Annotated in this window: 51 protein-coding genes, 1 tRNA gene, 1 pseudogene and 1 riboswitch (1 of these 54 cut by a window edge); of the genes and pseudogenes, 24 read left to right on the top strand and 29 right to left on the bottom strand. The window is 62.5% G+C overall.

The window, feature by feature from the left end; genetic code table 11:
- From ASD83_RS19660 to ASD83_RS19620, 10 genes and pseudogenes are all read right to left on the bottom strand, one after another.
- Positions 1-462: the beginning of an aldehyde dehydrogenase family protein gene (locus ASD83_RS19660; protein WP_056314118.1), read on the bottom strand. Its footprint begins 1,905 nt before the window's first position; the window shows 462 of its 2,367 coding nt (coding positions 1-462); it begins with the start codon at positions 460-462; its stop codon lies beyond the left edge, outside the window.
- Positions 463-470: 8 nt separating this feature from the next.
- Entirely contained in the window at positions 471-1,463 is a 993-nt protein-coding gene (deoC, locus tag ASD83_RS19655) for a deoxyribose-phosphate aldolase (RefSeq protein WP_056314117.1), read from the bottom strand.
- Entirely contained in the window at positions 1,460-2,254 is a 795-nt protein-coding gene (locus ASD83_RS19650; RefSeq protein ID WP_056314116.1) for a purine-nucleoside phosphorylase, read from the bottom strand. Before ASD83_RS19650 ends, deoC begins: the two co-directional genes overlap by 4 nt.
- Positions 2,255-2,338: 84 nt before the next feature.
- Positions 2,339-2,743: a cytidine deaminase gene (locus tag ASD83_RS19645; RefSeq protein ID WP_056314115.1), complete on the bottom strand. Its 405-nt coding sequence runs from the start codon at positions 2,741-2,743 to the stop codon at positions 2,339-2,341.
- Between the two features lie 195 nt (positions 2,744-2,938).
- Positions 2,939-3,913, bottom strand: a complete 975-nt coding sequence (locus ASD83_RS19640) for an ABC transporter permease (protein ID WP_200946542.1) — start codon at positions 3,911-3,913, stop codon at positions 2,939-2,941.
- Complete coding sequence (locus tag ASD83_RS19635; protein WP_056314113.1) at positions 3,913-5,001, bottom strand: ABC transporter permease; 1,089 nt, start codon at positions 4,999-5,001, stop codon at positions 3,913-3,915. The genes ASD83_RS19640 and ASD83_RS19635 overlap by 1 nt, the downstream gene beginning before the upstream one ends.
- Positions 5,002-5,120: 119 nt before the next feature.
- Positions 5,121-6,671 (bottom strand): annotated as a pseudogene (locus ASD83_RS19630) (ABC transporter ATP-binding protein); the annotation flags it as partial.
- 27 nt (positions 6,672-6,698) lie between these two features.
- Complete coding sequence (locus ASD83_RS19625; protein WP_056314112.1) at positions 6,699-7,700, bottom strand: BMP family lipoprotein; 1,002 nt, start codon at positions 7,698-7,700, stop codon at positions 6,699-6,701.
- A 162-nt stretch (positions 7,701-7,862) separates the two neighbouring features.
- The gene (locus ASD83_RS21490) at positions 7,863-7,985 is read right to left on the bottom strand and encodes a hypothetical protein (protein WP_274532591.1); all 123 of its coding nucleotides are present in this window, start codon (positions 7,983-7,985) and stop codon (positions 7,863-7,865) included.
- 113 nt (positions 7,986-8,098) lie between these two features.
- Positions 8,099-8,545 (bottom strand): CoxG family protein, encoded by a 447-nt coding sequence (locus tag ASD83_RS19620; protein ID WP_162249198.1) that lies wholly within the window; start codon positions 8,543-8,545, stop codon positions 8,099-8,101.
- Positions 8,546-8,815: 270 nt separating this feature from the next.
- Between ASD83_RS19620 and ASD83_RS19615 the strand changes: the two genes are divergently transcribed.
- From ASD83_RS19615 to ASD83_RS19605, 3 genes are all read left to right on the top strand, one after another.
- Entirely contained in the window at positions 8,816-10,033 is a 1,218-nt protein-coding gene (locus ASD83_RS19615; RefSeq protein ID WP_056314280.1) for a hypothetical protein, read from the top strand.
- 187 nt (positions 10,034-10,220) lie between these two features.
- Entirely contained in the window at positions 10,221-11,159 is a 939-nt protein-coding gene (locus ASD83_RS19610; RefSeq protein ID WP_056314110.1) for a DUF6384 family protein, read from the top strand.
- 4 nt (positions 11,160-11,163) lie between these two features.
- Positions 11,164-12,711 (top strand): hypothetical protein, encoded by a 1,548-nt coding sequence (locus ASD83_RS19605; RefSeq protein WP_056314109.1) that lies wholly within the window; start codon positions 11,164-11,166, stop codon positions 12,709-12,711.
- Between the two features lie 227 nt (positions 12,712-12,938).
- Here ASD83_RS19605 and ASD83_RS19600 read toward each other — a convergent pair whose 3' ends face one another.
- A complete protein-coding gene (locus tag ASD83_RS19600) occupies positions 12,939-16,454 on the bottom strand; it encodes a peptidoglycan-binding protein (RefSeq protein ID WP_056314108.1) in 3,516 nt (1,171 codons plus the stop codon).
- Between the two features lie 175 nt (positions 16,455-16,629).
- Between ASD83_RS19600 and ASD83_RS19595 the strand changes: the two genes are divergently transcribed.
- The 4 genes from ASD83_RS19595 (at position 16,630) to ASD83_RS19580 (ending at position 19,698) form a co-directional block, all read left to right on the top strand.
- A complete protein-coding gene (locus tag ASD83_RS19595; protein WP_056314107.1) occupies positions 16,630-17,301 on the top strand; it encodes a response regulator in 672 nt (223 codons plus the stop codon).
- A 31-nt stretch (positions 17,302-17,332) separates the two neighbouring features.
- Positions 17,333-17,731, top strand: a complete 399-nt coding sequence (locus tag ASD83_RS19590; RefSeq protein WP_056314106.1) for a VOC family protein — start codon at positions 17,333-17,335, stop codon at positions 17,729-17,731.
- A gap of 279 nt (positions 17,732-18,010) precedes the next feature.
- A complete protein-coding gene (locus ASD83_RS19585) occupies positions 18,011-18,937 on the top strand; it encodes a sulfite exporter TauE/SafE family protein (RefSeq protein ID WP_056314105.1) in 927 nt (308 codons plus the stop codon).
- Positions 18,934-19,698 carry a TIGR02186 family protein gene (locus ASD83_RS19580; RefSeq protein WP_056314104.1) on the top strand — a complete coding sequence of 255 codons (765 nt, stop codon included), beginning with the start codon at positions 18,934-18,936 and terminating at the stop codon, positions 19,696-19,698. The genes ASD83_RS19585 and ASD83_RS19580 overlap by 4 nt, the downstream gene beginning before the upstream one ends.
- A 1-nt stretch (position 19,699) precedes the next feature.
- Here ASD83_RS19580 and pdeM read toward each other — a convergent pair whose 3' ends face one another.
- Positions 19,700-20,365 carry a ligase-associated DNA damage response endonuclease PdeM gene (pdeM, locus tag ASD83_RS19575; RefSeq protein WP_162249197.1) on the bottom strand — a complete coding sequence of 222 codons (666 nt, stop codon included), beginning with the start codon at positions 20,363-20,365 and terminating at the stop codon, positions 19,700-19,702.
- A gap of 131 nt (positions 20,366-20,496) precedes the next feature.
- Positions 20,497-23,007: a ligase-associated DNA damage response DEXH box helicase gene (locus ASD83_RS19570; protein ID WP_056314102.1), complete on the bottom strand. Its 2,511-nt coding sequence runs from the start codon at positions 23,005-23,007 to the stop codon at positions 20,497-20,499.
- A gap of 307 nt (positions 23,008-23,314) precedes the next feature.
- On the opposite strand from ASD83_RS19570, the gene ASD83_RS19565 reads away from it, so the two are divergent.
- Both ASD83_RS19565 and ASD83_RS19560 read left to right on the top strand, forming a co-directional pair.
- Positions 23,315-23,602: a DUF6460 domain-containing protein gene (locus tag ASD83_RS19565; RefSeq protein WP_156386060.1), complete on the top strand. Its 288-nt coding sequence runs from the start codon at positions 23,315-23,317 to the stop codon at positions 23,600-23,602.
- Positions 23,569-24,276 carry a nucleoside/nucleotide kinase family protein gene (locus ASD83_RS19560; protein WP_200946541.1) on the top strand — a complete coding sequence of 236 codons (708 nt, stop codon included), beginning with the start codon at positions 23,569-23,571 and terminating at the stop codon, positions 24,274-24,276. The genes ASD83_RS19565 and ASD83_RS19560 overlap by 34 nt, the downstream gene beginning before the upstream one ends.
- 106 nt (positions 24,277-24,382) lie before the next feature.
- Here the strand turns inward: ASD83_RS19560 and ASD83_RS19555 are convergent, their stop codons facing one another.
- Entirely contained in the window at positions 24,383-25,495 is a 1,113-nt protein-coding gene (locus ASD83_RS19555) for a quinone-dependent dihydroorotate dehydrogenase (protein ID WP_082561367.1), read from the bottom strand.
- Positions 25,492-25,848: a DUF952 domain-containing protein gene (locus tag ASD83_RS19550; RefSeq protein ID WP_056314099.1), complete on the bottom strand. Its 357-nt coding sequence runs from the start codon at positions 25,846-25,848 to the stop codon at positions 25,492-25,494. The genes ASD83_RS19555 and ASD83_RS19550 overlap by 4 nt, the downstream gene beginning before the upstream one ends.
- A gap of 128 nt (positions 25,849-25,976) precedes the next feature.
- On the opposite strand from ASD83_RS19550, the gene ASD83_RS19545 reads away from it, so the two are divergent.
- Entirely contained in the window at positions 25,977-26,618 is a 642-nt protein-coding gene (locus tag ASD83_RS19545) for a helix-turn-helix transcriptional regulator (protein ID WP_056314098.1), read from the top strand.
- On the top strand, positions 26,585-27,061 hold the full coding sequence (gene aac(6') / locus ASD83_RS19540; RefSeq protein ID WP_056314097.1) for an aminoglycoside 6'-N-acetyltransferase: 477 nt from the start codon (positions 26,585-26,587) through the stop codon (positions 27,059-27,061). Before ASD83_RS19545 ends, aac(6') begins: the two co-directional genes overlap by 34 nt.
- A 74-nt stretch (positions 27,062-27,135) precedes the next feature.
- Here the strand turns inward: aac(6') and ASD83_RS19535 are convergent, their stop codons facing one another.
- A complete protein-coding gene (locus ASD83_RS19535; RefSeq protein WP_056314096.1) occupies positions 27,136-28,779 on the bottom strand; it encodes a lysine--tRNA ligase in 1,644 nt (547 codons plus the stop codon).
- A gap of 145 nt (positions 28,780-28,924) precedes the next feature.
- Between ASD83_RS19535 and ASD83_RS19530 the strand changes: the two genes are divergently transcribed.
- Positions 28,925-29,335, top strand: a complete 411-nt coding sequence (locus ASD83_RS19530; RefSeq protein ID WP_056314278.1) for a tellurite resistance TerB family protein — start codon at positions 28,925-28,927, stop codon at positions 29,333-29,335.
- A gap of 66 nt (positions 29,336-29,401) precedes the next feature.
- Here ASD83_RS19530 and ASD83_RS19525 read toward each other — a convergent pair whose 3' ends face one another.
- Both ASD83_RS19525 and metZ read right to left on the bottom strand, forming a co-directional pair.
- Positions 29,402-30,199, bottom strand: coding sequence for a transporter substrate-binding domain-containing protein (locus ASD83_RS19525; protein WP_056314095.1), 798 nt, complete (start codon positions 30,197-30,199; stop codon positions 29,402-29,404).
- Positions 30,200-30,342: 143 nt separating this feature from the next.
- Entirely contained in the window at positions 30,343-31,551 is a 1,209-nt protein-coding gene (gene metZ, locus ASD83_RS19520) for an O-succinylhomoserine sulfhydrylase (RefSeq protein WP_056314094.1), read from the bottom strand.
- Between the two features lie 38 nt (positions 31,552-31,589).
- Positions 31,590-31,664: riboswitch (SAM riboswitch) on the bottom strand.
- A 79-nt stretch (positions 31,665-31,743) separates the two neighbouring features.
- Between metZ and ASD83_RS19515 the strand changes: the two genes are divergently transcribed.
- From ASD83_RS19515 to ASD83_RS19490, 6 genes are all read left to right on the top strand, one after another.
- Positions 31,744-32,847, top strand: a complete 1,104-nt coding sequence (locus ASD83_RS19515; RefSeq protein ID WP_056314093.1) for a 2'-deoxycytidine 5'-triphosphate deaminase — start codon at positions 31,744-31,746, stop codon at positions 32,845-32,847.
- Positions 32,848-32,953: 106 nt separating this feature from the next.
- Positions 32,954-33,027: transfer RNA gene (locus ASD83_RS19510), tRNA-Gly, on the top strand.
- Positions 33,028-33,231: 204 nt separating this feature from the next.
- On the top strand, positions 33,232-34,278 hold the full coding sequence (locus ASD83_RS19505) for an aromatic ring-hydroxylating dioxygenase subunit alpha (RefSeq protein WP_056314092.1): 1,047 nt from the start codon (positions 33,232-33,234) through the stop codon (positions 34,276-34,278).
- Positions 34,279-35,022 (top strand): GntR family transcriptional regulator, encoded by a 744-nt coding sequence (locus tag ASD83_RS19500; RefSeq protein ID WP_056314091.1) that lies wholly within the window; start codon positions 34,279-34,281, stop codon positions 35,020-35,022.
- A 9-nt stretch (positions 35,023-35,031) separates the two neighbouring features.
- Complete coding sequence (locus ASD83_RS19495; RefSeq protein WP_056314090.1) at positions 35,032-36,000, top strand: PDR/VanB family oxidoreductase; 969 nt, start codon at positions 35,032-35,034, stop codon at positions 35,998-36,000.
- A gap of 111 nt (positions 36,001-36,111) precedes the next feature.
- Positions 36,112-36,705, top strand: coding sequence for a GNAT family N-acetyltransferase (locus tag ASD83_RS19490; protein WP_056314089.1), 594 nt, complete (start codon positions 36,112-36,114; stop codon positions 36,703-36,705).
- A 4-nt stretch (positions 36,706-36,709) separates the two neighbouring features.
- Here ASD83_RS19490 and coaBC read toward each other — a convergent pair whose 3' ends face one another.
- On the bottom strand, positions 36,710-37,951 hold the full coding sequence (gene coaBC / locus ASD83_RS19485) for a bifunctional phosphopantothenoylcysteine decarboxylase/phosphopantothenate--cysteine ligase CoaBC (protein WP_056314088.1): 1,242 nt from the start codon (positions 37,949-37,951) through the stop codon (positions 36,710-36,712).
- The gene (locus tag ASD83_RS19480; RefSeq protein ID WP_056314087.1) at positions 37,944-38,726 is read right to left on the bottom strand and encodes a type III pantothenate kinase; all 783 of its coding nucleotides are present in this window, start codon (positions 38,724-38,726) and stop codon (positions 37,944-37,946) included. The genes coaBC and ASD83_RS19480 overlap by 8 nt, the downstream gene beginning before the upstream one ends.
- Positions 38,727-38,981: 255 nt before the next feature.
- Here ASD83_RS19480 and ASD83_RS19475 point away from each other — a divergent pair, with 255 nt between their 5' ends.
- Complete coding sequence (locus ASD83_RS19475; protein ID WP_244489242.1) at positions 38,982-41,375, top strand: methyl-accepting chemotaxis protein; 2,394 nt, start codon at positions 38,982-38,984, stop codon at positions 41,373-41,375.
- A gap of 53 nt (positions 41,376-41,428) precedes the next feature.
- Here the strand turns inward: ASD83_RS19475 and ASD83_RS19470 are convergent, their stop codons facing one another.
- The 8 genes from ASD83_RS19470 to ASD83_RS19435 form a co-directional block, all read right to left on the bottom strand.
- Positions 41,429-41,650, bottom strand: a complete 222-nt coding sequence (locus tag ASD83_RS19470) for a hypothetical protein (RefSeq protein ID WP_056314085.1) — start codon at positions 41,648-41,650, stop codon at positions 41,429-41,431.
- A gap of 187 nt (positions 41,651-41,837) precedes the next feature.
- Complete coding sequence (locus ASD83_RS19465) at positions 41,838-43,700, bottom strand: adenine deaminase (protein ID WP_056314084.1); 1,863 nt, start codon at positions 43,698-43,700, stop codon at positions 41,838-41,840.
- On the bottom strand, positions 43,697-44,647 hold the full coding sequence (locus tag ASD83_RS19460) for an ABC transporter permease (protein WP_056314083.1): 951 nt from the start codon (positions 44,645-44,647) through the stop codon (positions 43,697-43,699). Before ASD83_RS19460 ends, ASD83_RS19465 begins: the two co-directional genes overlap by 4 nt.
- Positions 44,644-45,741, bottom strand: coding sequence for an ABC transporter permease (locus tag ASD83_RS19455; RefSeq protein WP_200946540.1), 1,098 nt, complete (start codon positions 45,739-45,741; stop codon positions 44,644-44,646). The genes ASD83_RS19460 and ASD83_RS19455 overlap by 4 nt, the downstream gene beginning before the upstream one ends.
- A complete protein-coding gene (locus ASD83_RS19450) occupies positions 45,738-47,282 on the bottom strand; it encodes an ABC transporter ATP-binding protein (RefSeq protein WP_056314081.1) in 1,545 nt (514 codons plus the stop codon). Before ASD83_RS19450 ends, ASD83_RS19455 begins: the two co-directional genes overlap by 4 nt.
- Positions 47,283-47,338: 56 nt before the next feature.
- The gene (locus tag ASD83_RS19445; RefSeq protein WP_056314080.1) at positions 47,339-48,388 is read right to left on the bottom strand and encodes a BMP family lipoprotein; all 1,050 of its coding nucleotides are present in this window, start codon (positions 48,386-48,388) and stop codon (positions 47,339-47,341) included.
- Between the two features lie 22 nt (positions 48,389-48,410).
- Complete coding sequence (locus ASD83_RS19440) at positions 48,411-49,364, bottom strand: nucleoside hydrolase (RefSeq protein ID WP_056314079.1); 954 nt, start codon at positions 49,362-49,364, stop codon at positions 48,411-48,413.
- Positions 49,364-50,707, bottom strand: coding sequence for an amidohydrolase family protein (locus ASD83_RS19435; RefSeq protein ID WP_056314078.1), 1,344 nt, complete (start codon positions 50,705-50,707; stop codon positions 49,364-49,366). Before ASD83_RS19435 ends, ASD83_RS19440 begins: the two co-directional genes overlap by 1 nt.
- 136 nt (positions 50,708-50,843) lie before the next feature.
- On the opposite strand from ASD83_RS19435, the gene ASD83_RS19430 reads away from it, so the two are divergent.
- From ASD83_RS19430 to ASD83_RS19410, 5 genes are all read left to right on the top strand, one after another.
- A complete protein-coding gene (locus ASD83_RS19430) occupies positions 50,844-51,803 on the top strand; it encodes a hypothetical protein (RefSeq protein ID WP_056314077.1) in 960 nt (319 codons plus the stop codon).
- Positions 51,800-52,537 carry a creatininase family protein gene (locus ASD83_RS19425; RefSeq protein ID WP_056314277.1) on the top strand — a complete coding sequence of 246 codons (738 nt, stop codon included), beginning with the start codon at positions 51,800-51,802 and terminating at the stop codon, positions 52,535-52,537. Before ASD83_RS19430 ends, ASD83_RS19425 begins: the two co-directional genes overlap by 4 nt.
- 9 nt (positions 52,538-52,546) lie before the next feature.
- Positions 52,547-53,548: a LacI family DNA-binding transcriptional regulator gene (locus tag ASD83_RS19420; protein ID WP_056314076.1), complete on the top strand. Its 1,002-nt coding sequence runs from the start codon at positions 52,547-52,549 to the stop codon at positions 53,546-53,548.
- A gap of 10 nt (positions 53,549-53,558) precedes the next feature.
- Positions 53,559-54,311 (top strand): glutamine amidotransferase, encoded by a 753-nt coding sequence (locus ASD83_RS19415; protein ID WP_056314075.1) that lies wholly within the window; start codon positions 53,559-53,561, stop codon positions 54,309-54,311.
- 89 nt (positions 54,312-54,400) lie between these two features.
- Positions 54,401-56,269, top strand: coding sequence for an adenine deaminase (locus ASD83_RS19410; protein ID WP_056314074.1), 1,869 nt, complete (start codon positions 54,401-54,403; stop codon positions 56,267-56,269).
- Between the two features lie 89 nt (positions 56,270-56,358).
- Here ASD83_RS19410 and ASD83_RS19405 read toward each other — a convergent pair whose 3' ends face one another.
- Complete coding sequence (locus tag ASD83_RS19405) at positions 56,359-56,862, bottom strand: hypothetical protein (RefSeq protein ID WP_156386058.1); 504 nt, start codon at positions 56,860-56,862, stop codon at positions 56,359-56,361.
- Between the last annotated feature and the right edge of the window lie 136 nt (positions 56,863-56,998).

The raw sequence follows: 56,998 nt of genomic DNA, 5'->3' as shown, positions 1-56,998 counted from the left end.
GTCGGGAAATTCGCGCGAGATGTGGGTGGCCCAGCCGGCATGATGGTAAAAATGCCGTGCTACCAGGGGGATATCGGCGTCGCGGCTTTCGCGGATGGGCTTGCCGTTGTCCATGGTTTCGAGCACGGCGAAAAGGCGGCTGTGCTTTTGGATCATACGGGCGATGGAATAGAGAAATTTCCCACGCTCATAACCACTTAGCCCACTCCAGAGGGGGAAGGCGGCGCGGGCGGCTTTGACGGCGGCGTCGACGTCGGCAGAGGTGCCATCGGTGATTTCGGCGAGTTTTTCGCCTGATGCCGGATTGGTCGAGGCGAAGGTTTTTCCCGGGGCGGTCCAGGCGCCGTCGATGAAGTGGCCAAAAGCCCGATTTTTGCTGTCGAGCCAGGCATTTGCCTGGTCCGGCGCTTCGGGTGCGGGGCCGTATTCGAGGGTTTCGAAGATTTGCGCGATCTTGTTCATTTGGGGCCTCACACCAGGGGCTGGCGGTAATCGGCGGCATAATGGCCAGTGAGGCCATGTTCGAGTTGGCGCTCTATATCGGTTAGCAGACTGCTAGCACCGAAGCGGAACAGATGAGGATTGAGGTAACGCGTCCCCAGCTCCTCCTTCATCAGCGCCATGTATTTTAGCGCATCGCCCGCCGTGGCGATGCCGCCGGCTGGTTTGTAGCCGATTTCGATGCCGGTCTCTTCGCCGAACCAGCGGATCATGCGGATCATGGTCAGCGAGGTGACGAGATTGGCGTTGACCTTTTCCTTGCCGGTCGAGGTCTTGATGAAATCGGCGCCGGCCAGCATGCAGACGAGCGAGGCTTTGGCGATATTGGTCTGGGTCGCGAGTTCGCCGGTGCCCAGAATGGTTTTGATGTGCGCGTCGCCGCAGGCTTTGCGGAAGGATTTGACCTGATCGTAGAGCGCCTGCCAGTCGCCGCGCAAAACCATGCCGCGCTCGATGACGATGTCGATTTCCTGGGCGCCATCGCGCACCGAGGCTTCGATTTCGGCAATCTTGGTTTCGACGGGGGCGAGGCCATGGGGGAAGGCGGTCGAGACGGCGGCGACGGGGATGCCGGTGCCTTGGAGGGCATCGACGGCGGTTTTGACGAAGGTGTGGTAGACGCAGACGGCGCCGGGGAGGATGCGGAGATCCCCCACGCCGAGCTTTTCGACGATGTCGGAGCGGAGCGGATTGCGGGCCTTGGCGCAGAGGCGTTCGACGCGGCCGGCGGTGTCGTCGGCGTTGAGCGTCGTCAGGTCGATCAGGGTGATCGCCTTCAAAAGCCAGGCGAGCTGGTAGTCCTTCTTGACCGTGCGGCGTGCGCCAATGGAGCCGGCGCGGCGTTCGAGCGCCGAGCGGTTCATGCGGACGCGTTCGACCCAATCGAGATCGAGGGGGTAGCCGGGATTGCGCTTGTGCACGGGCGCGTGGCTCACGGTGCTGTCGACGACTTTGAGACTCATAGCTCCTCCACCAGGGCTGGGATCAGCTTTTGCAGCTTGGCCGCCCCTTGCACCGCCATGGTCTTGGTATGTTCATGGCTGATGTTTTCGCTCGATAGACCTGCGCCCATATTGGTGATGGACGAGCAGGCCCAGACTTGCATACCCAGGAAGCGACCAAGGATCACTTCCGGGACCGTTGACATGCCGACGGCAGTTGCGCCGAGGCGAATGGCCATCTGGATTTCGGCCGGGGTTTCAAAACTTGGGCCGGAATACCAGAAGTATACGCCCTCCCCGAGGGCAATGCCCAGACGCTCCGCAGCGGACTTTGCCTTGGCGCGGATGTCGGGATTGTAGCTATCGACCATGTTCACAAAACGACGGTCGGTCGGTTCGCCGATCAGGGGATTGAGGCCGTTATAATTGATGTGATCTGAGATCAGCATCAGGTCGCCGGGGGCGAAGCGCTGGTCGAGGGAGCCGGCGGAATTGGTCAGCAGCAGGGTTTCGGCGCCAAGCTCGGCCATGGTTTCGAGCGCGGGGCGCATGGCGGCGGGATTGCCGTGCTCGTAATAATGTTCGCGGCCGGTGAGGATGGCCACGCGCTTGCCGCCCATGATGCCGAGGACGAGATCGCGGCCGTGGCCGGAGACGCCGGCGCCGGGAAAGTCTTTCAGCTCGGAATAGGGGATGGTTACCCGGTCTTCGAGCGTGTCGGCGATTGCCGAGAGGCCGGAGCCGAGGACAAGGGCGGCGGCGATGGGTTCGCGGCCGGCGATTTTTTGGATGGTTTTGGTGGCTTTGCTCATGGGGTGGCTTCCGCGACATTCGTGATTGCCGACACCCCCTCCCATCCTCCCCCATCAAGGGGGAGGATGGGAGGGGGGTGTTTTTCATTTGCCCAAAAACTCCGGACCGAAGCTGTACGGCAGCAACTGGCCCAGGGTCTGCACCAGCGCTACACCATCCACCCCGTGCGAAATAACTTCGACGTCGAGATCGGCGAATTCGCGGATGCGTTGGCGGCAGCCGCCGCAGGGGGTGACGGGGGCCGTGCCGGGGCCGGTGACGTAGATGCGTTTGATGCGGCGGGCGCCGCCGGCGATCATGGCTGATATGGCTGAGGTTTCGGCGCAGTTGCCTTGGGGATAGGCGGCGTTTTCGATGTTGCAGCCGGAATAGATATTGCCGTCGTCAGCGAGAATGGCGGCGCCGACGTGGAAATTGGAATAGGGCGCATAGGCTTTGGCGCGGATAGCTTCTGCTGCGGTGAATAGGGTGCTGTCGATGGTGGTCATTTTTCCGCTCAAACTTCTACGGGCCTAGTGTTGCGCGTGTCGCTGATCCAATAACGGGCTGTCATCCCGGGCTTGATCCGGGATCCATCCCGAGATCTGGAGATGGGCCCCGGCCTTCGCCGGGGTGACAGCCGGTGGGTGACAACCGAGTGTGAGGGTGTACGCACACCCCCAATTTGCAGACCAAGAAACGGCTTACCGCTCCTTGGTATACGGAATGCCCGAGGCTTTTGGGGCCACGGCGCGGCCGATGAAGCCGGCGAGGAGGATCACCGTCAGGATATAGGGCAGTGCCTGGATGGCCTGGACGGGGACTTCGCCAATGATGGGGAAGACCTGGCCCTGGATGCGGAACTGGACCGCGTCGAGGAAGCCGAACATCAGACAGACCAGCAAGGCTGGACCCGGGCGCCATTTGGCAAAGATCAGGGCGGCGAGCGCGATATAGCCGCGGCCGGCGGACATGTTGTTGTTGAAGCCGGCGGACTGGGCAATCGAGAGATAAGCGCCGCCGATGCCGACGAGGACGGCGGTGATGATCAGGGCCTGATAGCGCAGGCGCGTGACCGAAATGCCGGCGGTGTCGATGGCTTTGGGGTTTTCGCCGACGGCGCGGAGGCGAAGGCCGAAGCGGGTGCGGAACAGCACCCAGGCGGTGACCGGAACGGCGATGAAGGCGACATAGGTGATGATGTTGTGGCCCGAGATCAGCTCATAGTAGATCTGGCCGATAACGGGGACTTCGCGCAGCTCATTGGCGAAGGGCAGCGTGATGGGATTGAAGCGCTGGTCGCCGGAAAGCTGGGGCGTGTAGCCGCCGCGCTTGAACCAGGACTGGCCGAGGAAGGTGGTCAGGCCCGCGGCAAGGAAATTGAGGGCCACGCCGGAAATGGTCTGATTGCCTTTGAAATTGATCGAGGCAAGGCCGTGAATGCCCGAAAATATCAGGGCCGCGCCGATGCCGGCGAGGAGGCCGAGCCAGGCCGAGCCGGTGACGGCGGACATGGCGGCGGCGGCGAAAGCGCCAGCCAAGAGTTTCCCCTCAAGCCCGATATCGACGATGCCAGCGCGCTCGGAATAAAGGCCGGCAAGACAGGCAAGGATCAGCGGCACGGCGAGGCGAACGGTGGAGTCGAGGATGAGAGTGATATCGACGAGATAGCTTTCCATCATTTGGCTCCCGTCGCGGGTTCGGATCGGGTCAGCAAGCGCGCCAGCGGGGCGCGCAGCATGTCGCCCATGGCGCCAGTGAAGAGAATGACGAGGGCCTGAATGGTGACGATCATTTCGCGGGTAATGCCCGGCATCTGGAAGGCAAGCTCTTGGCCCCCTTGGTACAGGATACCGAAGAGCAGCGCCGAAAGGCCGACGCCGACGGGATGGCCGCGACCCATGAAAGCGACGGCGATGCCGACAAAGCCGGCGCCATTGACGAAATTGAGAATGAGGCGGCCCTGGACGCCGCCGACATTGTTGACCGCAACCATGGCAGCGAGAACGCCGGACATGGCCATGACGATCATGATCATCTTCTGATTGGAAATACCGGCATAATTGGCGGCGACCGGGTTTTGGCCGAGGGCACGGACGGCATAGCCGAATTTCGTGCGCCAGATCAGCCAATAGATGAAGACCAGCGCAATGATGGCGAGGAAGAAGGTCAGGTTGACCGGGGAATTCTTGAAGAGCTCGATGAAGGTGCGCAGTTGCGGCACGCGGGTGATCGCTTCGAGCGGGGCGCTTTCGTCGGAATTGACGCCCGCTGGTTTCAGGACGCGCGAAATCAGAAAACCCATCATCGAGGTGGCGATGAAATTGAAGAGAATGGTGGTGATGACGACGTGGCTGCCGCGCTTGGCCTGCAGATAGCCGGGCACAAAGGCCCAGAGCGCACCGAAGGCCCCGCCGCAGATGATCATCAGCGGGAAAACAATGGCCCAATGGGTGCCGTTAAGCGCGAGGCCGATCAGGATGACGCCGAGGCCGCCGACATAGGCCTGGCCCTCGGGGCCGATATTGAAGAGGCCGGCATGATAGGCCAGCGACACGGCGAGGCCGGCAAAGATGAAATCCGTCGTATAATAGAGCGTGTAACCAAAGCCCGAGCCGTAGCCGAAGGCACCATAGAGCATGATGCCCACGGCCTGTAGCGGGTTCTGGCCAACGGCGAGAACGATGAGGCCGCCGACGAGGAAGGCCAGGACGACATTGAGGAGCGGCAGGAGGACGACATCGGCCCAGCGCGGCAAAGGGGTCATCAGTTGGGATCCTTGCCGGAGAGGTCTTGCGGGCTCATTTTGACCAGCGTCTGCTGCACGGGGGTTTCGTGTGCCGGCAAGGTGCCGGGGCCCGGCGTCTTGTCAGACGATGCATGCGAGCCGGTCATCAGGAGGCCAAGTTCGGTTTCGTCGGCGGTCGCCGGATCGGCTTCGCCCACGATCTTGCCGTCGAAAATCACGAGGATCCGATCGGCGAGCGAGCGGATTTCATCCAGTTCCACCGAGACGAGCAGGATGGCCTTGCCGGCATCGCGCATCTTGATGATCTGATTGTGGATGAATTCGATGGCGCCGATATCGACGCCACGGGTCGGCTGGCCGACGATCAACACGTCAGGATTGCGCTCCATTTCGCGCGCCAGGACGATTTTTTGCTGATTGCCGCCGGAGAAATTGGCGGTTTTCAGATCGATATTGGGCGGGCGGATGTCGAATTTCTTGATGTATTCTTCGGCCGTCTGGCGCGCTTTGGCGATATCGAGGCCGGGGCCATCGCCATAGCTGTGCTGGTAGCCGAGAATGGAATTTTCCCATTCGGAGAAGGTCGTCACGAGGCCCATGCGGAGGCGATCTTCGGGCACGTGGGCGAGGCCGGCGGTACGGGCGCGGGCGGCGCCGTCGTCGCCTTCAAGGCTGAGGACTTCGCCATTGAGGCGGATGGTGCCCAAGAGCTGATCGCGCATGCCGGCGATGGATTCGAGGAGTTCGGACTGGCCATTGCCGGCGACCCCGGCAATGCCGACGATTTCGCCGGCGCGGACCTGGAACGAGACGCCTTTGACGCGCGGGACTTTGAAATCATCGGTGACGACGAGGTCCTGGACATCGAGCAACACCTTGCCGGGGCTGGCGGGGCCTTTTTCGACGCGGAGGAGGACGCGGCGGCCGACCATCAGCTCGGCCAATTCGCCGGGCGAGGTTTCACTGGTCGTCAAGGTTTTGACCATGGCGCCCTGGCGCATGACCGAGACTTCGTCGGTGATGGCCATGATTTCACGCAGCTTGTGCGTGATGAGGATAATGGTTTTGCCTTCTTCGCGCAGCTTGCCGAGGATGCGGAAGAGGTGGTCGGCCTCGTCAGGGGTTAGAACGCCGGTGGGCTCGTCGAGAATGAGGGTTTCGGCGCCGCGATAGAGCGCTTTCAAAATTTCGACGCGCTGCTGCTGGCCGACCGAAAGGTTTTCGATGATGGCGTCAGGATCGACTTCGAGGCCATAGTCGCGGGCCAGCGCCTTGAGCTGGGTGCGCGCCTTGTTCAGCGTCGGAGCGAGAAAGGCTGAGTCCTCGGCGCCGAGCACGACATTTTCGAGGACGGAGAAATTATCGACCAGCATGAAATGCTGGTGGACCATGCCGATGCCGAGGGCGAGGGCATGGCGGGAATCGGTGATGGTGGCGGGCGTGCCGTTGACGCGGATTTCGCCGCTGTCGGCGGTGTAAAAGCCGTAAAGGATCGACATCAGGGTCGATTTGCCGGCGCCGTTTTCGCCCACGATGCCATGCACCGTGCCGCGTTTGATCGCGAGGTGAATGTCACGATTGGCGTGGACCGGGCCGAAATGCTTGTTGATGCCGACAAGCTCGATAGCGAGCGGGGCAGCAGCGGTCCCTTCGGACCGCTGCGCATTTGTCGGGTGAAGACTTGTCATTGGAAGTCCTCCCCTTCTTCGTTCAATTTAGAGAGACGGGCACGCCTTGTCGGAGCGGAAATCGTGCACGGAGACAGCGCCCGAAACGATATCGGCAGTGGCCTTTTCGACCGCGGCCTTCATGTCATCGGTGATGAGCGAAGCGTTGTTGTCGTCAAAGGCCGCGCCAACGCCGTCTTCGGCGAGGCCCAGAACGATGGTGCCGGGAGCCCAGGTGCCGTCTTCAACGCCCTTCATGGCGTTGTAGGTGGCGACGTCGACGCGCTTGATCATCGAGGTCAGGACCGAACCAGGATGCAGGTGGTTCTGGTTGCTATCGACGCCGATGCCGAACTTGCCGGCGTCGGCCGCAGCCTGGAGCACGCCGGCGCCAGCGCCACCGGCGACCTGGAAGATCACGTCGGCGCCCTGATCGAGCTGGGACTTTGCAACTTCGGTGGCCTTCACCGGATCGTTGAAGGCTTCAAAGCCGGTGCCGACATAGGTTTCGAGCACAGCGATATCGGGGTTCACCGACTTGGCGCCCTGGGCATAGCCGCAGGCAAAGGCTTCGAGGAGGTCGAAGTTGAAGGCCGGGACGACGCCGATCTTGCCGGTCTCCGACTTCATGGCAGCAAGGATACCGACGAGGTAGGAGCCTTCCTGTTCCTTGAAGACCACGGACTGCACGTTGGGCAGATCGACGACGGTGTCGATGATGGTGAACTTGGTGTCGGGGAATTCAGGTGCGACGACTTTCAGCGCGGTTTCCCACGAGAAGCCGGGCATGACGATCGGGTTGTTGCCGCGCGAGGCGAACTGGCGGATGGCCTGTTCGCGCATGGCGTCGCCCGAAATTTCGAGGTCCTGATAGGCGCCGCCTTCGGCCTTGAACATTTCGGCGCCGTTATAGGCGGCTTCATTGAAGGATTTGTCGAACTTGCCGCCGCCGTCATAAACGAGAGCGGCATCAGCGAAGGCTGCACCGGCCATCAGTGCGCTCAGAGCGACGCCGCCGGTAATGGCCTTGGTGAGGATCGAAAATTTCATTGATTAGTCTCCCTGTCTCGCAGCGGACGCAAGAAATGCACCCTCGTTTATCCGCATGCGCTGAAGGGCGATAAAATCGTGCAATCACGCCCTAAGCAAGGGGGACGATGTCAAATTTTTCCGCTTGGTCAAAAATTGGCGTTAATTTGCTCAACGGCGGGCTTACCAGCGGGCGAGAATGGCTGTGAACAAGGTGCCAAGATCGACATCGGCATAGAGCACGGCCAGCACGGCGGCAAAGGCGATGACGTAGAGGGCGAGACTGTCGCGGGAGGAAGTGGACATGTGCGATTTGAAACAAATTGTAATGAAGGACGCACTGTCTCTACAGGGTAAGCGGCGGCGGGATTAAGGCCGGTTCGGGGCGGACTTGGACATGGTTAAGCTTCCGTAAACGCTCAGGGATTTTCGCCCGGCAGGGGCGTGACCTCGACGCCGGCGGCCGTGCCGAAGCGTTCGAAAAAACCATCGATGATGCGTTGTGCTGAACTGCCGATGATGGCTTTTCCCATTTTCATGACCTGGCCCGAGGCGCCGCCATTGGCGGTGAAGGTGAGGAGTGTGTCTTCGCCAAGGTCGGCGAGCGACACATCGGCGCTGCCTTCGGCGAGACCGAGGAGCCCGCCCTTGCCGCGACCGGAGAGGGTATAGCTCACGGCGGGGACGATATTGGAGAGGATCAGTTCGCCTTTGAAGGTCGGCTGCATGACGCCGAGATTGACCTTGATCTCGAGGTCGAGGGTTTCGGGGCCGGACCAGGCGATGAGATGGCAGCCGGGAATGGCGGCTTTGAGCATTTCGGGATCGTTGAGCGCGTCCCAGACACGGGCGCGCGGGGCACTCATCTTATAGCGTCCACCGAACTCCATCAGGCGCACCCTGCGATGTCGCACGGCGACACGCCGGCCCCGTCGCAAAGACGGCATAATGGTTGGGCAAGACTGCTCTTTTCCATGGTGGCGAACCCTACTCTTTACGTGCGGCTTTTTCGCACCAATATGGACTAAATAGTTGCGCGGACGGGAGGATGCAATTGTCAGCAGGGTCCTCACGCGCAATCTAGGGTGCATAGGCACAAGCCGGCCCCGCAAGCCAACTATGCCAGGGAGCAGATGATGACCGACCAAGTGACGACCGCCCCGCAGACCAGCGCGCCGGCCATTGCCGAGAAGCCGTTGCAGTACCTGGACAAGGCGGTCAACGCCATCCGCGACCTTGGCATCTGGCCCGAACAGCAGGGCGAGCAGCCGATCACCGGGCTTTTGAGCCAGATCACCGAATTGGACGAAACCCGCGTCATCCTCATCGGCCGGACGCTGAGCCAGGCTAGCGCCTTTAATGAAGTGGTGCGCGAGCAGGTTGCCGCCATGAAGATCGGCGAGCGCTACGAGGACATTACCAAGGGCTTTGACTCGATCCGCGACGATGCCAAGGGCATGGTGGATCAACTCGCCGACAACAAGCTCGATCTGCTCGAGCGGGCGTCCAACGTCTGGATGAAGGTGAGCCGCGGCGATATTGCGACGCGCTTCAACAAGATCCGCGACACCTATCTCGAAGTGACCAAGGATACCAAGGACCAGATCGACCGCGAGCAGACTATCCTTGAAGCCTATCGCGATTTCCGCGGCGCGCTAAAACAGTCCGAAGTGATGGCGCTCGAAGTGCTCGAGGTCGCCGAAAAGCGCCTCGAAGAGAAGAAGAACATTCTTCAGACTTCGTCGAATGAACTGGCCGCCTTTGCCGGCACGGCGCCCGCTGATCGCGCCCGCCTCGAAATGGCGCGCGACGAAAAGCTGCGCGACATGCAGAACGAGGAAAAGCGCTACCAGATCGCCAAGGACCTCTCGGACAACCTGACCATTTCCTACAATACTTCGGAAGTGGTGATGGCGCGCCTGATGCAGACGACCAATGCCAAGGAACGCGTCTACCAGCAGTCGATCTCGTTCTTCTCGACTAATGAAACCGTTCTTACCGCGCTTTCCGCTTCGTTCACCGGCATGTTCGGGCTGCACGAATCGACCGCGACGCTGAACGCCATGAAGGAAGGCATGTCCAAGAGCCTCGAAACACTCTCGGAGATTGGCGACAAGGTGCAGGAAGAAGCCGTCAAGGCCGGCTATGGCCCGACCGTGCGCGCCGATGCCGTCAAGAAGCTCGTCGATAGCGTCGTCAACTTCCAGGAAAAGAGCCGTACCATCATCAACGAGATGCGGGTGGCTTCCACCAAGAACTCGGCCGAAATCCGCGATGCCGTGGAAGACGGCAAAAGGCGTCTCGCGACGCTCGCTGCCGAGGGCAATGCGCTGTTGCTCGAAACCAAGAACTAAAACTCTTCTCTTGCTCTAGTTTGGCAACGCTCTCTGACTGTCATCCCGGCGAAGGCCGGGATCCATCCTGAAATCTCAAGATGGGCCCCGGCCTTCGCCGGGGTGACAATCGAGGATGGGACGCAACCAGCAAGAACGTGGAATCCCCTGAATTTATGCATAATTGCGACGGGAATAGAAAAAGAGGATGAGCGACGCGACAGCCAAAACGGCTGCCCCACTCGATGAAGTCATGCTGGCCATGGATGTGGTGGACACGCTCCGCCACCGCCAGGATCTCGTTACGCGCGAACTCGATGGCACGGCCCGCGAGGGCCAGTTGATCGAGCGCCTGCGCGAGGTCTATCGCCAGCAGGGGATCGAGGTTCCCGACCACATTCTCAAGGAAGGCGTTTCGGCCCTGGCCGAAAGCCGCTTTGCCTATGACCCGCCAGCGCCAAGTTTCAAGACGAGCCTCGCTCGCCTCTATGTCGGCCGCAAGACCTGGGGGCGGCCGGTGCTGCTGGTGCTCGGCGCGCTGTTGGCGCTGGGCGTTGGCTATTTCGGCATCTATCGCCCCTTCCAGGCCGGGCAGGAGTACCGCAGCCAGGTCGAACTGACCGAGGGTCTGCCCGCGCAGATGGACGCGCTCTACCAAACCATTTTCGACGAGACCAAGGTGCAGCAGGCTGTGGTGCAGGCAGAGGCGCTGGTCAGCCGGGGCAAAGCTTTTTCTGCGGAGGGCAATCGGCCCGGGGCCGAGGGGATCGTCGAAGACCTGACGGCCCTGCGCGACAAGCTGCGGCAGGAATATGTGGTGCGGGTCGTCAATCGCTCGGACGAACAATCGGGCTTCTGGACCTTCCCCGAGATCAATACCGATGCCACGAACTACTATCTGGTGGTGGAAGCGATCGATCCGAATGGCAAGGCGCTGAGCCTGCCCATTCTCAACGAAGAAACCGGGGAGACCGAGGTCGTCGCCCAATGGGGGCAGCGGGTGCCGGAATCGGTCTATAATGCCGTGGCCAATGACAAGCGCGACGATGGCATTATCCAGGCCAATGAAGTGGGCCGGAAATCGGACGGCTTTCTCGATGTCGAATTTCAGATGCCGGTGCTGGACGGCGCGGTGACCCGGTGGTGATGGCATGAGTATTGGTGGCCCACAGGCGCTGGCGAGCCTTGAAGAGGCGATGCGCGATATCAGGCGCGAGGAAGACGAAATCTCCCGCCGGCTGGCGCGCTCGACCGAAATCGTCGCCAAGATCAAGGAAAGCGAAGCGGAGCTGTTTCGTCAGCTGGCGCAACTGCGTCTCGATCCGGCCATTCAAGCCGAACTCGATGGACGGATTTCAACCGCCGAGAGCAAGGCACGGGAATCGCTGAAATCGCATGGCAAGGCCGTCGATCAGGCGCAAAAGAACATAGAAGACCTCGAAGCGGGCCGGGTGTCGCTGGTCGAGCGCCGCCGCGATGCCGTGGCCGACCTTGCCGAAAAACAGAAGGCGCTCGACGCGCTGCTGCAAGAGGTTTCGGCTCGGCTCGAAACCGATCCGGCCTATGCCGAGAAGCGGGCCGCGGCGAAGTCGCTTGGCGAAGTGGCCGACCAGTCGATGGAAAAGACCCGGCTGGCCGAAGCCGACCGGGAAGAAAAGGGCAAGCCTTATCGCGACGACCCGCTCTTCATGTACCTGTGGGACAGCGGCTATGGCACGTCGGCCTATAAGGCCAACAATCTCGTGCGCTATCTCGACGGGCTCGTGGCGGGTCTTGTCGGCTTTCAGAAGGCACGGCCCAATTATGCCATGCTCAACGATATTCCATTGCGCCTGCGTGAACATGCCGAGCGGCAGGAAGCCAATGCGCAGGCCGCCGAAGCCGCATTGGTGAGCCTTGCCAATGAGGCGGCGGATGCTGCGGGTGGGCGGCCATTGCGCGAGGCGAAGGCCAAGGCCGAGGCCGATGTGCAGGCGATCGATGCCGCTATCGTCGAAGCAGAAGACAAGCGCAACGAGGCGGGCGAAGCGCTGCAATCGCTGACCAATGGCAGCGACCCCGCTTTGGCTTCGGCAGCGGCGGCGCTTGCTGCGGCGTTGGGCCAGGAAGATATCCAGACGCTCCTTGCCGAAGCGCGCCGCACCCGCACCGGCAAGGACGATACGATCGTTGCCCAGATCGACGAATCGCGCACCCGCATGCGCGAGGAGGAAGAAGAAAGCCGAGACCTGCGCGAGCGCAGCAAGACCCTGGCCGCGCGGCGGCGCGAACTCGAAGACATCCAGTGGGAATTCAAGAAGCAGCGCTTTGACGATCCGCGCTCGACGTTCAGGGAAGACAAGCTGGTTGGCGACCTGCTGAACGATTTCCTTCGCGGCGGCATTTCGGCGGCGAGCTATTGGGACCAGTGGCGGAAAAGCCAGAACTGGGCCCCGGGCAATGAATGGGGCGCGGGCAATGCGTCAACGCGCCGTTCAAGCGGCAGCAATTCCTCACCCTGGGGAGATCAGGGTGGTTTCCATTGGCCGGACAATAGCATTGGCGGGTCATCAAGCGGCGGAAAATCGAAGCCGTCGAGCGGTGGATTTGGTGGCGGCTGGGGCGGCGGCGGAAACAGCGGCGGCGGATTTTCGCGGCCGCGGACGGGCAGCGCGGGTACGCGGAAGCATTCCGGGTTCAAGACGGGTGGCGGGTTTTAGAGTTGCACCCTAGCAGTAGCCCTCATGGTGAGGTGCTTTGCGCAGCAAAGCCTCGAACCACGGGGGCGTGGCACTGAACCATCGGGACACGCCCCCGTCCTTCGAGGCTTTGCAAAGCGCCTCAGGATGAGGGCTACTGGGAATGCCGAGGATGCCGGGACAGGCCCGGCAATGACGACGCGGAGGGTGCGGCGTCGTGTTGCTATTCCCGTCTAACCGGCGTTCGACTAGACCGGCTGGCTGCCCAGCACTGCCAGCAGGCGCGGGTTGATCTTGCCGCTTTCGGTCATGCCGGTGCCGCGCTCGAAGGTGCGGATGGCTTCGGCGGTTTTGGGGCCGGCGACGCCGTCGGGGGTGCCGATGTTGAAGCCGAGGCGATTGAGCGCCTGCTGCACGCGGGAGACGACTTCCTTGTTGGCGATGGCTTCGCCGGGGTCGAAATCGGGCGCCCAGGTGCCGATGGGAGCAAAATTGACGTCGAGGGCGATGGGCTGGCTGGTCCAGGTCTGGACTTCGCCGCCGATACGGCTGACCGCATCTGCCGTGAGGGATTTGGCGATGTCGTCGCGGGCCTTGGCGGCATCGGCATCGCCCGACTTGGCGGCGAGTGAGAACCACTTGTAGGACTGTTCGAAATCCTGGTCGACGCCAAGGCCGCGGGCATAGAGCATGCCGAGGTTGAACTGGCTATCGACCATGCCAAGGGTCGCCGCCTGGGTGAACCACTGGCCGGCTTCTTCGAATTGCTGCTCGCCCAACTGGCCGCTGGCATAGAGCGCGGCGAGGTTGTGCATGGCCATGCGATTGCCCGCTTCGGCGGCGCGCTGGTACCAGAGGCGGGCCATTTCGAGGTCTTTTTCGACGCCGGTGCCGGCTTCATAGAGATTGCCGAGGCGATATTGCGCGGGGACAAAACCCTGCGCGGCCGAGCGCTCGTACCATTTGGCGGCTTCTTCGGGGCTGGCTTCGATGGCGCGGCCTTCGGTATAGATGGCGGCGATTTCGAACTGGGCCTTGGCATCGCCATCGGCTGCGGCCTGCCGCAGCGGCAGCGGACCGAGGGCATCGGGGGGCAGTTCGAACTGTTCAGGCGTGGCGGCGATGGAGCCGGTTGCCGGGAGCGCGCTATCCGTTGGCGTCTCGATCACGGGTTTGATCGTGCCGGTGCTGCCCGAGGCGAGGAGCGCGGGCGGCATGGGCGTTTCCGTGGCGCGGGCAAAGCTCATGCGCTCGCCCGGATTGATCGAACCGACCGATGTGGCGTCGAGCATGTCGATGACACGCGGCGCAACCAGTTCGGAGACTTCGGCGGCCGGGGTCGGATCGACTGCAATGGCGGCTGGTGAGGTCTGGGGCTCGGAGGCTTGTGCCGGGACGACGGCGGGGGCCGTGCGCATGCGCTGCATGACGAGATTGAGCGTCAGCATGGAAACGGCGATGACCGCAGCCGCGAGAAGCAGCGTGCGACGGTTGCGCACGAAGAAGTTCGGACGAACCTCTTGGGCTTCCTCGCTTGCGGAGATGACGGGGGCCTCGGGCGCCGGCTTGCGGGGGCGGCGCTTTTCCGCCTTGGGCTCGGGGGCTGGGGCGGGCGCGGTTTCTTCAGTAGCAGCCTTGGGCTGCGGGCGGACACGCGCCAGGGCGCGGCCGATCAACGAATTGCCGGTGGCGGGCTCGGCGACCTGCTGCTCCTGCCGGGCGCGCTGCGCACGACGAGCGGCGGCGACAAAGGTGCTGGTATTGGAGACAGGCGCTTCAACAGCCGGCGCGGTTGCATCGGCGCGCGCGGGGGCGGCAAAGCCGTCGCGATCGAACTGAGAAAAGCTCGACTGCGGACGCGGCGGACGATCGACTTTTTCGGGATCGAAGGCAGGCTGCACTTCGGCCTGCAAAGGGCGAGCCGGTTGCGGCGCGGGGGTGGCAGCGCGGGGAGCGGCGGCGGCCACGCGCGGCTGGGGCATATCGGCAAAGCCGCGATCGACCAGCGGGGCTTCCTCGCCCGGATTGGACGGCATGGCATCGGCGCGCTTCTGGCCGTTGAGGCTCGAGAGGATGGAATCGAGGCGCGCGGTGCTCGGCTCTTCGACGGCGGCGTCGAATTCGGAGGCGCGGCTTTGGGGTTTTGCGGACTGGGCCGTCGGGGCGACTGGCTCGGCACGCATTGTCGCAGCGACAGCCTGCGGCTGCGCTGGGGCAGCGTTGCGCGAAGAAAGCGCGGCTTCGAGCCGGGCCAGGCGCTCGGCAGTGTCCTTGCCCGCAGTGTTGAAAACGGCGGTCATGCGCTTTTCGAGCGCATCAAAACCTTCGGGGTTGAGCACCGGGAGCGGCGCGCCGGACTTGGCGAAGGCGGCGGAGGTCTTTTCGGCGACAAGGCTTGCCAGCGTTTCGGCGTCGGGACCCTTGCTGACCGAGCGGACGAGGCTCGAAATCCGGTCCTCGATGGTTTTGAGACTCTCGGGGCCAAACATGGCGACCGGCGCCGGGGCCTTGCGGCTCATGGCGTCGCTGGTGCGCTCGGCCACGAGATTAGCGAGAGATTCGAAATCGGGCTTGTCGCCGGCATCGTGGTAGAGCCTGGCAAGGCCATCGAGCTGGGCGCCGGCTTCGTCCATGCGGGTCATCAGGCGCTTCAATTGGCCTTCGACGGCAGACGTATCGACCGGGGCGACCTTGCTGGACAGCGCCTCAATCTGGCTTTCGAGGCGCAGGAAACGCGGCTCCATGCCCTTGAGCACGGATTGTTGCAGGGCGGAAATGTCCTGCTTGAGGGCCAGCACATCCTCGCTGCTGCCATCGACCGATTGCAGGCGCTGGGCGAGGGCTTCGACGCGGGCGGCGACGAGTTCGGGGCTGCCGGCAGAATCGCGCAGGGCCTGCGTGACCTCGGACATTTCGCTCGTCAGGCGTTCGAAATCGCCAACGGAGATGCTCATGTTCCGCTCTATGGCATCGATGCGATCATAGACGCTGCGCACATTGGCTTCGATGGAGGCCATGGCCGGCTCGAGCGTGCCCTTGGGCGCGAACTCGGCGCGCTCCTCGCGGATGATCTCGCGCTCCATCTGCTGGGCCTGGAGTTCGGCGAGCTTGGCGACTGTGGCCGAGACATCGTCGAGGCGGGAATTGACGGCGGAAAGATCGACCTTGGGCGCCTGGCTCATCATCGAGGCCAAAGCCCCGATCTGGGTTTCCAGGCGCTTGACCTGGCCGGTTTCGCCCACGGCGCCGGCGAGCAGTTCGACGACCTGAGTGAGCTGTTCGACCTGGGAAGCGACTTCGTGCACGTCCGAAGAACTATGGCGAGCGGTGCGAAGCTGGCCTTCGAGGCGCCCGAGGCGATCGCCCATGCCCGAGACAAGGCTCGATAGCTCGCGGAATTCGGGCAGGTCGGAGGGGCGGCGATCGATGGCGGAAATGATCGAGGCGCCCTGACGGCTGCGGATTTCGGCAATGGCGGCGTTGAGATCGCCGGCTTCATCGTCCTGTGGATTGAATCGATCGACGGCGCGCTTGACGCTGCGGAGAGCCTCGCTGCGGCGGCGGGTGGCGGGATCGGGTGTGCCGACCTGATCGCGCAGGTGCCGGACGCGGTTGGAGACCCCTCCTCCATCCGACGCGGCGCCGAAGCGACTTTCCACCTGATCGAGCAAGGCGACCAGCTCGCCGCGCAGGGCTTGCCAGTCCCCGGCGCCGGGGTCGAAAGCGGTATCGGCGTAGTCCGATTGAGGATAGGCGCGGGCCATGGTCAGTCCCTGTCAAAGCGAGCGCGTGCCAAGCCGAAGCAGCACGAAGGTCTAACGGTCACTTTTGGGAAAACATGGTAAAGAAGCCGTTAAGGATTGCTGCAATATGCAAATGCCTCGGGTGGAAAAGCATGGTTTTGTGCCTCTGCCCCCTGATTTGGAGTAGTTTAGGCCCATGACTCGTCGCCGCATCATCATCGTGGATGACCATCCCCTGTTCCGGGCGGCGCTGCGCCAGACGCTGGCCGGAGGCGATGCCACGGTGAGCGTGGAAGAGAGCGGCGACCTCGCCAATCTCAGCAAATCGCTCGATGCCGATCGCGATTGCGACTTGGTTTTGCTCGATCTCAACATGCCCGGCGTGCGCGGCTTTTCGGGACTGCTGCTGGTACGGGCGCAGTATCCCGAAATTCCGGTGATGATCATTTCGGCCGTTGAAGACGCCACCGTCGTGCGGCGCGCATTCGAGCTTGGCGCTTCGGGGTATCTGCATAAATCCGAGGGACCGACGGAAATCCGCCGCGCCATCGAGACGGTGCTGGCAGGCGAAGTGTTTGTGCCCAAGGGAACGACGATCACCGGGGATGACGAGCAATCGGGATTGATGAAGCGGCTGGCGAGCCTGACGCCGCAACAGGTGCGCGTCTTGATGATGCTCAGTGACGGGCTGATGAACAAGCAGATCGCCTATGAACTGTCCATTTCGGAAGCGACGGTGAAGGCGCATGTGTCGGCTATTTTGCAAAAGCTCGATGTCGATAGCCGGACGCAGGCGGTGATTGCGGCAGCGCGCATCGAGGAAGGCCAGTTCGAGGCGTTGTTTGCGACCGGGGCGGAAAAAGCCTAGACACGTCCTCAACATAGAGAAGGACGAGGCGATGAAGCCCAAAATCAACATCATCACCATCGGCGTCGATGAACTCGAACGCGCCTTTGTGTTTTATCGCGCACTGTTCGAGATCGAGGACGACAAGATCGGCGTTGGCGAGGATCACGTCGCGTTCTTTTTCGACGAGGATTTTTCCTTCGTGCTGTTTCCGCGCGAGCAAATTGCGCAGACGGCGGGCAAGCCCGAGACGCTGGAAGGCACGCCGGGTTTTGTGCTGAGCCATCGGGCCGACAGCGCCGAAGAGGTGGATGAAATTCTCGAGCGCGTGCTGATCGCGGGTGGCTCGATCATCACGCCGGGTACGGAATCGGAATGGGGCTATTCGGCCTATTTCGAGGATACCGAGGGCAATGTCTGGGAGCTTATGGCGACGCCCACGGCGAATTAGGGCTGGGGCGATTGCCGGGCGTGGCGTTGAGGCATCGGGGCACGCCCCGTGGTTCGAGGCTGCGCTGCGCTCCGCACCTCACCATGAGGGCTACTGGGGTGGCGGGCGTGGATGGGCCAGTGCGTTGCTCACTGTGAGGGGCCTGCGGCGCAACGCTGCGAAAATAATCTCGGTTTTGATACAATTTCGTCCGGTTTTTCTGGAACCTTGACCACTTGTTGACGGTCTTGCCGTTAGCCTCTGGCGTAAAGAGCCAACCGCAAAACGGGACCCAAGGTCTTGCAGATCTATCTGCCGATCGCCGAGCTTTCCGTGAACCTCTTCTTTCTCGTGGGGATCGGAGGGGCAGTCGGCTTTCTGTCGGGTCTGTTCGGCGTGGGTGGTGGGTTCCTGCTTACCCCGCTGTTGATCTTTTCGGGCGTGCCGACTTCGGTGGCGGTTGCCTCGGTGACCGGACAGGTGGTGGCGGCGTCGACCTCAGGCGCGCTCAGTCACTATCGGCGCGGCGGCATCGACCTGCATCTGGCGATGTATCTCATCTTGTCGGGTATTTTAGGCGCCTTTGGTGGCGTCGCGACCTTTTCGGTGCTGCGCGCGGCGGGTCAACTCGATCTCTTCATTGCCGTGGGCTTTGTCGTCCTTCTCGGCTTTGTCGGCATTCTGATGCTTCAGGAGGCGGTGCGGGCGCTGCTGAAAAGCCGGCAGGGTATCGTCGTGCGGGAACGCCTGCCCAATCAGCATAGCTGGATCCACGGCCTGCCCTGGCGCGTGCGCTTCAAGAAAAGCCGGCTCTATATCAGCGTGCTGCCGGTGCTGGCGATCGGGCTTTTCATCGGGTTCGTCGGTTCGCTCCTTGGCATTGGCGGCGGCTTCGTCATGGTGCCGGCGCTGGTCTATCTCTTGCGCGTGCCCGGCAATATGGTCATCGGCACCTCGCTGGCGCAGGTTGTCGCCATGATGGCGGCGACGACGATCATGCATGCGGTGCAGAGCCAGAGCGTCGATATTCTGCTCGCTTTCTGCCTGATGGTGGGCGGTACGGCGGGGGCGCAATTTGGCGCGGCTGCGGGACAACACCTGCGCGGCGAGCAATTGCGGGGGCTGTTGGCGCTGCTGGTTCTGGCCGTTGCCATTCGTTTCGGTCTGTCGCTGGTGCTGACGCCGGACGACGTTTTCTCGATGGCCGTGACGAGTGCGGTGCGATGAACCGCATTCTCGCGCTTCTCTTCATCGTCCTCGTTTCGGCAGTGCCAGCGGGCGCGGCGGCGCGGCTGGTTTCCGGCGTTTCCAACGACACGATCCAGATCACCTCGAGCTTTGACGGCGAGCGGCTGACCTTTTACGGCACCATCGCGCCGGAGGCGGGTTCGGAGCAGCGCTATGTGGAAGGGCCGTTCGACGTCGTGATCGTCGTGCTCGGGCCGACGCAGGACCGGGTGGCGCGCGAGAAGACGCATAATTTCGGCATCTGGCTCAATACCGAGCAGGTCGAATTCAAGCGTTTTCCGAGTTACTTCCATGTGCTTTCCAGCCGGCGGCTGCTGGAGATCGCCGATATCAACCTTCTCAACCGCAATTTCATCCTGCCTGAAGCCCATGCGATGATGCCCAATATTGCGGGGTTCATGAAGACGCTGGTGTTCGGGCGCGAATTGATCCGGCTGATGTCGGAACAGGGGCTGTTCGGGGTGCAGGAAAATGGCGTGCGGTTCCATTCCGACACGTTCTATTCGGCGCAATTGACGCTGCCGAGCAGTGCGCCGCCGGGGCCCTATATCGCCCAGACCTATGTGTTCCAGAATGGCGAGATCATTGCGCGCAAGTCCGAGGGTTTTGCGGTGCGCAAGATTGCGTTCGAGCGGTTTCTGGCGCAATCGGCGACGCAATATCCGCTGCTCTATGGCATTGCGTGTGTGGTTCTGGCTCTGTTTACCGGGTGGCTCGGTGGGGTGCTGTTCAGGCGGTAGACTAGCCGCGTACCAGACGTCTTGTTGAGACCGGATAGGTCCGATCACGCCCCAGCATCGTCACTTCGACGGAGGGCCAATTCAGGAGGCCGAAGAAGGCCGGGGACAGGATATTGAGGGCGCCGGTGGAGCTGCCATAGGCGGGCAGGATCAGGACGCGATTGTCGTGGACGAAGCAGGCGCTGCGGGCGGTGCGGCCGGACATGGCGATGCGGGCGGCGGGGTGGAGGTGGCCGGCGACGAGGCCGGGTTTTCCCTTTTGCGGCTCATGCGCGAGGGTGAGGCCGTCGAGTTCGAGCTCGGCGGAGAAATGGCCGCCGATGGTGTGGGGCGCGGGATCGTGGTTGCCGGAAAGCCAGGTGCATTCGACATTTTCGACGATGGCATCGAGACGAATACGATCCGCTAATGTTAGCAGACTGCTAGCATCGGCGCGATGAAACGTGTCGCCGAGTGAAATGAGGCTTTTGGCGCCGGTGCGCCGGAGGTCGGCTTCGAGGCGCGACAGGGTCATGCCGGTATCATAGGGGGGCAGCAGCTGGCCGCGGCGGGCAAAGCTCGCCATTTTCTCGAAATGGAGATCGGCGACGAGGAGGGTTTGCCGCGCGTGCCAATAGAGCGCGCCGGATGGCAGGGGCTCGAAATTTTGGCCGGCGAAGCGCAGCACGGGGGACTCTGAGGGTTGGGCAAGGGCGGCGTTGTTCATATGGCGGCTGCGAGGTCCAATCCCAATAGTGCCCGCCTTCATCTCCCGGAGATTCCCGCTTTCGCGGGAATGACGCCGCGATGGGAGGCGGCTCAGAGTTCGCCGATCGCTTCTCTGAGGAGTTCGTCGGCAGCATCAGCCATAGCCGATTCGCGGGCTTCGCCGAAAATGGGTTCCTTGCCGATATCGAGCATGATGGGCACGGCGAGCGGCGAAATCTGGTGCAGCGGCTTGTGGACGATGTGGGATTTTATGCGCGTCAGCATGTGGCCAAGGCGCTCGATATCGAGAAGGCCGCGGGCGGCGTCGTGGCGGGTGGCTTCGATCAGGATGTGGTCGGGCTCGTGCTGGTAGAGCACGTCGTAGATGATGTCGCTGCTCATGGTGATCTGGCGGCCGGACTTTTCCTTGCCCGGATGGCGCCGCTCGATGAGGCCGGAAATGATGGCGCAGTTGCGGAAGGTGCGCTTCATCAGGGCGGATTCATCGAGCCAGGATTCAAGATCATCGCCGAGCATGTCTTCATCGAAGAGTTCATCGAGGGAGAGGCGATCGGTGCGGATGAGGGCCGAGAGATCGGCAAGGCCCCAGATGCCGAGGGCATATTCGGAAGCGACGAAGCCGAGCGGGCGGGCGCGCATGCGTTCGAGCCGGCGCGTGAGGAGCATGCCCAGGGTCTGGTGCGCCAGGCGCCCTTCGAAAGGGTAGCAGACGAGAAAATGGTTGGTGCCACGCGGAAAAGTTTCGACGAGGAGACTATCGCGGCGGGGGAGGACGGAGAAATCGCGCTGCAGGCGGAGCCAGTCGCTGACCTGATTGGGGAGTTTGCCCCATTCGCCCGGACTATCCATGATGCGACGGACACGCTTGGCGAGATAGGTCGAGAGCGGGAATTTGCCGCCCATATAGGAGGGGATTTTCGGGTCCTTGGCGGCGGCTCGGGAGACGAAGGCCTCGTTGTCCTTCATGCCTTCAAAGGCGACGATTTCGCCGCCGAAGACGAAGGTGTCGCCCGGCGTCAAAGTGCCGAAAAAATATTCTTCCATTTCCCCGAGGACGCGACCGCCAGCGCCGATGGGGCCAGTGGTGCGGCCGCGCTTTTGCTCCTTGGAGCGGATGAGGCGGACGCGGACCATGGGCTCTTCGATGATGGTGCCGATATTGAGCCGGTATTGCTGGGCGACCGAAGGGTGTGACAGGCGCCAGGTGTGGTCGGGGTTTTGTTTTAAGCGCGCATAGCGTTCATAGGCGCGAAGGGCATAGCCGCCGGTGGCGACGAAATCGAGGACGCGATCGAATTTGGGACGGGCGAGGTCGCGATAGGGCCAGGCGCGGGTGACTTCGGCGTAGAGGTCATCGGCAAGGAAGGGTTCGGCTGAGGCCATGCCAAGGATGTGTTGGGCGAGGACATCATAGCCGCCTGGATGGGGATCTTCGCTATCCTGATGGCCTTCGGAGACGGCTTCGACGGCGGCTTCGCATTCCAGGACTTCGAAGCGGTTGGAGGGAACGAGCAGGGCTTTTGAAGGGTCGTCGAGCCGGTGATTGGCGCGGCCGATGCGTTGCAGCATGCGCGACGAGCCTTTTGGCGCGCCGACCTGCACGACGAGATCGACATCGCCCCAGTCGATGCCGAGATCGAGGGTCGAGGTGCAGACGACGGCTTTCAATTTGCCTGATGACATGGCGGCTTCGACTTTTCGCCGCTGTTCGACGGAGAGTGAGCCGTGGTGGAGGGCGATAGGCAGCAGGTCTTCGTTGATGTCCCAAAGCCCCTGAAAGAGCATTTCGGCCTGGGAGCGGGTGTTGACGAAAAGAAGCGTCGTCCTGTGTTGCTGAATGGTCTGGTAAAGCTCGCGATGGGCGTATTTGGCGGAATGGCCGGCCCAGGGGAGGCGTTCTTCGGTTTCGAGAATGGCCAATTCGGGCGGCGCGCCGCCGACCATCCGCAAGAGATCGGTGGGGCGATCGAGGTGGGGCTGGGCGATCCAATCGCGGAGGAGATCGGGGCGAGCGACGGTGGCCGAAAGGGCGGTGATGCGCATGTCGGGCGCGAGTTTGGCGAGACGCGCGAGGCCGAGCGAAAGAAGATCACCGCGCTTGGAGGTGACCAGCGCGTGGAGTTCGTCGAGGACGACGCGGCGGAGCGTGCCGAACATCAGTTCGGCATGGGGATGGGAGATGAGGAGCGCCAGTTGTTCGGGGGTGGTGAGGAGAATATGCGGGGGCTTTACGCGCTGGCGCGTGCGCTTGGAAGCGGAGGTGTCGCCGGTGCGGGCCTCGACGGTGATGGGCAGACCCATGTCCTCGATGGGGGCCGAGAGATTGCGGTGAACGTCGACCGCCAGGGCTTTGAGGGGGGAGATATAGAGGGTGTGAAGGCCCTGGTATTTTCCATCGACCAGCTCGGCGAGACTGGGGAGGAAACCGGCCATGGTCTTGCCTGCGCCCGTAGGGGCGATGAGCAGTTGGCTGGCGCCGGACTGATAGCTTGTCAGCACATCGAGCTGGTGCTGGCGGGGGGACCAGCCGCGGGAGGTGAACCAGTTGGTGATGATGGGGGGGAGGGTTGAGGATACTGTCACCGCCAATGGCCCGAGCATACACCGGCCTCCCTTCTCCCCTTGCGGGAGAAGGAGAAGGTGCCCGAAGGGCCACCGAATTGGCATCCGCCAATTGCGGTTGGGATGAGGGGTATTCTTTGGCTCTCACCAAGCTCTCTGCGGAGGAGAGAACCCCTCACCCTGGATTTTTGCTGAACGCAAAAATCCTGTCCCTCTCCCGCAAGGGGCGAGGGGGGCGCCGGTGGGCGGGGAGACATCGGAGACGGAAAAGTTGACAACAGGCACCTACTGCAAATCACGCATAAGCCTATATGATGGTGGAACCACTGCCAAACGGAGCCGACCGATGACAGAAGATAGCCGACCCGTATCCCGTTCCGGTCTTGAACGCCTATTGGGCGATCGGCCGGGATCGCTGGTTATAAAACTGGTGCTGATTTCGCTGTTTGTCGGCTTCATCATGTCGGTGTTCGGGTTTGATGCTGCGGACCTCGTGCGTGGAGCGGTGGAGGCCGTGCGCGATATGCTGCGCGATGGCGGGGCGGTGTTCCGGCAATTGGGCAGCTATGTTCTTACGGGCGCGGCAATCGTGTTGCCGGTTTGGTTGATCCTGCGTTTGATGCGGCGGCACTGATGCTCAAGGGGCGGCTGAAGCTGACGCCGATCGATGCATTGACGGAGTTGACGTGGCAGGCACAGGCGCTGGCGGAGAAGGCTGGCGGGCGGCGCATAGCCATTGGGCTGGCGGGTGGGCCGGGGGTTGGCAAATCGACGCTGGCGGCGGAGTTGGTGGCGGCGCTGAATGTGACGGCGCCGGGGTCGGCGGCGCTGGTGCCCATGGATGGCTTTCATATGAAGCACGCCAAACTCGAGGCGATGGGGCAGACCGATTTCAAGGGCGCGCCGCATACGTTCGAGGGGGCGGCGTTCGTTGAATTTTTGGGACGACTGAAGACGGCGACGGGGCCGGTGAGCGGACCGGGCTATTCGCGAAAGATCGAGGATACGGTCGAGGACGCTTTTAGCGTAGCGCCAGAGGTCACGGTGCTGGTGGTTGAAGGGAATTATCTGCTGCTTGGCGATCTGCCCTGGGCCGAGGTGAAACCGCTGCTCGACTTTTCCGCGTTCATTGCCGTGCCGCGCGACATGGTGCGGGCGCGGCTGATGAAGCGGCATGGCGAAGAGGGACTGTTCTCCGAGGAGCGCAATCGGGCGCATATCGAGCGCAACGATTTGCCAAATTATGATCTGGTCATGCGCGAGCAGGATCGGGCGGATGTGATCATCGACCTGGACGTCGAGGCATAATAGCTGGGCCGGCAACGGTGTGCTCGGGGACGAGGTCGCCACGCCCCGTGGTTCGAGGCTTCGCTTACGCTTCGCACCTCACCATGAGGACTACTGGGAGGTCCCTTCAGGAAACCTCGCCTTCGCCCCTGGCCCAGGCGTCGGCTTTGGTGCCGACGAGTTCGGAGATGTTCTTTTTGCCTGCCGAACGGACGCTGGCGACGAGGCCGCGCTTGAGGCGGTCGAGCAGGTCGAGGCCTCCAAAAACCATGGCCGAATAGAGCTGGATGGTGTTGGCGCCGGCCTCGATTTTTGCCAGAGCCGTTTGCGGGGAATGGATGCCCCCGACGCCAACCAGGGGCAAGGTGCCGACGCGCTGGCGCATCTGGGCGAGGCGCTGGGTGGAGAGCGCAAAAAGCGGTTTGCCCGAGAGGCCGCCGGTTTCGCCGGCGTTTTCCATGCCGGCGACGGGATCGCGCGAAATCGTCGTATTGGAGACGATGAGGCCATCGAGATCGGTCGCCAGGATAACGCGGGCGATGGCGTCCATGGCGGCTTCGTCGAGATCGGGCGCGATCTTGAGAAGGACGGGGACGCGGGTTTTGGCTTTGGCGCGGGCGGAGAGCACGGCGTCGAGAAGCCGGGTCAGGGCTTCGTCGGCCTGGAGGTTTCTAAGGCCCGGCGTGTTGGGCGAGGAAATATTGACGGTGAGATAGTCGGCGAGATCGGCGAAGCGGTTTACGCCCAGCACGTAGTCGGCGACGAAATCTTCGCTGTCCTTGTTGGCGCCGATATTGACGCCGAGGGCGGCGGGGACGCGGAGGCCTTTGAGGCGCTCGAAGGCCGCGTCGTGGCCTTCATTGTTGAAACCCATGCGATTGATGACGCCATCGGCCGCCGCAACGCGGAAGAGGCGCGGCTTTGGATTGCCGGTTTGCGGGCGCGGGGTGACGGTGCCGATCTCGACCATGCCAAAGCCCATGAGCGCCAGAGGACGCGGGACTTCGGCATTCTTGTCAAAACCCGCGGCCATGCCGACGGGGTTTTTCAAGTCGAGGCCGCAGAGGGTGGTGGCCAGTTCTGGCGGGTCCTTATGCTCCTGCTGGGGAGAAAGACCGAGGCGCAGGGCGGTTATGGTGGCGCCGTGAGCCGTCTCGGGATCCATGCGCAAGAGCGTGTCGCGCGTCAGATTGGCGAGGCCGGCATTGCGCAGCAGGGGAGCGAAGGCGGAGAGGATCATTTGACACCTGCGGGCAAGGTACAGGAGCCGTCGGTGGCGACGCTGAGCGGCTCTTCCCAGAGAACGGTCGAGAGGTTCAGCGGCCCGCCATAGAGATGAGGAAAGAGTTCGCCGCCTCGCGAGGGTTCCCAGACGAGATCGCTGCCGAGATCGGCGGTGGGGACGGCGAGCAGCAGGAGGCCGGCCTGACCAGCGAAATGGAGGCGCAGCGTTTCGGGCAATTGCGCCGCGGTCGAGAAATGCATGTAACCATCCTGGTGATCGATGGGCATGCCTTCAAACTGGCCGGAAAGGCGCGCGGGCGCGAAGGCCACGGCAGTGGTGATTTTGTAGATCAGCTCGGGTGTCGACATGGGCGCGAACCTAATTAAGCGATCAGGGTTGGGCAAGTGATTGCGCGGGCTTTACAGGGGGACTGGCTGACATTAATCTAGGATTAATTTCCTCAATCCTGATCAATGTCCTTTTAACGGCTTCGACCATGCTTTCTCACAGAGCCATCTGGGATGGTATCGACGCGCTGGCGCAGCGCCACGGCCATTCGGTTTCGGCGCTGGCGCGCCTTGCCGGACTCGATGCCACGGCGTTCAACGTGTCCAAGCGCGTGAGCAAGGACGGACGCGAACGCTGGCCATCGACCGAAAGCATTTCCAAAATTCTGGAAGCGACGGGGGAAGGGTTTGACAGTTTTCTCGCGGGGGCCGGGGCATTCATGCAGACCAGTAACATAGCCTTTGGGCAGACGGTGCCGCTGTTGGGTCTGGCGCAGGCGGGCGCCGGCGGTTTTTTCGATAGTGCGGGTTTTCCGGCCGGAGAAGGCTGGGACGAGGTTACCCTGCCCTCGCCTGTCGATCCGGGCATTTATGCGCTCGAAATCCAGGGCGACAGCATGGAGCCGCTCTATCGCGAGGGGGACCGCGTGGTGGTTTCGCCCACCGAACAGGTGCGGCGCGGCGACCGGGTGGTGGTCAAGACGCGCGAGGGCGAGGTGATGGCGAAAATTCTTTATCGCCAGAGCGCCAAGCAGATCGAACTGCATTCGCTCAATCCGGCCTATGAACCGCGGCTGCTCAATACGAGGGATATCGAATGGATCGCGCGGATCATCTGGGCCAGCCAGTGAGGGTGGCGCTGGCGAGGGCTGAAGATGCTGCGGACTGGACCGCGATGCGGACGGCGCTGTGGCCGAGTGGCGGAGACGGCGCGCATGCGGCCGATATTGCGCAATTGCTTGATGATGCCGGAGAGACGATCAACCTGATCGCCCGTGGGGACGATGGGGTGGCGCTGGGCTTTATCGAGGCGGCGCTGCGGCGGGACTATGTCAACGGCTGCAAGACTTCGCCGGTGGCGTTTCTCGAAGGGATTTTCGTGAAGCCGGAGGCGCGTGGACAGGGTGTGGCGCGGGCCATGGTCGCAGCGGTCGAGGCCTGGGCGCGAGAGCAGGGGTGTTCGGAGTTTGCCTCGGACACGGCGCCGGAGAATTTTGTGAGCCAAGACATGCACCGCGCGCTGGGTTTTGAGGAAACGCAGCGGGTGGTGTTTTTCAGGAAGGTGCTGGGGTAGCGGGCAAGGCCCGTGTTTGCTGCCCCACCCCCTCCCATCCTCCCCCATCAAGGGGGAGGTGAAGAGACGGCGGATTAGCCGAGCATCTTGCCCGCAAGCGCATTGGCGATGAGGTTTCGGGTGTTTTCGATGCCATAGAGCGCGGCGAAGGAGCCGAAGCGGGGGCCGCGTTCCTGGCCGATGAGGACCTGATAGAGCATCTGGAAGAACTCGCCGGAGACGCCGGGGCCGCCGGTGGGGCCTTTTTTCGTGTGATCCTGATAGCGCTCGATGGTGCGGGCGACATCGAGGGCGGCGTTCTGGATGGTTTCGTTGTCGGCGTCGGCCGGCAGCGCGGCAAACGAGGCCGATAGTGCTTCAAGCGCGGCGCGTTCGACCTCGTCGGGGGCGCGATAGCTCTTCTTCACGAAATCGCGGAAGTAGCGCATGGCGTAGCCGACGAGCGCGTCGAGATGGGGATGCGTCTTCGCCGACACGCCGGCCGCGTAAGCCGAGATATAGCCCCACATGACTTCGGGGGTTTCGGGATTGGATGCCGTGGCGAGGTTGAGCAGCAGCGCGAAAGTGACCGGCATGTCGATCTCTGGCACATTGCCATAGTGGACATGGAAGGCGGGGTTTTCGAGCCGTGCGGCGGCGTCCTGCCTGGCGTAGGAGCCGACATGGGCGGCGTATTCATCGACCGCGCGCGGGATGACATCGAAATGCAGGCGCTTGGCGACGCGGGGCTTTTGGAACATGTAAAGCCCAAGGCTCTCGGCCGGCGCATAGGTCAGCCATTCGTCGATGGTCAGGCCATTGCCCTTGGATTTTGAAATTTTCTGGCCTTCGGCGTCCAGGAAAAGTTCGTAGACATAGTGCTCGGGCGGGGTGCCGCCGAGGATCGCGCAGATCTTGTCGTAGATATGCTGATTGGTCTGGTGGTCCTTGCCGAACATTTCGAAATCGACGCCGAGCGCGGCCCAGCGCATGCCGAAATCGGGCTTCCACTGCAGCTTTACGTGGCCGCCGGTGACCGGGACGGTGGTGTCGCGGCCGTCTTCGTCTTCAAAGGTGATCGTGCCGTCCTTGGCGTTGACCTCTTTCGTCGGAACATAGAGCACGCGGCCGGAAATCGGGGAAATCGGCAGGAAAGGCGAATAGGTCGCCTGCCGCTCGGCCCCGAGGGTCGGCAGCATCACGTCCATAATGGCCTGATAGCGCTCGGCGGCGAGGCGCAGGACGGGGTCGAACTTGCCCGACCGGTAATAGTCGGTGGCGCTGGCGAATTCGTAGTCGAACCCAAAGGTATCGAGGAACCGGCGGAGCATGGCGTTGTTGTGGTCGCCAAAGCTCTGGTACTCGTTGGTCCAGGGATCGGGGACCGAAGTCAGCGGCTTTTGCAGATGCGGCTCCATCGCCTCCTTGGAGGGGACGGTATCGGGGATCTTGCGCATGCCATCAAGATCGTCCGAAAAGCACAGGAGCCGCGTCGGGATTTCATCGCGCGTCAGCAAGCGAAAAGCGGTGCGGACCATGGTGGTGCGCGCCACTTCGCCAAAAGTGCCGATATGGGGCAGGCCCGAGGGGCCATAGCCGGTCTCGAAGAGGGCCTCTCCCTTGCCCGATTTTTCCAGCCGTTTGACGATCTTGCGGGCTTCTTCGAACGGCCAGGCGCGAGCGGACTGCGCAGGCTCAAAGAAATCGGGATCGAGGGCGGGCAAAACAGCGGGCGACACTGGGCGGTAGCCTTTCTGAGGAGGGAGGACGCTAGAGAAAAGGCGGTGTCGCATTCCCATCGAGTTACGTCAATGTCGCAGGTGGTTGCGAAACGTGGCGGGGCGGCCTAGTTCTTGAAACACTTGCTTATTGCTGGAAGGCGCCATGACCATCTCTGCCCACGACGCTCTCATTCACCTGATGCTGGTGGCTGCCTCTTCGGACAGCTCGATGACGGAGCGCGAGCTCAAGCGCATTCAGGCGCTGATCGATCGGCTGCCGGTGTTTGAAGGTTTTGACAAGTCGCGGCTGGCCGCGGTGGCGAATGACTGTGCTGATCTCCTCAACGGGCCGGACGGGCTTGACCGGGTGATCGACAATGCGCTGGCAGCGCTGCCGAAGAAGCTTGAAGACACGGCCTATGCGCTGGCTGTGGAGGTGACGTCGGTGGACCTGCATCTCGAGCAGGAAGAGTTACGCTATCTCGAAATGTTGCGTGACAAGTTGAGCCTTGATCGACTGACCACCGCAGCCATCGAAGTGGCGGCGCGGGCGCGGCATAGAAGGATGCCGTAGCCACTCGAGCGCCTTCTCGCCTAAATTCGCTCCACTGGAGCGAATTTACCTGCGGCCGGCTCGAAGTTAGTAAAACCCAACCGGGAACCAGCGCAGATACAGCTCGTCGAGGGCGCCGTTTTCCTTGAGGCGGACCAGGGCCCAATCGATGGCGTGGCGGGCCGCGTCATTGCCGGCGGGGACGGCGATGGTGAGGCCCTCGCCGAACAGCTCGGGACGGAAATAGGGCTCGCCGGCAAAGGAGCAGCAAGCTGGATTGTCGTTGAGCCAGAAGGCGGAGCGCATGGCGTCGCCGAAATAGGCGTCTACTTTGTCCTCGCGCAGGGCTGTCAGGGCGTCGATTTCGGAATTGAAGGTTTCGGTCTTCACCTTGGGCAGGTAGCGCGCCATGAAATCGGCATGGGCGCTGCCGGCGCGAATGGCGACGGTTTTGCCGGCGAGGTTTGCGACCGAGAAGCTGGCTGCATTGTCGGCGCGGGTGACGAAGCGACCGGGGAGAGCCAGATAAGTGGACGAAAAATCGAATTTCTCGCCGTTTTCAGGCGTGACCGCGAGGCCGGCGATGAGCGCGTCGCCTTGCGCATCGGCAAGGGCATTGGCGGCCTGATCCCAGGGCCAGGCTTGCAGCGTGCAGGCGATGTTGACCTCGGCGCAGATGCGCTTGGCGAGGTCGACGTTGAAGCCGATCAGTTCGCCATTGGTGTCGCGGAAATTGAAGGGCGGGAAATCGGCCGTCGTCAGGAAGCGGATGGCCGGGACGGAACCCTGCAAGGGCAGGATTTCGCGGGCGTCGGGATCGGAATGATAGGGGAGTGGCTGGGCGAAGGCAGGGGTGGCGAGGGTCAAGGCGATGCCGAGGGCCATGAGCGCGCCGCCCCACCCCCTCCTAGCCTCCCCCTCGAAGGGGGAGGGACGCATTGGGGATGTGACGGGGGCGGTGAGCCACTGCAGCAACCCCTCCCCCTTCGAGGGGGAGGTTGGGTGGGGGTTCTCGACACCCACGCGCATCACACCTGATCCAGCGCGTATAGCAGGTCCGCGATCAGATCGTCGGCATCTTCGAGGCCGACCGAGAGGCGCAGGAGGCCGGGGGTAACGCCGGTTTCCAAGCGGACTTCTTCGGTGAGGCGCGCATGGGTGGTGGTGCGCGGATGGGTAATCAGCGATTTGGCATCGCCGAGATTATTGGAGATCAGCACCACGGCAAGCGAATCCGAGAATGTGAAGGCGGCTTCCTGGCCGCCCTTGAGGTCGAGCGCCAAAAGCGTCGAGCCGCGGCTCATCTGGCGCTTGGCGAGGTCGTATTGCGGGTGGCTCTTGTGGTGTGGATAGATGACCCGGTTGACCTTGGGGTGCGAAGCCAGCGCCTCGGCGATCTTTTCGGCGCTGTCGGTCATCTGGCGGATGCGCAGGGCGTAGGTTTCAAGCCCCTTGAGCAGGACCCAGGCATTGAAGGCGCTGAGCGTGGCGCCGGTCTGGCGCAGGAACATGTGGACATCGGCCTCGATGATGGCTTTTGAACCGAGCACAATGCCGCCGAGCACCCTGCCCTGCCCGTCGATATGTTTTGTCGCCGAATAGGTGACGAGATCGGCGCCGAGTTCGAGCGGTTTTTGGTAAAGCGCGGTCGAAAAGACGTTATCGACGATCAGCTTGGCGCCATGGGCGTGGGCGATGTCGGCCACCGCCTTGATATCGACCAGTTCGAGCGTGGGATTGGTCGGGGTCTCGACGAAGACCACCTTGGTATTGGGGCGCATGGCGCGGGCGAAATTTTCGGGATCGCGGCCATCGACCAGGGTGGATTCGACGCCGAAGCGCGGCGCGTAGTCTTCGACGACATAACGGCAACCACCGAACAGCGCCTGGGCGGCGACGATGTGATCGCCGGCGCGGACCTGGCTCATCACCGCATTGGTGACGGCGGCCATGCCCGAGGCAAAGCCGCGGGCGGCCTCGGCGCCTTCGATCAGGGCCATGCGCTCCTGAAACATATCGACAGTTGGGTTGGCGAAGCGCGAATAATTGTGGGCGCCGGGGATCTTGTTGAGGAACAGGTCCTCGGCGTGCTGGGAACTCGGGTAGGAATAGCCCGAATTGAGATAAAGCGCTTCGCTGGTTTCGTTGAAGGGCGAACGCTTGCCCCCGCCATGGACCATCTGCGTCGCCGCCGAGCGCCGCTTGGGATCAAGGAGGGGATTTTTATCTTTGGACATTGTCTGAACCTAACAAAAAACCGGCACGCGCGGGCGGCCGGTTTCCCAAACGGTCCTTAGCAAATTGTTTTAAGTGGCTGCAAGCGACCGGCCAAATCACCACTGGAAATGACTAAACCGCAATTGGCCGGTGGCGTCAATGTTCAGGCTTTGCTAGGGAGAGCGACCCCTGATTTGCCGGAGCACCGCACCATGGCAGAGGCCTGGCCGCAAGGCGTCTTTCCTGCACGACTGATCGAAAAGCTCCACACCGAAGGCGCAATTGCGACGGCACAGCCGTTCGACCCGGACCAGGTGCAGCCGGCAAGCCTCGATCTCAGGCTCGGCGATGTGGCCTATCGGGTGCGTTCAAGCTTTTTGCCGGGGCCGGCCCATTCGATGGCCGAGCGGATCGAAGCGCTCAAACTGCACGAAATCGACCTGACGCGCGGGGCGGTGCTGGAGCGCGGCTGCGTCTATCTGGTGCCTTTGCAGGAAAGTCTCGACCTGCCGGCCGAGGTGAGCGCGTCGGCCAATCCGAAATCGTCCACGGGGCGGCTCGATGTGTTTACGCGCGTGATCGGGGATCGGGCGCGCGGCTTTGACCAGATGCCGGCGGGCTATAAGGGGCCGCTTTATCTCGAAGTCAGCCCGCGCACCTTTCCGGTGCTGGTGCGCAAGGGATCGCGGCTGAGCCAGATGCGCTTTCGTTGCGGCGATACGCGGCTGTCTTCGGCCGAGCATCAGGCGCTCCATACCAGCGATACGCTGGTGATCGGTGGCGACCAGCCGGTTGGCGAGGGCGTGGCGCTCTCGATCGATCTGCGGGGCGATGGCCGCAACGGGCTGATCGGCTTTCGCTCCAAGCGCCATACCGGCGTCGTCGATGTCGACAAGAAGAACGCGCTCGATGTGCTCGATTTCTGGGAGCCGCTCTATAGCCGCGGCGTGCCGGAACTGACGCTCGACCCGGATGAATTCTACATTCTCGTCAGCCACGAGGCCGTGCATGTGCCACCCAGCCATGCGGCCGAAATGGTGCCGTTCGACCCGCTGGTGGGGGAATTCCGCGTGCATTATGCCGGCTTTTTCGATCCCGGCTTTGGGCATTCTTCGGCGGGGGGCACGGGCAGCCGCGCGGTGCTCGAAGTGCGCAGCCGCGAGGTGCCATTTCTTCTCGGACATGGCCAGAGCATCGGCCGGCTGATTTACGAAAAGCTCGCCGAAAAGCCCGATCGTCTCTATGGCTCGGCGCTGGGATCGAACTATCAGGCCCAAACGCTGAAACTTTCGAAACACTTCAAGCCGTTCCCATAAGGGCGGCTTGACGCTGGCCGCAATTTCCAGCATCTATCGGCGCGAACTGGTCGTCGCGCTTCCAAACGGAACCCGACTGCCACGTTTCCTGGAACCTTCCAGGCATGCGGGTGTAGCTCAATGGTAGAGCAGAAGCTTCCCAAGCTTACGACGAGGGTTCGATTCCCTTCACCCGCTCCATCCAAAACTCATTGATTTAGAAGCGATTTTCGGCGCGCTGCCCTGCCGGGTTTTGCGCGGGCGCGTTTCCGATCGCTCCCTCTTTTTTCCAGATCACGCTTAAGCGCGAGGCTCGAGGGCGGTTGCGCGGCGCTGCTCTTGAAAAATGTATACAGTTAGTATTTGTTATAGCGTGAAACTGATCGCAGGAAGAGGAGCCTGGTGATGAGCACCCAGACATTTCCGATGAACGCCTGGTATGCGGCGGCGTGGGATACCGAGGTTAAACGCGCGCTATTGCCCCGTAAAATCTGCGGAAAACCTGTGGTTTTATATCGAAAACAGGATGGAACACCCGTCGCCTTGGCCGACGCGTGCTGGCACAGGCTGCTGCCGCTTTCGATGGGCGAACTCTATGGCGACAATGTCATTTGCGGTTATCACGGTCTCGAATTCGACGACACCGGCCGTTGTGTATACATGCCGTCGCAGGACACCATTAATCCATCGGCCTGCGTCGTCTCCTATCCGCTGGTCGAAAAACACCGCTTCGTCTGGCTGTGGATGGGTGATCCGGCTTTGGCCGACCCGGCCAAAATTCCCGACCTGCACTGGAACGAGGACCCGGACTGGGCGGCCGATGGCAAGGTGATCCATGTCAAATGCGACTACCGGCTGGTGATCGACAATCTGATGGATTTGACGCACGAAACCTATGTGCACGGCTCATCCATCGGCAATCGCGCGGTGGCGGAGGCCCCGTTCACGGCCACGCATTCGGACAAGACGGCGACGATCACGCGATGGATGAAGGATATCGACGCGCCGCCATTCTGGCGCGGCCAATTGGGCAAGCCGGGCAATGTCGATCGCTGGCAGATCATCAATTTCGAGGCGCCGGCCACCATTGCCATCGATGTCGGAGTGGCAATTGCCGGCACCGGCGCGCCCGAGGGTGATCGCAGCCAGGGGGTCAACGGCTTCGTGCTCAATACCATCACGCCGGAAACCGACAAGACCTGCCATTATTTCTGGGCTTTTGCCCGCAACTACAAGACATCGGAGCAACGCCGTACGCATGAACTGCGCGAGGGGGTGGCGGGGATTTTCCGCGAGGACGAGCACATCCTCGAAGCCCAGCAGATCGCCATCGACAGCAATCCCGATCACGTCATCTACAATCTCAACATCGATGCCGGCTCGATGTGGGCGCGCAAGCTGATCGAGGCGATGATCGCCGATGAACAGCCCCTTCGTATGGCGGCGGAATAAATGGCGGCTTCCGCACAGACGCGGCAGCAGCCGCAATCGCTCAAGGCGCTGATGGGCGTGCGTGACCTGGTACTGGGGGGCCATGCCCGGCCCGGGGAAAGACTGTCCGAGGTGGCGATTGCCGAAAAGCTCGGTATTTCCCGCACGCCGATCCGGGCGGCGCTGGCGCGGCTGGAACAGGAAGGGTTGCTCGAACTCATTCCATCGGGGGGCTACGCCGTGCGCGGCTTTACCCGCGAGGAAGTGATCGACGCCATTGAATTGCGCGGCGTGCTGGAGGGCACGGCGGCGCGCCTCGCGGCGGAGCGTGGTGTGCCGCCTGCCCGCCTGCGGGCCATCAAGGAACTGGTGCGCGCGCTCGACGAGACGGTGCGCGACCGGCCCGAGGATATGGAGTTCGAGCGCTATGTGGACCTCAACGCCGCCTTTCACGAGGCGCTGGCCGGGCTTTCTGGCAGCGACACCGTCAGGCGTGAAATCGAGCGGATGACCCGCTTGCCCTTTGCTTCGCCGAGTGCATTTCTCGACAAACAGGCCGACGTTCCGGCCTTCCGGCAATCGCTGCTGGTGGGCCAGGCGCAGCACAAGGCCATCGTCAACGCCATCGAACTGCGCGAAGGCGGCCGCGCGGAAGCGCTGGCGCGCGAGCATGCGCGATTGGCGCGGCAGAATTTGGAATATGTCATCGAGACGGATCGTAGCCTGTTGCGCCGCGTGCCGGCGCTGGCGCTGATCGGCGAATAGGGGGGCATCATGCGCAACAGACAGGACTGGCGCCGGGGCGTTGTCACCCGCGCCGAAGGCATCGCCGACGATGTTCGCCTGCTCGAATTTTCGGTTGATGGCACGCTGCCGCTGTTCGATCCGGGTTCGCACAGCAATTTTCGGGTGAGTCTGGGCGAAGGGCAGGCCGTGCGCACCTATAGCTGCCTGCCGGCACAAGCGGGCCATATCAGCGTGGCGGTGAAACGCCACGACCACAGCCGTGGCGGTTCGCGCTTCATGTGGGGGCTGGAGCCGGGGACAACAATCGAACTCAGCGTGCCGGAAAACCGGTTCGAACTGGGCTGGAGGGCGCCCTATTATCTGCTGATGGCCGGTGGCATCGGCATTACCCCGATCTATGGCATGGCTCTGGCGCTGCAACGGCGCGGCCTACCCTTTCGCCTCGTCTATGGCGGACGCAGCCGCCGTGTCATGGCCTTTGCCGATGCGCTCGAAGCCGAATTGGGCCATAGCGTTGCGATCCATGCCGGCGAGGCGGGCGAGCGCATCGACATTGCGGGAGAAATTGCCGCCCTCCCCGCCAATGGCGAGCTTTATGTGTGCGGGCCCATCGGCATGCTCAATGAAGTCAAAGAGGCCTGGTCGGCGGCCGGGCGGCCAATGGGGCGGCTGCGCTATGAGGTGTTTGGCGATAGCGGGCTGTTTGCCGAGGGTCCGTTCAGCGTCGAAGTGCAGGGGCTGGGCCGGTCGGTCGCGGTGCGGCCCGACCAGACGCTGCTCGAAGCGCTGCTCGGGGCCGGCGTCGACATGATCTACGATTGCCAGCGGGGCGAATGCGGGCTCTGCGCCGTCGATATCATCGAACACGATGGGCCGATCGATCATCGCGACGTGTTCTTCAGCGCCGAAGAAAAACAGGAGGGCACCCGCATGTGCGCCTGCGTTTCGCGCCTGGCCCGCGGCAAGGCAGTCATCGATGTGGGTTTTCGCGCCTGAACAACCGGCTTTGTTCGACCTGTTGGCAAGAGTGAAGCGGAGGTTGCGAAGAGGGGCAAAAACGGGGATCGTCCGACGGTTGCCATGCGCTTTGAACGGACAGGGATTTCTATGTCGCCACACATACGCCAGGCACGCCCGGAAGACAGGGCGGCGCTTTTTTCGATCTGTGTCCGGACAGCGCATGCAGGGGCCGACGCTTCGGGCCTTTATTCGGACCCGGACTATCCGGGCCTTGTGTGGTCGGTGCCCTATCTCGAATTTTCGCCCGAACAGGCTTTCGTGCTTGATGATGGCGGCGATATCCTCGGCTATGTCGTCGGGACCCCGAACACAGAGGCTTTCGAGCGGCAGCTCGATGCTGAGTGGTGGCCGATGCTGGCTGAAAAATATGCCGGGCGGGAAGCAGTCGCCACGCTGGACAATAATGTGCTCGATCGCATTCGTCAGCCAAAGCACAGCAATGCGGCTCTATCGCAGCGTTACCCGGCGCATCTCCATATCAACCTCTTGCCGCCGGCCCAATCGGGCGGCTGGGGGCGCAAGATGATCGAAACCGAACTCGACGCCCTCAGAAAAGCGGGCGCCAAGGCGATGCATCTGGGACTGAGCCTGACCAATGACCGGGCCTATGGTTTTTATCAGCATCTTGGCCTCAGCGAGATCGGGCGTGACGATGCCATCTGGATGGGCATAACCCTCTAGAGCGCTATTTTGGCGCCGGGGCCTGTTTGGTCTCGGCAACCACGTCCCAAATGGCGTCGGCCAGCGCGGCCTTGCTCATCACGGCAAAATCGCGCGGGGCGGCATCGCGCGCCAGGAGCGTGCCGCCATTGGTGCCCACCTGAAAACCGGTTTCGCTGCTCTCGCCAATGCGCGCCACCGCATTGGCAAAGAGGAAGTCCAGCCGCTTGCGCGCGAGCTTGAGCTGCCCGTTTTCCACGACATCATCGGTTTCGGCGGCAAAGCCGAGGAACCATTGGCCATTGGCGGAGTCGCGGAGCGCACCGAGCACATCGACCGACGGCACGAGGTCGAGCGTGGTTGCTTCATTGGCGCGCTTGAGCTTTTGGGCGGAGGGAGTGGCGACGCGATAATCCATGACGGCGGCCGTGGCGACGACGCCATTGGTGTCGGGCAGAATTTTCAACGCCGCTGCCGCCATTTCCTCGGCGGTGCGGACTTCGATGATGGAAAGGCGCGAACTGGCTTCGCCCGATGCGACGGGCCGGACGACGCCCTTGTCGACGCCGAGCACCATGCTGACGCGGGCGCCACGCCGGAGCGCTGCTTCGGCCATGGCGGCGCCCATGCGGCCGGTCGAATGATTGGTGATGTAGCGCACCGCATCGATCGGCGTGGTGGTCGGGCCGGAGGTGATGAGCACGTGAACGCCCGCCAGATCCTTGGTTGCGGTTTCGTTCAGCTGCGTATTGATCGCCTGCACGATGCTCTCGACGCTGGCCAGCTTGCCGACGCCCACCTCGCCACAGGCGAGAATACCGGAGGCCGGATCGACGAAGCGCGCCCCGGCATCGGCAAGGCCGCGCAGATGGGCCTGCGTGATGGGCTTGTTCCACATCACCGTATTCATGGCCGGGGCGATGAGCAGCGGGGCTTCGGTCGCCAGCGCCACGGTGGTGAGAAGATCGTCCGCAAGGCCCAGCGCCAGCTTGGCCAAGGTATTGGCGCTGGCGGGCGCTATGACGAACAGGTCGGCCCAACGCGCCAGGTCGATATGTTCGGTCCCCGAAATATCGGCGCCAAAAATTGCCGAGCGCACCGGGTTGCCGCTGAGGGTTTCGAGGACGAGAGGGGTGACGAACTGGGTGGCGCTTTCCGTGAGGATGCAGCGCACCCGGTGGCCTTGTTTGGTCAACTGCGAGACGACGTCGGCGATTTTGTAGGCGGCGATGCTGCCGGTGATGCCGATCAGGATATTGCTAGCCATTGAGTTGCCCATAACGGAAGAGCCCCAGAAGCGTCAGGTCGGGCTGGATATCGAAGCGGGGTGAAAGGGTGATGAGCCGAGTACAGCCGCCGGTGGCGATGAGTTTTACATCCTGCAAGCCGGAATCGCGCAGCAGGCGATCGGCGAGGCCTTCGATCAGGGCCTCATAGCCCTGCAGCACCCCGCTCTGGATTTGCGTTTCGGTCGTATTGCCCAGCGCGCTTTGCGGCCGGACCAGCTCCACGGAGAAGAGCTTTGCCGCCCGGCTCTGGAGGGCCCGCCAACTGGTATCCAGTCCCGGCACGATGGCGCCGCCGATATAGGCCGGGCGCCCGTCGACAAGGCAGAAGGTGGTGGCCGTGCCCGCATCGACCAAGAGAAAGGGCGGCTCGGCAATGGTCAGCGCGCCGGCGACATTGGCGAGACGATCGGCGCCGAGCTGGTCAGGGAAAGGGAGGTCGAGCTCAAAATCGCGCTTGAGTTTAGCGGAAATGGAAATCACCTCGATCGGGCGCTTGCCGCTCTGGCAGGCGCCGCGAACGGTTTTTTCGAGAACCGGCACGACCGTCGAGAGGATGGCGCGGTCGGCGACTTCCCAGATGCTGGCTTGCAGGTGTTCGGCAAAAAGCTGGTGCAGATGCACGCGGTATTCATCGGCGGTCGCCAGCGGATCGGTGCGGAAGCGCAGTTCGCCCACGACCTGGCCTGCCTCGCTAAAAAGGCCGGCTACCGTATGAGTATTGCCGATGTCGAGCAGCAGCCAGTGTTTCGCCATGTTTCAAGGTCTTTCCAGCTTCGTCACCCTACCGGTCGCCTTCAGAACATGGGTGCCGTTGTTGCGCAAGCGCTGCGGGTGGAGATCGCCAAAGACATGGTGCGTCAGCGTAACCCGCTCAAGGGCGAGAGCGTCCCGGAATCGGACCCTTTTTTGCGGCTCGTTAAAGTTAACCAGAAATAGACTGAAATCCTCAAATAGTGGGCACTAGCGCCGGCGCCCTTCAGGGTTGCCTCCGGCGGCTAGGAGGAAGAAGTGCGTCTTAATTCCCTACCCGTCAGGGTTTCCCTGTTTGCGGGACTTGTCATTGCCTTGGTCTTTTGCATCGGAATGACCTTCCTGGTGCAGCGCATCGGTAGCTCCGTCGAGCAGCAGACGACGGAATTGCAGGCCGAAACGACGCGTTCTCTTTCTGAAAAAGTAGCCCGCGATCTGGTCATCGCCAAACAGGCGGCAGCCGATATCGGCAGCGCCACGGCGGCGATGCGAACCGCGGGCATCGTGGATCGCGCCAGCTATGACAGCGTGCTTCAGACTGTGCTGGCGGAAAATCCGCAATTGCTGGCGACCTGGTCGGCCTGGGAGCCCAATGCGCTCGATGGCAAGGATGCCGAATTTGCCGGCGTAGCGCCTTGGGATGCCAGCGGCCGTTTCGTGCCCTATTGGCAGCGCGGCGGCGGGCCGATCGTGCAGGAAATGCTGATCGACTATGACAAGCCCGGCGTTGGCGACTATGCGTTGCTGCCGAAAAATCTCGACCGGACCGTGGCTATCGAGCCCTACCCCTACATGATCAGCGGCAAGGAAGTGCTGATCACCTCCTTCGGTCTGCCCATCAAGGTCAATGGCACCTATGTCGGCACCGCCGGCATCGACCTGTCGCTCGGCGCCATCAATGACGAACTGGGGGCGATGCGTCCCTTTGACACCGGCAATGTGGCGCTGATTTCGGCGACGGGTATCGTCATCGCGCATCCTGACGCGAGCCTTGTCGGCACGACGCTCGCGGCAGATTCAGAGTTGGCACAAGTCTCGGCCGCGGCGGGCAAGACGGACACCGTTGTAGAAGCAGAAGCGGCCGGCGCGGATGGCGCGCCCTGGCGCTATATGGCGGTAAGCTTTGACGCCGGCGGGACGCAGGACCGCTGGGCCGTGATTTCCATGGTGCCGCAGGCGACCCTCGGCGCTGCCGTTTCAGAAGCGCGCTGGACCATTATCGGGCTTTCGGCGATCTGCGTTTTCGCCGCCGTCGGCATCGTCTTCGGCCTTATGCTGTGGCTGGTGGGCCGCCCACTCAACCGGCTGGGGGCGACGGTCGAAACCATGACCGAGGGCAATTACGACGTGACTGTGCCCTTCATGACGCGTCAGGATGAAATCGGCACGCTGTCGCGCTCGGTAGATGTGTTCCGCGACAATGGCATCAAGGTGGCGCAGATGACCGAGGCGGAAGCTGCGCGCATCATCAGGGATCGCGATGCGCGGGCGCAGATGATGACCGAGCTGCAATCGGCTTTCGGCAATGTGGTGGATGCCGCGATCGATGGCGATTTCTCGCGCCGGGTGAATACCGAATTCCCCGATGCCGAGCTCAATTCGCTGGCGGCGGGGATCAACAAGCTGGTCGGGACCGTCGAAGGCGGGCTCGATGAAACCGGACAGGTGCTGGCGGCGCTTGCCGATACCGACCTTACCCAGCGCATCCACGGCAACTATCGCGGCGCCTTTGCCAAATTGAAGTCGGACACCAATGCGGTCGCCGACCGCCTCGCCGATGTCGTGGGGCAATTGCGTGGCACATCGCGGTCGCTGCGCACGGCCACGGCGGAAATTCTGTCCGGCGCCAACGATCTCAGCGATCGCACCACCAAGCAGGCGGCAACGATCGAAGAAACCTCGGCCGCCATGGAGCAATTGGCACGCACGGTGATCGACAATGCGAGCCAGGCGGAAGTTGCTTCGCACAAGGCGGGCGAAGTGTCCCGCTCGGCCGAAGAAGGCGGTAATCTGATGGAAGAGGCCAATGGCGCCATGGATCGGATCACCCAGTCCTCGGCCAAAATCTCCAACATTATCGGCATGATCGACGACATCGCCTTTCAGACTAACCTCCTCGCGCTCAACGCCTCGGTGGAAGCGGCGAGAGCGGGCGAGGCAGGCAAGGGCTTTGCCGTGGTTGCGGTGGAAGTGCGGCGATTGGCGCAATCGGCGGCCCAGGCTTCGTCCGACGTCAAGCAATTGATCGAACAAAGCAGCGGCGAAGTTTCGGCCGGCTCGCGTCTCGTCGCCAATGCCGCCAATCGGCTGCTGACCATGCTCGAGGCGGTGCGCGAGAACAACGAACTGCTCGGCGGCATTGCCCGCGGCAGCCGCGAACAGGCGTCGGCCATCGAAGAGGTGACCACGGCCGTGCGGCAGATGGACGAGATGACGCAACACAATGCGGCGCTGGTCGAGGAGATCAATGCTTCGATCGAGCAGACGGAAGCCCAGGCGAGCGAACTCGATCGCGTAGTCGACGTTTTCCGCCTTGCCGAGACTGCGTCGCGCAGCGCTGTGCCGGAACGCCGGGCGGCACCGAATAGGCCCGCACCGGCCTATCGGAGCCAGGGCAGCGCCGCTATCGCGCAGGACTGGTCCGAGTTTTAGGGCCGCGCAACATCTCACGCAAAGTCATTGCCCGGCAGGTCTGGGCAATGACGCTACCACCGGAAGCCCGAGGGGCTCGGGCGCTTGAAATGATCGGTCAGGGCGATCAGCACAACCATGTGCAGACGCTCCTTCGAGCCCGGATCCTTGAGGCATTTGACACGGGACGAGACGGTGAATTTGAGGCCATTGCGCAGGCCCGTTGCCGTATAGGAGAGCAATTGGGCGGCGGCGTCATAACTGGCCGCTACGACCTTGAACTCCATCGTCGCCATCACCTTCTTCCACCAGACCCGCCGCCCCTATCATGGACCCGAGCGATGGCCTCCTTCAAGGGGCGCGTTCGGCAACCGCGCTCTGGTGAGGGGCAATTCTGGCATGGGCCTTGCCACACGTAGGCCTGCCTAACGTGGCGACGGGGCCTAAATGCGCCGAGGGGTACAGCGCCGATACCTTTCCCGTTTACCAGACGATTTTGTGGGTTTCGCCGGTTTGCACGTTCACAAAACCTTCCGGGCAAAGTTCGGAAGGCGCGACGAGGACCCAGCGCCAGGGCGAGCAGGTGAGCGTCGCAAAAATCAGGAATTCGGGGAAACCGGGTTTCCAGCGGTTCATGGCGGAGGGGGCATAGACCCACTCGACCTCAGCGGCGCGGGCGAGGAATTTTTGCATGTCGGCGTCGAACACTTCGGCCGGGCGGGCGGTCATCAGGCCGGCGATTTCGAGGCGGACTTCGGCGACGACTTCGCCTTTGTGGACGAGGACCCAGCCGCCATCGATTTCGGCGAGGCGATTGACGGCCTTGGCCATGGCGGCATCGGACGAGCCGATGCACCAGATATTGTGGCTATCGTGGGCGACAGAGCAGCAAAGCGCGGTGTCGGGATCGGCGGGGCCGACGCCGCTCCAGAACATCGAGGCCACCGCGCCATCGCCGCGATAGCGGTCGATCATCGACCATTTGGTGATGAGTTTTGCCGGGTCGCGTTGCACTTCGCCGTTTGAGACCGGAAGGATTTCGACGGCAAAGTCTTCGTTCCAGGCGAAGGGGCGGGAGATGGCGGCCTGCATGGTCAAGCGACCGGGTTCGGCTTTTATGGCAAAGTCGGAGGCGGTCAGGGTGCGGCCGATATTGACGGAGCCGCTGGCCCAATCGGGCCAGTCGATGCGGGCGTCGGGGCCGGTATAGGTCTTGCCGTTGGAGACCAATTGGCCATCGGAATAGACGTGGGCGATGTCGATCGTTTTGAGATCACGCAGAAGCACTATGTCGGCATAGCGGCCCGGTGTGATCGAGCCGACCCATTGATCGATCCGCATATGGCGCGCGGGATTGATGGTGGCGCATTGAATGGCGATTTCGGGGGACAGACCATAATGGATCGCGTGGCGAACGTTGTGGTCGGTGGCGCCATCCCTAAGCGTATCGCTGGCGCTGCGGTCGTCGGTGGTAAAGGCGATGTTGGACCAGTCTTTAAGGCCCTTTTCGAGAAGACCGGGAATTATGGCGTCATATGAGAAGGGGCGCAGTTCGGTGAAGAGGCCGCGCAGCAGGCGATCCCAGGTTTCGTCGAGCGCCCAGACTTCGTGATCGGACGAGAGACCGGCGGCGGCAAAGGCCGAGATATCGTGGAGATCGGTGAGGCCATTGCCATGGCCTTCGACGACGCCGCGCATTTCGAACGTGGCGCGGATCATGCCCCACATTCTGGCGTAGCCGGGATTGGTCGGATCCCAGACCGAGGGCCAGTCCATGACTTCGTCGAGGCTGGTGACCGAGAGGCGGGTGGCGAGGAATTGCTTTTGTTCGTCGTAGCCATAATAGCCGCCGGACTGCTCCCACGGGGTGGGCGGGACGGCGGAGCCGGGCTGGATGAACACTTTCAGGGGCGAGCCGGCGCGGCGGGCTTTTTCCCAGAACTCGATGTTTTTGGGGCCATTGACGTTGGCGAATTCGTGGCTGGCTTCGCAGGTCCAGGTATTGCCGCGCGGCAGGACGAGTTCGGCTTCGAAATCGGGGGTCAGATGGGTGGATTCGATGTGCTTGTGGACTTCGCCAAAGCCGGGAACGGCGGAGAGGCTGGGGTATGAGACGCGCTCCTTGACGGTGCCGCGATAGGAGCCGACGGGGCCGACATAGGCGATGCGGCGGCCGGCGATGATGATTTCCTGGTTTTCCATCCACTCATTGGCGTGGACGGCGAGGAGACGGCCAACCTCGATGGCGAGATCGGCCGGCGCCTTGCCAAGGGAGACCAGCAGCAGGTGCTGACGGATTGTGACTTCGTCGGCGGCGTTGAGGATCAGATCGTCGGGCTGGGTCATATCTTGGAGAGGGTCCGCATCTGGCGGGCGCGCTGGGCGCGGTAGGAGAAGAGGATCAGCGCGAGGACCGTGACCACAAAGGGAATGGTCTGGATCATCTCGCCGGGGATCCAGTTGAAGAGATTGGGCATGACAATGGCGAGGGCCTCGAAGACACCAAAGAGGAGCGCTGCGAGCATAGCGCCGACGGGGTGGCGGGCGCCGAGCAGCACGGCGCCGAGGGCGATGAAGCCGCGGCCGGCGGTCATGTCGCGGGTGAAGCCGATATAGTTGAACATGGCCAATTGGGCACCACCGATGCCCGCAAGGGCGCCGGAGGCGACAAGGCTCCAGGCGCGGACTTTGGCGACGGGGATGCCGGCGGCTTCGGGCGCAGCAGGATATTCGCCGACGCCGCGGAGCCAAAGGCCATAGGGGGTGCGGAAGAGGAAATACCAGACCGCGAAAACCATGAAGACGCCGAGCCAGGAGAGGATCGAATGGCCGGAAAGGAGGGCTTTTAGCGTCGGGCCGATGACCGGGATGGCTTCGAGGAAGGAGAGGTTTACCGCGGGGACGGCTTTCGACTGAAGATTGATCGAGGTGCCCTTGTCGCCGCCGGTCGCTTGGGAGAGGGCGAAAACGGTGCCGCCGGTCGCAAGAATGTTGACGGCGAAGCCGACGAGGATGATGTCGGCCTTGAAGCGCAGGTGGAACAGCGCCATCAGCGCGCCGAGCATGGCACCGGCGCCTATGCCGGAGAGGACGGCGACGTACCAGGGGGCATAGACCGAGACGATGACCGCGGTGAGCGCGGCGATCAGCATCATGCCTTCGAGCGCGACGTTGAGCGCGCCGGACAGGTCTGAAATCAGGCCGCCGAGCGCTGCAAAAAGCAGCGGTGTGGTGGTGCGGACGACGGTGACGAAGAAGGTAGCCGAAAAGACGGTGACGAGGAGTTCGATCATTTCACGGCCTCCGGCGTGGCGACGGATGCAGACTTCTTGCCGAGGAGCGCAGTGAAGAACTTCTTGCCCGGTAGGGAGAAGGACGAGGCGACGAGGAGAATAATAATAGCCTGGACGACCGAGATCATTTCTGTCGGCACATCGGTGCGGATGCCCATGAGCTGGGCGCCCTGGCGGAGATAGCCATAGGCCAAGGCGACAAAGGGCACGGCGAGCGGGCGGGAACGGGCGACGATGGCGATGAGAATGCCTTCGAAGGCGAGGTTACCGTCGAAATTTTGCGCGAGATTACCGAAGGCGCGGCCCTGCACGAAGACGGAGCCGAGAAGGCCGCCAAAGGCGCCGGCGACGGTCATGGCGGACACCATAATGAAGCTCGAGCGGATGCCGGAATATTCGGCGAATTTCGGATTGTGGCCGACGAGGCGGAGTTTTAGGCCCCAACTGGTGCGATAGAGCAGGAACCAGACGACGAAGGTGGCGATGAGGGCAATGACGATGCCGAGATCGAAACGGGTACCGGGCAGGATGGCCGGGAAAACAGCGGTTTCGGGGAATTTCGCGGTCATCAACTGGCCAGTGCCGGCGGGGGCGAGATGGGCGCGGATGAGATAATTCACCACCAGAATGGCGATGTAATTGAGCATGAGCGAGGAAACGATCTCGCTGGCGCCAAAGCGGGCCTTGGCATAGCCGGGAATGAAGCCATAAACAGCGCCGGCGCACATGGCGGCGAGCATGGCGACCGGAATGGCCAGCGGGGTCGTGCCGATGGGCGACATGGCGATGAGGGCGGCAAAGAGACCGCCCATATAGACCTGGCCCTGCACGCCCATGGAGAATTGCCGCGCCTGAAAGACCAAGCTGAAGGCGAGGCCGGTCAGGGTGAGCTTGGCGACATCGTCGATCCAGAGGCCCATGGTGCGATTGGACGAAAGCGGCGCGGTGAGCAGCGTTTGGAACGCGGCGCCGGGATCGGCCGAGGTGAGGAGAATAACCACGAGGGCGACGGCGAGCGCGATGACCACAGCGGTCAGGGCGCGGCCGGTTTCTCTGGAGATCATGGCCCAGCGGGAGGGAGAAGTACTGCTCATTGGAGGGCTGCCCGCATGGTTTCGGGGTCCTGGCTCGAGAGGCCGAGCATATAGGTGCCCAGCGTTTCGGCGGTGAGATCATCGGAATTGACGAAGGCGGCGACGATCTTGCCGCGATAAAAGACGACGAGGCGATCGGAGAGCGCCAGCAGTTCGGAGAGATCGGCGGAGCTGAGGAGCACGGCGGCGCCGCCATCGCGGGCGTCGGTGAGGGATTTCCAGATAAACTGGGTGGCGCCGAGATCGACGCCGCGGGTCGGCTGATTGACGAGGAGCAGTTTCGGCTGTTCGGACAGTTCGCGGGCGACGACCACCTTTTGCATATTGCCGCCCGAGAGCGTGCCGACGGCATAGCCGGGGCCGCCGGAGCGAATGGAGAAACGCTCGATCAGCGAGAGGGCGTTCGCCTTCATCGCCTTGAGATCAAGCAGGCCATTGCGGACGAAGCGCTTGTCGGCGAGGCGGGTGGCGATGAGATTTTCGGCGATGGTGGCGCCGGTGGCGAGGCCACGGGCGATGCGGTCTTCGGGGATGCTGGCAAGGCCAAGCTCGCGACGTTCGAGCACGGTTTTTGGCGCGAGGCTCGTGCCATTGAGATAGACGACGCCATCGGCAATGGGGCGGAGGCCGGCAATGGCTTCGAGTAGTTCGGCCTGGCCATTGCCTTCGACGCCGACGAGGCCGAGGATCTCGCCGGAATAGACTTTCAGGTTGAGGTCCTGGGCGACGGTGACGCCATTTTCGGCGGTGAGTTTGAGCGCCTTGATCTCGCAGGCGAGGTCGCCGCGGCCCTTGGCGCGATCGACGCGCAGGGCGATTTCACGGCCGACCATCATGGTCGCGAGGCTATCCTCGGTGACGTCCTTCGCGTTGACCGAGCCGACGGTCTTGCCGCCGCGCATGACGGTGATGCGGTCGGAGATTTCGAGAACCTCGGGGAGCTTGTGGGCGATGAAGATGACGGTGCGGCCCTGGGCGACGAGGGCGCGGACGGCGACGAAAAGTTCTTCGACTTCCTGCGGCGCCAGAACGGCGGTGGGCTCATCGAGAATGAGAATGCGGGCGTCGCGATAGAGCGCTTTTAAGATTTCAACGCGCTGCTGCTGGCCGACCGGAAGCTGGCCGACGGGCGGCAGCGGATCGACGGCGAGGCGGAATTTTTCCGAAAGCGCGCGGACTTTGGCGATGGCTTCTTCGCGGTCGAATGTTATGCCGTTGCGCGGCTCGGAGCCGAGCACGACGTTTTCATAGACCGAGAAGGACGGGACCAGCGAGAAATGCTGAAACACCATGCCGATGCCGTGGTCGATGGCGTCGCGCGGATTGGCGAAATTGACGGGTTTTCCGTCGAGGCGGATTTCGCCGCGATCGGGCTGTTCGATACCGAACAGGATTTTCATCAGCGTCGATTTTCCGGCGCCATTTTCGCCGACGACGGCATGCACTTCACCGGCGGAAACGGAGAGGTTTACCCCGTCATTGGCGAGCGTGCCGCCGGGATAGGTCTTGCCGATGGAAATGGCTTCGAGCAGCGGCGCCATCGTGTCTCCTTGCAGCAGAGAATAGCCCCGCCCTTTCAAAGGCGGGGCTAAAAAGCCTAGTTCATGGCGCTTTCGACGGTGATTTCACCGGCGATGATCTTGGCTTCTTCAGCGTCGACTTCGGCGCGGACTTCGGCGGGAACGAGCTTTTCATAGAAGCTGTTCTTGGAAATACCGACCGCGCCATCGGCGAGGCCGAGGATCAGATTGGTGCCATAGGGCGCGGTGCCATCGAGGGTCTGCTGCAGGGCAGTAAAGAGCGAATCGCCGACCTTCTTTTCGACCGAGGTGAAGATCACGTCGGCCTGGGCCGGATCGGTGGGCGCAAAGATTTCGGCCTGATCGCTATCGACGCCGACGGCGAGCTTGCCTTCGTCGCGGGCGGCCTGGAGCGCGCCGATACCGGTGCCGCCGGCGATCGGGAAGACGATATCAACGCCTTGGGCAAACTGGGCCAGCGCGAGTTCCTTACCCTTGGCCGGATCGGTGAAGGAGCCAGCGACGGCGCGGGTCACTTCCACGTCGGGGTTGGCGGCCTTGGCGCCCTGTTCGAAGCCGAGGGCGAATTCGACGATGGTTGCGCCTTCAACGCCGAGGATTTCGCCGAGCTTGCCGGTCTTGGAAATTTTTGCGGCGGCGTAGCCGGCGAGATAGCCGGCGGTCGAGACGCGGTAATTGATGGCGAGGATATTGCCGAAATTGCCAGTCGAGAAATCGGGGGCATCATCGAAAATGATGAACTTGGTGTCCGGATATTCCGGGGCCAATTCGGCCATGAAGCCGGTCATTTCCCAGGTGCCGCCAATGACGACGTCAAAGCCCTGGTCGGTGGCATCGGCCAGAGCCGGCTGCCAGCGGCCACGATCAAGGCCCGCTTCGATGACGGTGACGTCAACGGGAAGTTCGGCTTCGGCGCGGTTGAGGCCGGCAGCGGCAGAGTCAAAGAAGCTCTTGTCGCCAAGATTGCCGTGAACGACCAGGGCCACCTTGAGCGGGTTTTCCTTGGTGTATTCCTGCGCCATGACGGCACCGGCCGACACCGAGGCCAGAAGGCCCGCGGTGAACAGACCGGCAAAAGCGCGACGCGAAAGTTTAGGCATGGACATTGACGGAGCTCCCTTGGCTTTGTCAGGTATTGGCGCGGTAGACGACGGAAGCGCGATAGAGCGCCACGAGGCGATCGAGCTTGGCTTCCTCGATAATGGTCACCATGGGCGTGCCCAGGCGACCGGTTGGATCGACCACTGTCATGCCGCGGGTAATGCCGGGCGCGAGCGCCACATCCATCGAGGCACGCAGGGTTTTGGTGACGAGTTCAGGCTCGATCACGGCGGCAATGGCCAGCGGATCGACGAAGCGGAAGTGATCGGGGCCGCCATAGCCGACCGTGGTGCGGCGGGCATGCTCCACAAGGGCGACCGAGAAGGTTTTTTCCGGGCTGTCCGGAATGTCCTTGAGGAGCGCATCGACTTCGTCGCCGGTCATGAAATGGGTGACGCAGGGTTCCCAGGGGGCGACGAGGGTTTCAAGCTCGGTGCCGAAGACGATGGCCGCAGCTTCGGGGTCGGCATAGATGTTGAATTCGGCAGCCGGCGTGGTGTTGCCGCGGCCATAGACGGTGGCGCCCATGATGGTGAGCTGGCCAATGCCGGGAACGATATCGGGCGCGAGGCGGAGGGCCAGCGCCAGATTGGTCAGCGGCCCGATCATCAGGATATCGACCTTTTCGCCGGCCTTGGCGGCGGCGCGGAAGGTGTCCACCAGAAAAGCCACGCCATTGGTGCCGGCGACTTCGGGGATTTTTGCGGGGCGCGGGGCGCCGCCGAGGCCGTCTTCACCGTGGATATATTTTGCGTCGATGACCGGCTGGGTCAGGGGGCGGTCGGCGCCCTTATAAACGGGAACAGAACCTTTGCCGGCAACTTCGAGGACGGTGAGGATATTGCGGGTTGCCGCATCGAGACCGACATTGCCGAAGACGGTGGTGATCGCGTCAGGCGTGCGGCCATTGCCGATCAGCATGAGGAGGGCCTGTGCGTCGTCGACGCCGCCATCGGTATCGAGAATGAGTTTTCTTGTCATTATGCCACCTTCCGGGCCGCTTCGACGCGGCTCCAGAAGTCCTTGTAGGTGTTTGAGTACTCGGCCCTTATCTCAGACAGGGGCCGGCGCAGGAGTTGCCGATCTTCCACCAGTTGTTCACCGGCGACAAAGACATGGCGGATATCCCGTCCGCTTCCCGAATAGACGAGAAGCGTCTCGATGTCAGGCGTCTCGGAATAACCGGCGCCGGAAATGTCGATGGCGATGATGTCAGCCGATTTTCCGACCTCAAGTGAGCCGATCTCGTTTTCGAGGCCGAGCGCCCTGGCGCCCTCGATGGTGGCCATGCGGATCAGTTCGGCGCTGGAGATGGGTTGCGCCCGGCGCTCACGATGCGAGGCGACGAGACCGGCGACGCGCATTTCGTTGATCATGTCATAGCCATTGTTGGCGGCGACATTGTCGGTGCCGAGGGCGACAGTGACGCCGGCAGCCTTCAAATCGACAACGGGGCAGATGCCCTCGCGGCCGGAGCGGAGACCAGCGGTCGCATTGTGCGAAATGGAGGCGTGCGGAGCGCGGGCGAAAACCGCGATGTCTTCGGGGGTGAGGTCGAGGCAGTGCGCCGCGTGGATGCGGCCATTGAAGAAGCCGAGCTTTTCGAGGGCGACGGCGGCCGTCGTGCCATAGCGGCGCTCGGTTTCTTCATTATCTTCCGGGCCGCAGGCCATATGCAGGTGAAGGCCGGCACCGAATTCATTGGCGACCGCAACCTCGGCGAGCAACAGGTCTTCGGTATTGTCGACATAGGGCGCGTGCGGGCCGAACCAAGGGATCACCCGTCCATCGGCGGAGCGCTGCTGGCGGAGGAAGTTCGTGGCCTTGGCCAATTCCTCCTCGCCGCGCGCCTTGTCACCAAGCTGCACGATGCCATAGGCGATCACGGCGCGGAGGCCAGCCTCTTTCACCGCCTCGGCAATTTCGTCGGCAAAGAAATATTGATCACAGAAGGTGGTGGTGCCCGAAAGCACCATTTCGGCGCAGGAGAGCGCGACGGCGGGGCCGATATCGGAGGAGACCAGCGACAGCTCGGGCTCGCGGATGGAATTGTACCAGCCTTCCATGGTGAGGAGACTTTGCCCCTCCGAACGGCCGCGGAAGAGGATCATGGCGGAGTGGGTATGGGCATTGACGAGGCCGGGCATGACGAGATGGCCATCAAGCGCCTTCACATCATCGAAAGCGCTATCCGGCGGGCAATTTTCCATGGGACCGATACCGGTTATTCGCCCATCGGCAAAGGTCACCCAACCGGAGGGAAAAACGGCATTGTCGCTATCCACAGTGAGAACCGTTGCATTGCGAAGCAGTGTAGAACCCATTTGACCTATCGCTAGTAAAGCGCTTTACATAGCCAATCTAACGACGGTTTTGCGAGGGTTGTCAAATGCTATCATTCCGGATTTGCACAAGCACTCACCGTATCGGATTTTTGCATATTTCTTCGGCAGAGTGCCTATGAGCATCAATCCATTTGCCGCCGATCCCGCCGTTCCGGCTCGGCTTACTGCGATAGATCCGGACGCCCGGCAGGCTATTTTTGCGCGGGTGAAGGCCGCACTTTCGGCGCGGGAAAGGCAGCCCGACAGCAATGATGGCAGCGTTCTTGCGGCTAGCATGGCGGCCGAACTGGTCACCGAATTTGGCCTCGCTTCGGTGCGCGATCTCATGTGTCTGCTGCTCGATGTCGCCAAAGAAATCGCCAGCCCGCGCATTTCCGACTTTCACGTTGGCGCGGTCGGGCTCGAGGCGGAAACCGGCAATCTCATTTTCGGCGGCAATGTCGAATTTCCCGCTACCCATCTCGGTTTCACGCTGCATGGAGAAGGCTTTGTCTTCACCCGCGCCATGAGCCGGGGGACCAATATTTCCGTTATCGCCATCGGCGAGGCGCATCCCTGCGCCCATTGCCGGCAATGCCTTGCAGAATATGCAGCAAGCGACAGGCTCGAACTGATCGACCCGCTGGGGCACACGTTGACGTTGGCTCAACTCTATCCCTGGCCCTTCGATCCCGATTATCTGGGCGAGAGCGGCGCCGTGCCGGGCCGGGACCTTTGGCCGGCGCTAAAATTTGACGAAGACGCCATTTCGCCCGTCGCCGAAACGCTTCTGGCCAAGGGACGGCGCAGCCATTCGCCCTATAGCGAGTGCCCCGGCGCAGTTTTGCTGCACCTCAAGGACGGCAATCTTGTCTCGGGCCATGCCATCGAGAGCGTGGCGTTCAACCCCACCATTCATCCGATCCAGGCGGCGATGGTCGATCTTTTGGCTCATGGCTACGCTTATTCGGACATCGTGGCGGCAAGCCTTGGCACGGTGCGTGGCGGCGATGTCGATTATACGGTGAGCACGCGGGAACTGCTGGCTCGTATTGCTCCAGAGGTGCCGCTTCTGGTGCTGGGATGGACGCCATGAGCGGAGCCGATTTCTCCCTTACGCCCTGGGTCGATGTCGCAAAACGCATCGAAGACGGGACGTTGGCCGTGCTCGCCCTTGGGGCCTGCGAACAGCACGGCGCGCACCTGCCGCTGACTACCGACACCGACATGGCACATGGCGTGGGCAGGCGGCTGGCGGACGAACTTGATGCTCTGCTGCTGCCGCCGATCACCTATGGCGATGCCTGGACCGCCAGCGCCTATCCCGGCACGATTTCCATTTCGCCGCGCACGCTGCAGGCGATGCTGGAGGATATCGGCCACGAGCTTTTGCGCATGGGTGTGCAGGGCCTCGTTATCGTCAACGGACATTTTGGCAATCGCGAACCGATGCTGCTGGCGGCGCGGGCGCTGACAACAGCCGGGCTGCCGGTGTGCCATCTCGATTATCCCGGGCTCGAGCGCCTCGCGGCCGAGATTTGCGACAGCCAGCCGGCGGGGCCGGGCTTTTACCACGCCGACGAGGTCGAAACCTCGATCATGCTCGCGGTTGCGCCCGAAGGCGTCGACATGGCGCGGGCAGAGCCATCCTATCCGAGCTTTCCACCGACCTTTGGCAGCGAGCCCCTGCAGTTTCGCGATTTCAATCCCTCCGGCGTTTTCGGGGATCCGCGACCGGCGACGGCGGCAAAGGGCGAGGCGCTGATATCAGGCATTCTGGGCGAGAGCCTTCGCATCGTCTCGGGCTGGAGGCAGCGTCATGGCATCTAGGGGGCGGCAATGGCCACGCTGAGCGATGTCGCTGCCGAAGCCGGGGTCTCGCCTACGGCTGTTTCGCGCTATCTCAACAATCGCATCGACCTGCCACAGGCGACGCGCGACCGGATCGACGCGGCCATAGCCAAGCTCGACTACCGCCCCAATCTCCTGGCGCGGCGCCTTTCCACCGGAAAATCCGAAGCCATTGCGCTGGTGACCCCCGATATCGCCAACCCCTTCTTTGCCGAACTCGCCGCCGCCGTCGAGCGTCAGGCCCATGCCAGTGGCTATTCGGTCTATATCACCTCGACCGGCGGCCATGCCGATGCCGAAATCAACGCCATTCGTCGCATGGCCGACAGCCATGTCGATGGGCTGATCATGACCACCAATCGGGTGGATGACGGTTCGCTCGCCGGTCTTCTCGCCGGCCGGGAAAACGTCGTGTTGCTCGATGAGGATATCGTCGGGGTCAGCGTGCCCCGCGTTTTCGTCGATAATGCCGAGGGCGCTTATCTCGCCGCAAAACACCTCATTGAAATGGGGCATAAGGATATTGCGCTGATCGGCGGACCGCACAGGCTGATGAGCGTCAATGAACGTTTGGCCGGCTTTACCCGCGCCATGGACGAGGCCGGCCTGCCGGTGCGGCCAGGCTGGGTGCTGCTGGGCGATTATACGCGGGATTATGGCGCGGCCGCCGCCTCGGTATTGCTCGACGCGGTGGACCTGCCCACGGCAATCCTTGCCTGTTCGGACTATATTGCCATCGGCGTCTTGCAGGTCGTGCGCGAGCACGGGCTTTCCATTCCCGGTGATATCAGCCTCGTCGGCTTCGATGACATGGCCTTCGCGGCGCTCGTTGATCCGCCGCTGACCACTATTCGCCAGCCGGTCGCCGCCATGGGCGAATTGGCGGTGAAACATTTGCTTGCCCTCCTCGAAGGGCAGACCCCGCCAGCCGAAACGCGGCTGCCGGTTGAATTGGTGACGCGCCAGTCGGTCGCTGCCCCCTCTAGATAAGGCCAAAAACATGACCAAACGCATTCTGATCGCCGGCGAATCCTGGACCGTGCATTCGATCCACCAAAAGGGCTTTGATAGTTTTACAACGACCGAATATGCCGAAGGCGTGCGCTGGCTGAAAGCGGCCCTCGAAAAGGGCGGCTGGGAGGTGACATTCCAGCCCTCGCATGTTGCGGCCCGCGATTTCCCCTTCACGGCCGAAGAGCTGGCCGTCTACGATGTCGTGCTGCTTTCCGATATCGGCGCCAATACGCTGCTGCTGCATCCCGAAACGTTTACGAAATCGCGGGTTTTGCCCAACCGGCTGGCGTCGATCCGCGACTATGTCGCCAATGGCGGCGGGCTCGTCATGGTGGGCGGCTATCTCACCTTCCAGGGGATCGATGCCAAGGCGCAATATGCCGGCTCGCCTATCGAGGATGCGCTGCCGGTGAGCATCGAAAAGGGCGACGATCGCGTCGAGGCTCCTCAGGGTATCGAGCCTCTGGTAGCAGATGCCGCGCACCCGATCGTGGCTGGTCTGGAAGCGACATGGCCGGTCCTTCTCGGCTACAATCGCATCGCGGCCAAGCCGGGCGCGACACTGGTTGCGAGCGTCGGCGACGATCCGCTCATTGTCGCGGGCGGTTTCGGCAAAGGCCGCAGCGTCGCCTTTGCCTCCGATTGCGGCCCGCACTGGGCGCCGCCGCCGTTCGTCGATTGGGTGGGCTACGAAAAGCTCTGGACGCAACTTTGCGATTGGGCGGCAGGCAAAGCCTGATCTGGCTTGCCCGGACGAACTCCCCTATGGGACAGTGCAAAAGGCCGGTGCCACGGCGCCGGCCTAACTATTTTGAGACTGGATAATCCGTGACCGCTCCCCTTCCCGACGATCTTATTGTCAATGCCAAGGATGAAGTCGCCATCCGCAAGCACCTTGCCCTCGTTGCCCTGGGCAAGAAGCCGGCGGACCGCGCCGTGCGCGTCGGGCGCCTCTTTGATTCCTATGGCCGCAATTGGCATGAGGATCAGGACGTCGTCATTTCGGGGCGCCGCATCGCCTGGGTGGGACCGGCGGGCGCCTATCCCGGCGAGGTCGCCGAGCGGGTCGATCGCCGGCAGTTCAGCGCCGTGCCCGGCTTTGGCGAGGTGCACAAGCATATCGAATCGAGCCACCTGACGCCCGAATGGGAAGCCGCGCTGGTGCTGCCGCATGGCTGCACCTGGACGTGCGAGGCGAGCCACGAGTTTTCCAACGTCAATGGTCCGAAAAATCTCGAATTCTGGCTGACGGCGCGGCTTGCGGGATCGCCGGCAAAGATCTTTCCGCTGCCGGGCTCTGCCGTGCCGCCGACGGCCTATGAATGGGGCGGCGGGCATTTTGGTTTTGCCGAGCAGACCGAGTTTTTACGCGATCACCTGCTGGTTGCGGGCCTCGACGAGGTGATGGATTGGCCCGCGGTGTGGAACCCCGAAAACCCCTCGCATGAGCGGCTCTGGGGCATGATCGAGGCTACCTTTGCGCAACGTGGCGTCGTTGAGGGTCATGCTGCGGGCATGCGCGGCATCAATGATATCAATGCTTTCGCGGGCGCCGGCATGGCTTCGGACCATGAGGCATGGACGCCGGACGAAGTGGCCGACAAGCTGCGGCGCGGGCTTTTCATGGAGCTGCGGCCGCATTCGCTCAAGGATATTGTCACTGGTTTGCTCGCCAAAGGTCAGCAGGACTGGTCGAATTTTGCGCTCTGTACCGACGATCGCAGCGCATCCGACACGATGAAGCTCGGGGCGACGGATCATAATGTGCGGCTCGCCATGGAGGCTGGATTGCCGCTCGAGATCGCGGTGCAGCTGGTTACGATCAATCCGGCGCGGCATATGCGGCTGACGCCTTGGGTGGGCGCGATTGCGCCGGGGCGCTTTGCCGATCTGGTACTGCTCGATGATGAGAAGACGCTCGGCATTGCCGAAGTCTGGGCCGATGGACAGCAGGTTTCGTCGGGCACGACCTATGTCGCCGAGGTGCCAAAAATCGATTGGCCGGAATGGGCGACGTCTTCGGTCAGTATTCATCGCCAAATGACGGCGGCGGATTTCGCGATTGAAGCGCCCGCGGGCCGCGAGAACGCCAGTGCGGCGCTGCTGCGACCTTTCCATTGGCATGACGAGTTCATCACGGCCGAATTGCCGGTCGTGGATGGGCTGGTGCAGCGCGATAGCGCGCGCAACATCACCAAGTTCGCCATTGTCGATCGCTTTTCCGGCGAAGGGCGAACGGCGAAGATGTTCTGGCTGGGGACGGGGCCGAAAACCGAGGATACCGCCCTCGCCTGCTCGATGGGGCACGACAAACACAATATCTGGGTCGTCGGCTCTTCGGACGAGGCCATGGCGCTGGCGGTCAACACGCTCAACGAGATGCAGGGCGGTTGGGCTCTGGTCAGTGGCGGCAAGGTGCTGGCAACGGTGCGCTACGAGGTCGGCGGGCTGATGACCAATCGGCCGGCGCCGGAGCTCGACAAGGAAATGGTCGAGCTCTATCGACAGGGCGAGACGATCGAATGGATGTATGAGCCGACCTTCTCGCCGCGCTGGTGGCCCGGTTTTCCCGAGCGCCTGGCTTTTGCAACGCTGACGTGTTCACCGTGGCGCTGGGTGCTTGTTGCGCCCTCGCCGCTGGCCCCGGATGGTTTTGTGAATGTTTCCAACGGAGAGACGCACCCGATTGTCTGGTAGATGCGGGAGAGGCGGGCATTGAGCCCGCCTTTTTCATGTCTGCGATAGGGGCACCCTCACATTCCCTCCGCGCCGATGTCCGCCCTTGGTTACGCCGTCAGTTCTGAAGCCAGCCTTTTTAGGAATGCGCGGCACTCCTTCAGGGTCCGGCTTGTTTCCTCGGCGATGTCTTCGCGCCGGCTCTCGCCCTGGGCCGAGAGTGTGTCGAGTAGAACCAGTCGCTCCTCATGGAGGGCGGCGCCTATGTCGAGGTCGGCGGCGGTTTCGAGGGCGCGCCGCATTTCCTGAATGCGCAAGAGGAGCGAGAAGCTGGCATAGAGCCGGCGCGCCACGGCGGGGTCGCGGCGCCAGTTTTCGGCGGCAAAGATGGCTGATGCCCGTTGCCCGGCCCCAAGACAGTCAAAGGCCTCGCAGCCGTCATAGCCCAAGGCTTCGCGTCGGGCGTGAATAGTACAGCGGAAGTCGCCGGCGAGGTATTGGCAGGGTTCTCCAGCAAGTTTGTCATGCCCGAACTGGGTGCCGCGCTGAAAGGACAGCGCGGTGCAGCATAGCGCGAAGCAATTTTGGCAGTTTGGGGCGAAGTCGGTTTCCATTTTGGCTGATCCCTGCCCTGCCGTCCTGGCTTTGCGAACCAGAGTTCAAAAGTCAAAACCCCCGGTTCTTTCGAACCGGGGGTTTTGTTATTTTGGTATGTAAAGAGACAATGTGTTTTTGGCAGACCTTGCAGTG

The organism is Devosia sp. Root685 (assembly GCF_001427875.1).
In the GTDB taxonomy this organism is placed as follows: Bacteria; Pseudomonadota; Alphaproteobacteria; order Rhizobiales; family Devosiaceae; genus Devosia.
The sequence above is the reverse complement of the archived record's forward strand: the minus strand, read 5'-3'. Positions and strand labels throughout refer to the sequence as shown.

Coding starts and splice junctions, on each gene's coding strand:
- deoC (WP_056314117.1), bottom strand. CDS start 1,463: ATGAGTCTCAAAGTCGTCGACAGCACCGTGAGCCACGCGCCCGTGCAC.
- ASD83_RS19650 (WP_056314116.1), bottom strand. CDS start 2,254: ATGAGCAAAGCCACCAAAACCATCCAAAAAATCGCCGGCCGCGAACCC.
- ASD83_RS19645 (WP_056314115.1), bottom strand. CDS start 2,743: ATGACCACCATCGACAGCACCCTATTCACCGCAGCAGAAGCTATCCGC.
- ASD83_RS19640 (WP_200946542.1), bottom strand. CDS start 3,913: ATGGAAAGCTATCTCGTCGATATCACTCTCATCCTCGACTCCACCGTT.
- ASD83_RS19635 (WP_056314113.1), bottom strand. CDS start 5,001: ATGACCCCTTTGCCGCGCTGGGCCGATGTCGTCCTCCTGCCGCTCCTC.
- ASD83_RS19625 (WP_056314112.1), bottom strand. CDS start 7,700: ATGAAATTTTCGATCCTCACCAAGGCCATTACCGGCGGCGTCGCTCTG.
- ASD83_RS21490 (WP_274532591.1), bottom strand. CDS start 7,985: ATGTCCACTTCCTCCCGCGACAGTCTCGCCCTCTACGTCATCGCCTTT.
- ASD83_RS19620 (WP_162249198.1), bottom strand. CDS start 8,545: ATGAGTGCCCCGCGCGCCCGTGTCTGGGACGCGCTCAACGATCCCGAA.
- ASD83_RS19615 (WP_056314280.1), top strand. CDS start 8,816: ATGACCGACCAAGTGACGACCGCCCCGCAGACCAGCGCGCCGGCCATT.
- ASD83_RS19610 (WP_056314110.1), top strand. CDS start 10,221: ATGAGCGACGCGACAGCCAAAACGGCTGCCCCACTCGATGAAGTCATG.
- ASD83_RS19605 (WP_056314109.1), top strand. CDS start 11,164: ATGAGTATTGGTGGCCCACAGGCGCTGGCGAGCCTTGAAGAGGCGATG.
- ASD83_RS19600 (WP_056314108.1), bottom strand. CDS start 16,454: ATGGCCCGCGCCTATCCTCAATCGGACTACGCCGATACCGCTTTCGAC.
- ASD83_RS19595 (WP_056314107.1), top strand. CDS start 16,630: ATGACTCGTCGCCGCATCATCATCGTGGATGACCATCCCCTGTTCCGG.
- ASD83_RS19590 (WP_056314106.1), top strand. CDS start 17,333: ATGAAGCCCAAAATCAACATCATCACCATCGGCGTCGATGAACTCGAA.
- ASD83_RS19580 (WP_056314104.1), top strand. CDS start 18,934: ATGAACCGCATTCTCGCGCTTCTCTTCATCGTCCTCGTTTCGGCAGTG.
- ASD83_RS19570 (WP_056314102.1), bottom strand. CDS start 23,007: ATGCTCGGGCCATTGGCGGTGACAGTATCCTCAACCCTCCCCCCCATC.
- ASD83_RS19565 (WP_156386060.1), top strand. CDS start 23,315: ATGACAGAAGATAGCCGACCCGTATCCCGTTCCGGTCTTGAACGCCTA.
- ASD83_RS19555 (WP_082561367.1), bottom strand. CDS start 25,495: ATGATCCTCTCCGCCTTCGCTCCCCTGCTGCGCAATGCCGGCCTCGCC.
- ASD83_RS19550 (WP_056314099.1), bottom strand. CDS start 25,848: ATGTCGACACCCGAGCTGATCTACAAAATCACCACTGCCGTGGCCTTC.
- ASD83_RS19545 (WP_056314098.1), top strand. CDS start 25,977: ATGCTTTCTCACAGAGCCATCTGGGATGGTATCGACGCGCTGGCGCAG.
- ASD83_RS19530 (WP_056314278.1), top strand. CDS start 28,925: ATGACCATCTCTGCCCACGACGCTCTCATTCACCTGATGCTGGTGGCT.
- ASD83_RS19525 (WP_056314095.1), bottom strand. CDS start 30,199: ATGGCCCTCGGCATCGCCTTGACCCTCGCCACCCCTGCCTTCGCCCAG.
- metZ (WP_056314094.1), bottom strand. CDS start 31,551: ATGTCCAAAGATAAAAATCCCCTCCTTGATCCCAAGCGGCGCTCGGCG.
- ASD83_RS19515 (WP_056314093.1), top strand. CDS start 31,744: ATGGCAGAGGCCTGGCCGCAAGGCGTCTTTCCTGCACGACTGATCGAA.
- ASD83_RS19505 (WP_056314092.1), top strand. CDS start 33,232: ATGAGCACCCAGACATTTCCGATGAACGCCTGGTATGCGGCGGCGTGG.
- ASD83_RS19500 (WP_056314091.1), top strand. CDS start 34,279: ATGGCGGCTTCCGCACAGACGCGGCAGCAGCCGCAATCGCTCAAGGCG.
- ASD83_RS19495 (WP_056314090.1), top strand. CDS start 35,032: ATGCGCAACAGACAGGACTGGCGCCGGGGCGTTGTCACCCGCGCCGAA.
- ASD83_RS19490 (WP_056314089.1), top strand. CDS start 36,112: ATGTCGCCACACATACGCCAGGCACGCCCGGAAGACAGGGCGGCGCTT.
- coaBC (WP_056314088.1), bottom strand. CDS start 37,951: ATGGCTAGCAATATCCTGATCGGCATCACCGGCAGCATCGCCGCCTAC.
- ASD83_RS19480 (WP_056314087.1), bottom strand. CDS start 38,726: ATGGCGAAACACTGGCTGCTGCTCGACATCGGCAATACTCATACGGTA.
- ASD83_RS19470 (WP_056314085.1), bottom strand. CDS start 41,650: ATGGCGACGATGGAGTTCAAGGTCGTAGCGGCCAGTTATGACGCCGCC.
- ASD83_RS19465 (WP_056314084.1), bottom strand. CDS start 43,700: ATGACCCAGCCCGACGATCTGATCCTCAACGCCGCCGACGAAGTCACA.
- ASD83_RS19460 (WP_056314083.1), bottom strand. CDS start 44,647: ATGATCGAACTCCTCGTCACCGTCTTTTCGGCTACCTTCTTCGTCACC.
- ASD83_RS19455 (WP_200946540.1), bottom strand. CDS start 45,741: ATGAGCAGTACTTCTCCCTCCCGCTGGGCCATGATCTCCAGAGAAACC.
- ASD83_RS19450 (WP_056314081.1), bottom strand. CDS start 47,282: ATGGCGCCGCTGCTCGAAGCCATTTCCATCGGCAAGACCTATCCCGGC.
- ASD83_RS19445 (WP_056314080.1), bottom strand. CDS start 48,388: ATGTCCATGCCTAAACTTTCGCGTCGCGCTTTTGCCGGTCTGTTCACC.
- ASD83_RS19440 (WP_056314079.1), bottom strand. CDS start 49,364: ATGACAAGAAAACTCATTCTCGATACCGATGGCGGCGTCGACGACGCA.
- ASD83_RS19435 (WP_056314078.1), bottom strand. CDS start 50,707: ATGGGTTCTACACTGCTTCGCAATGCAACGGTTCTCACTGTGGATAGC.
- ASD83_RS19430 (WP_056314077.1), top strand. CDS start 50,844: ATGAGCATCAATCCATTTGCCGCCGATCCCGCCGTTCCGGCTCGGCTT.
- ASD83_RS19425 (WP_056314277.1), top strand. CDS start 51,800: ATGAGCGGAGCCGATTTCTCCCTTACGCCCTGGGTCGATGTCGCAAAA.
- ASD83_RS19420 (WP_056314076.1), top strand. CDS start 52,547: ATGGCCACGCTGAGCGATGTCGCTGCCGAAGCCGGGGTCTCGCCTACG.
- ASD83_RS19415 (WP_056314075.1), top strand. CDS start 53,559: ATGACCAAACGCATTCTGATCGCCGGCGAATCCTGGACCGTGCATTCG.
- ASD83_RS19405 (WP_156386058.1), bottom strand. CDS start 56,862: ATGGAAACCGACTTCGCCCCAAACTGCCAAAATTGCTTCGCGCTATGC.